Raw genomic sequence first — 42610 nt, 5'->3', positions numbered from 1 at the left:
GCGCCAGCACTTCCCGCGCTTCTCCATTGGCGAAAGCCTGCTCAGCCACTGCCTGGATTTCGTCGAAGAAGCCGGCATGCTCGACGCCGTCAACGCCGCCGGGTTCCAGCGCAAGACCGGCGCGGCGTTTGCCTGGGGCGAGCGCTACAGCGCCTTCGATTTTGGCGACACCTTCACCGCCGGCAAGCCGACCACGTTCCAGGTGCAGCGCGCCGATTTCGACAAGTTGCTGGCCGATCAAGCGGCACTGCAAGGCGCGGAAATCCGCTATGGCGATGCGATCGTCAGCGTCGATTTCGATCAGGTGAAACCACTCCTTGATGTGCGTCGCGAAGACGGCAGCGAGTACCGCGTCGAAGCCGATTTCGTCCTGGACGCCAGCGGCTACGGCCGCGTGCTGTCGCGCTTGCTCGACCTCGAAGCACCTTCGAATTTCCCGGTGCGTCAGGCCGTGTTCACCCATGTCGAAGATCACATCGACAATCCGGCGTTCGACCGTGAAAAGATCCTCGTCACCACCCATCCCGAGCATCGCGATGTGTGGTTCTGGACCATCCCGTTCAGCAACGGCCGCTGCTCGGTGGGCGTGGTGGCTGCTGAGGACCATTTTCAGGGCCGCGACAGCGACCTGGATGCCTGCCTGCGCAGTTTTATCGCCGAGACGCCAAGCCTCGCCGGGGTTCTGAACAACGCGGTCTGGGACACCCCGGCGCGCACCCTCGGCGGCTACGCAGCCAATGTGAAAACCCTGCATGGCCCGGGCTTCGCGCTGCTGGGCAACGCCGCAGAATTCCTCGATCCGGTGTTCTCCTCCGGCGTGACCATCGCCATGCGTTCGGCGAGCATGGCCGCTGGTGTGCTGCACCGTCAGTTGCAGGGTGAAACGGTGGACTGGCAAAGCGAATTTGCCGAGCCGTTGAAACGCGGCGTCGATACCTTCCGCTGCTACGTCGAAGGCTGGTACGCCGGCACCTTCCAGGACGTGATTTTCTACGAGGACAGCCAGGCGGAAATTCGCCGGATGATCTGCTCGATCCTCGCCGGTTACGCCTGGGACGAGCGCAACCCGTTTGTCAGCGAAGCGCGGCGCCGGCTGAAGATGATTTCCCAACTCTGCGCGCAGGACACCCCATGAATTACCTGAGCGACAGCTACGTCGAGGAAACCCGCTTCGGTCTCTGGTTCCTGCGCAGCCACACCTGGCAGCACCATGTGCTGCGCGTGGCGATCAACGATCTGCGTGGCTTGTTCAGTGAGCCGCTGCCGGAACACCCGGTGCTGCTGGACGCCGGTTGCGGTCAGGGCAAGTCCTTCGGCCACCTGCGTCAGACCTTCGCCCCGCAGCGCCTGATCGGTGTCGACGCCGACCCGCACAGCCTGCAACTCAGCGCCGAAGAGGCCACCCGCCTGGGCATGCCAGTCGAGTTGATCGGCAGCGATTGCGCCACGCTCAACGCCGCCGATGCCAGCGTCGACCTGCTGTTCTGCCACCAGACCTTCCATCATCTGGTCGAGCAGGAAAAGGCTTTGGCCGAGTTCTATCGCGTGCTCAAGCCGGGCGGCTATCTGCTGTTCGCCGAATCCACCGAGGCTTACATTGATACCTGGGTGATTCGCTGGCTGTTCCGCCATCCGATGCACGTACAGAAGAGCGCGGCCGGCTATCTGCAGATGATCCGCGAGCAGGGTTTCGAGTTTGCCGAGCGCAATGTTTCCTACCCGTATCTGTGGTGGAGCCGGTCGAAGGATTTTGGTTTGCTGGAGCGGTTGGGGTTGAGCAAACCCAAGCCATTCGGTGAGCGTGAAGAGACGCTGGTGAATGTCGTCGCGCGAAAGCCATTGCAGGAATCTGTCTGATGTACGGCTATCGATCTGAACACCTGAAACCCTGTGGGAGCGAGCCTGCTCGCGAAAGCGGTGTATCAGTCAGCAAAGGTGGCGAATGTCAGATTGCATTCGCGAGCAGGCTCGCTCCCACAGGGTTTGCTGCATGGATGGTGATCGTTTTGTCAGCCCTGCTGCTCAGCGCCTGCACCAGCCAGCCACCGCTACCAGCGGCCAACCCGACGCTGCCCCTGCCGCTGCAACTGCACATCGAGCGCGAGCAGGCCGGGCAGCGTCAGGACTGGCTGCTGGTGATCCAGCGCGAAGGCGCCGGCACGCGCTGGTCGATGATGGATCCGCTGGGCATTCCCCAGGCCCGCCAGCAACTGATCGACGGGCACTGGCAGGCCGACGGTCTGTTGCCGCCGAACCCGGAAGCTCGGGAGCTGTTCGCCGCATTGCTGTTCGCTTTGACGCCTTCCGCCGAACTGCTGGGCAATTATCCCGACGCCCGCCAACAGGCCGATCAGCGTTCACTGCCGGCGCGCTGGAACATCCGCTATTCACAACCGTTGAGCTTCCAATTGAATCTGCCCCAAGGCCCGTACTATCGCGTTTCCCAGTTAGGTGAATCGACGCCATGACCGCTTACCTGAATGCCCTCGGCGTGATCTGCGCCCTGGGCCGCGACAAGTCTGAAGTCGCGCGCAATCTGTTTGCCGGCGACTGTTCGGGCATGCGCCGCGAGTCCGGTTGGGTCGCCGAACGTGAGCTGCCTGTCGCCGGCGTGCACGGTGAGTTGGCGCCGATCCCGGCCGAACTGATCGAGCACAGCAGTCGCAACAATCAGCTGCTGCTGGAAGCCGCGCTGCAGATTCGAGCCGACATCGATCGTGCGATCCAGACCTTCGGCCGCGAGCGCATAGGCGTGGTGCTAGGCACCAGCACCTCGGGTATCGACGAGGCCAGCCGGGGTCTGGCGCATTACATCCGCGAACAGCAATTTCCTCGCGAGTACGACTATCGCCAGCAGGAACTCGGCGCCCCGGCGAATTTTCTCGCCGAATGGCTGCAACTGAGCGGCCCGGCCTACGTGATTTCCACTGCCTGTACCTCCAGCGCCCGCGCGCTGATGAGCGCCCAGCGTCTGCTCGATCTGGGTCTGTGCGATGCGGTGCTGTGCGGCGGCGTCGACAGTCTGTGCAAGCTCACGCTGAACGGTTTCTCTTCGCTGGAAGCCGTTTCAGACGAACGCTGCAATCCGTTTTCCGCCAACCGCAACGGCATCAATATCGGCGAAGCAGCGGTGCTGTTCGTGATGAGCAAACAGCGCGGCGAAGGCCCGGGAATCGCCCTGCTGGGGACGGGCGCGAGCTCGGATGCGCACCATATTTCCGCACCGGAGCCGAGCGGTCGCGGCGCCCTGCAAGCGATGCAGAAAGCCCTTGGCCGCGCGCATCTGCAAGCCGGGCAAATCAACTACCTGAACCTGCACGGCACCGCGACCCAGCACAACGACGCGATGGAAAGTCTGGCGGTCGCGGCGCTGTTTCCCGAAGGCGTCGCCTGCTCGTCGACCAAACCGCTGACCGGTCACACCCTCGGCGCCGCCGGCGCGCTGGAAGCGGCGTTCTGCTGGCTGAGCCTGAGTGCCGAAAACCCTGAACAGGCGTTGCCGCCGCACATCTGGGACGGCCAGGCCGATCCCGCGCTGCCGCCACTCAAGTGGGTGACCGCGAGCGAACGCCTGACGTCCATTGCACCGCGCTACCTGATGAGTAACTCTTTCGCTTTCGGCGGCAACAACGTCAGCCTGATTATCGGAGACGCACCATGAGCCACTGGCCGCTCGCCGAACTGCTGCCGCATGCCGGCGACATGATCCTGATCGACGCCATCGAGCGCTTTGACGATGAGCAGATTTTTACCCGCCTGACGGTCAAGCCCGATGGCCTGTTCAACCTGCCCGACGGCAGCCTGCCGGCGTGGGTCGGCGTCGAGCTGATGGCGCAGAGCGTCGCCGCTTTCGCCGGTTGCCACGCCCGGCAAAAAGGCAATCCGCCGGAGCTGGGCTTTCTCCTCGGCACGCGCAAATTCGAGTGCAACGTCGAAGCCTTTGCGCCCGGCAGCGAGCTGACCATCCATGGCCTGCGCTCACTGGAAGACGACAACGGAATGGGCGTATTCGAATGTCACATCCACGGCGACGGCATTCATGCCAGCGCCCGGCTGAACGTGTTCCGTCCGCCACAAGCCAACCAATATCTGCAACAGACAAAGGAGTCGCACGATGACTGAATCCGTACTGGTCACCGGCTCCAGCCGTGGCATCGGCCGCGCCATTGCCTTGCGTCTGGCGCAAGCCGGGCATGACGTCGTCCTGCATTGCCGCAGCGGCATGACCGAAGCCCAAGCGGTGCAGGCCGAAATCGAAGCACTGGGCCGCCGCGCGCGCATCCTGCAATTCGACGTCGCCGACCGTGAAACCTGTAAAAGCATTCTCGAAGCCGATGTCGAAAATCACGGTGCCTATTACGGCGTGGTGCTCAACGCCGGGCTGACCCGCGACGGCGCGTTTCCGGCGCTGAGCGATGACGATTGGGACGTGGTACTGCGCACCAACCTCGACGGTTTCTACAACGTTCTGCACCCGGTGATGATGCCGATGATCCGTCGTCGCGCCGCCGGGCGCATCGTCTGCATCACCTCGGTGTCGGGCCTGATCGGCAACCGTGGCCAGGTCAATTACAGCGCCTCGAAGGCCGGCGTAATCGGTGCGGCAAAGGCGTTGGCGATCGAGCTGGGCAAGCGCAAAATTACGGTTAACTGCGTCGCCCCTGGCCTGATCGACACGGCCATGCTCGACGAAAACGTGCCGGTGGAGGAACTGATGAAAATGATCCCCGCGCAACGCATGGGCACCCCTGAGGAAGTGGCCGCTGCGGTGAATTTCCTGATGTCGGCGGAAGCCTCGTACATCACCCGCCAGGTGCTGGCGGTCAACGGAGGCCTGTGCTGATGAAGCGCGTCGTCGTCACCGGCATGGCCGGCATCACCTCGCTGGGCAGCGACTGGCCGACCATTGCCGGCAATTTCGCGGCCAATCGCAGCGGCATTCGTCGCATGGACGAGTGGGATCGCTTCACTGAGCTGAACACGCGTCTGGCCGGGCCTATCGATGACTTTCTCGTGCCGTCGCACTGGACCCGCAAGCAGTTGCGCAGCATGGGCCGGGTTTCGCGACTGGCGGTCGGCGCGGCGGAAAAAGCCTTGGCTGACGCTGGCCTGCTCGGTGACGAATCGATCAAGGACGGGCGCATGGGCGTTGCTTGTGGTTCGTCCACGGGCAGCACTGACGAGATCAAAGCGTTCGGCAACATGCTGCTCAACTCGGTGGCCGAGGGCCTGAACGCCAACTCCTATGTGCGGATGATGCCGCACACCACCGCCGCCAATATCAGCATTTTCTTTGGCCTCACCGGGCGCCTGATCCCCACCTCCAGCGCCTGCACCAGCGGCAGCCAGGGCATCGGCTACGCCTACGAAGCAATCAAGTTCGGCCGCCTGCCGTTGATGCTCGCCGGCGGCGCCGAAGAACTCTGCCCGACCGAAGCCATGGTGTTCGACGCGCTCTACGCCACCAGCCTGAAAAACGATGCACCCCAGACCAGCCCTCGCCCGTACGACAAGGGCCGCGACGGTCTGGTGATTGGTGAAGGTGGCGGCATGCTGGTGCTTGAGGAGCTGGAACACGCCCTCGCCCGTGGCGCGCACATTCACGCGGAAATCGTCGGTTTCGGCAGCAACGCCGACGGCCAGCACACCACCCGCCCGGAACAGCTCACGATGCGCCGCGCCATGGAGCTGGCCCTGGAAGATGCCGGCCTCACCCCGGACGCCATCGGCTATGTGAACGGCCACGGCACCGCGACTGAACAGGGCGACATCGCCGAAACCCTGGCCACCAGCAGCCTGTTCGGCGAACACATGCCGATCAGTTCGCAGAAGAGTTTCCTCGGCCACACCCTCGGTGCCTGCGGTGCGCTGGAGTCATGGTTCAGCATCGAGATGCTCAACAGCGACCGTTACGTGCACACCTTCAACCTCGACGAGGTCGACCCGCACTGCGGCAAGCTCGATTACCTGCGCGGCGAGTTTCGTCAGATGCATCACGACTACGTGATGAACAACAATTTCGCTTTCGGTGGCGTCAACACTTCGTTGATCTTCCGCCGCTGGGCATAACCGAATCAATCCAGGTCAAGGAGACCTACATGCACTTCAACAAACTCGCCGCCGTCACCCTGCTGCTCTGCGCCCTGCCAGCGATCAGCCAGGCACGCGACACGGCGGTCTACCTGCCATTCGACAAAGCCGTCGCCGAAGCCACCCGCTCCGGCAAGATCGATGGCAGCGTGAAATTCTATCTGGCCGGCAACACCCCGGCGGGCAAAGTCACCGTGGTCAGCCCCGACGCTGTGACCAACAAGAAAACCAACGCCTTCAACAAGTCCGACGAAGTCGCCTGCGAATGGGTCGCCCAATCGGCAATCATCAGCCTGCACCAGGCCGCGAAAAACGCCGGCGCCAATGCCGTGACCAACATCGTCAGCTTCTACAAGCGCAACGAGCGCAAGGACGCGCAAACCTACGAATGCCACGCCGGCGCGATCATGGCGGGCGTTGCGCTGAAGGGTGATCTGGCGAAGGTTCAGTAAACGCCAGAAATGACAAAGGGCGCCATTCGGCGCCCTTTCACAGACAGGTTGGCTTGTCATCGCCGATTACCTGCCTGGCTCTGCGATGGCTGGTTGCCCAGGATCCTCAGAGTCTCACAAGCCCCTTTCGGGAACGCAGGCAGTATTGCTTGAAATGCATCGGCAGACAACGGCTGGCGTTTCGCCTCTCGGCGCCATATTCAGTGCCATCACAGTCCCACCAACAGACTATTGCTGCGGTGTTTACGCAGAACGACAACGGGCCTGACTTTCACCATCTCAGGCACTTCATAGCCTCTGAAATCGCAAATTAGCACGCTGCCCTCCTTGGGCTGGTATCGAAGAGGCATCCGTGGCACTCACTGGAAAAGAGGCGATTTTGCGCAAAAATCGAGCGTTCCCCTAAGGCAGATCCGTAACGGGAAATGTAGCTCTCTGCAATCCCCTCGCTCCCTTGCACCATCTACACTCGCTTAAGCAGGTCCCGGCTCAGTACCTGCCCTCGCAGTTCTCTTTCACCGTCAAAGGAGATGACCATGCAAGTGAAAGCCCTGATGGCCGCTGCGCTTATCGCCCTGCTGCCCAGTGCCAGCCATGCCACCAACCTCATGTACATGCCTTTCGAAACCGTGCTGTCGGACGCGATTCGCGCCGGTCGGCTGGATGGCAGTGTGAAGTTCTACCTGATCGGCAACGGGCCGCAGGGCACTCAGCAGTTGCTGCGCCGAGGGGTGGTCAGTGATTTGAAAACCAACGGCTTCAACAAGAGCGATCAGGCTTCGTGTGAATGGGTGTTGCAGTCGAATCTGATCAAATTGCAGGCTGATGCCAAGCGGGTCGGGGCGAATGCAGTGGTCAATATCGTCAGTTACTACGACCAGCATGTGCGCAAGGATTTGAATACGTACGAGTGCCGGGCGGGGATATTTGTCACGCGGGTGGCGTTGAAGGGGGATTTGGTGCGGTTGCCCTGAAATCTGTGATGTTTGGGCCGACGCCTTCGCGAGCAGGCTCGCTCCCACCTTGGAATGCGTTTCCCTGTGGGAGCGAGCCTGCTCGCGAAAGCGCCAGCGGCCTTCACACCGTCAGAGGCTCAACCTTGCGCGTCAGCAGTTCGACAAACGCCTTGGCCATCGGTGATTTCTGATCTTTGCGCTGCACCAGCCACACCGCCGAAATCGCTTCGGGATCGAGCAACGGGCGGTAGACCACGCCGTCGATGCGCATGCGTTGGTAGGACGCTGGCAGCACTGACACACCGAGGCCCGCTGCGACCAGACCGATGATGGTCATCGCCTCGCCAGCCTCTTGGGCAAAGTGCGGGCTGAAGCCGGCATCACGGGCCAGACTGAGCAGTTGTGCATAGAGCCCGCTGCCATAACTGCGCGGAAAAAACACGAACGGTTCCAGCGCCAGCGCCGAGAGAAACAGGCCTTCGTCGCTGCCTTGGGCCAACGGATGCTTGGAACTGAGCACCGCCACCAATGGCTCGCGCATCAACTCCACAACACTCAGTGAATCCGGCAATCCGAGCGGGCGCATGATGCCCACCTCGATCGACTCGTCCACCAAGGCATCGGCGACCATGGTGCTGCTCATTTCGCGCAGATTCAGATGCACCGCCGGAAAGCGCTGACGAAAGGAAAAAATCGCCTGCGGAATGGTCGAGTTGAACGGTGCAGACGAGGTGAAGCCAATCTTCAACTCACCCAGCTCGCCAAGTTGCGCACGGCGGGCGACATCCGCTGCCTTGTCGACTTGTGCCAGCACCAGCCGCGCCTCCTGCAGAAACAACCTGCCCGCCTCGCTCAATTCGACCCGACGATTGGTCCGTTCGAACAAGCGCGCGCCGAGCTGTTGCTCCAGCGCCTGAATCTGCTGGCTCAGCGGTGGCTGGGAGATGCCCAGCACCTGTGCGGCCCGGCCAAAATGCAGTTCTTCGGCGACGGCGATGAAGTAACGCAGATGACGCAGTTCCATAGGATTACCATTAGGTCGCTGAAGCTATCAAACAGGTCGAACAATATATTGGATAGAAACATTAGCCAGCTATATGATTTTTTCATTGCCTGCCCGGCTGTGCTTTCCGAGGTCTGAAGTGAAAACTGCTGTCGCGCCCCTTGCCCACGAAATCCCGCCCGCAGCCGACGACGATGCCCTCGCCGAGCTGCAGGAGATCTACATCGAAAAAGGCACGCCGGCCTTCATGCGCACGGTGCTGGCACTATTCTGTGGCGGCTTTGCGACGTTCGCGCTGCTCTATTGCGTGCAACCGATGATGCCGCTGCTGTCCCACGAATACGGGATCAACGCGGCGCAGAGCAGCCTGATCCTCTCGGTGGCGACCGGCATGTTGGCCTTCGGTCTGCTGATCACCGGGCCGATTTCCGACCGCATCGGCCGTAAACCGGTGATGGTCGCCGCACTGTTCGCTGCCGCGTTGTGCACCATCGCCAGTTCGATGATGCCGAGCTGGCAAGGCGTGCTGATCATGCGCGCATTGATCGGCCTGTCATTGAGCGGCCTGGCAGCGGTGGCGATGACCTATCTGAGCGAAGAAATCCATCCACAGCACATCGGCCTGGCAATGGGTTTGTACATCGGCGGCAACGCGATCGGCGGGATGAGCGGACGCTTGATCACCGGCGTGCTGATCGACTTCGTCAGCTGGCACACTGCGATGCTGGTGATCGGCGGTCTGGCGCTGATCGCAGCGGCGGTGTTCTGGAAGATCCTCCCGGAGTCGCGCAACTTCCGCGCTCGCTCGCTGCACCCGCGCAGCCTGCTCGACGGCTTCACCATGCACTTTCGCGACGCCGGCCTGCCGCTACTGTTTCTTGAAGCGTTTGTGCTGATGGGCGCGTTTGTCACGCTGTTCAACTACATCGGCTACCGCTTGCTGGCGGCGCCGTACAACCTCGATCAGGTATTTGTCGGATTGCTCTCGGTGGTGTATCTGTCGGGGATCTACAGCTCGGCGAAAATCGGTTCTTTGGCGGACAAGCTGGGGCGACGCAAAGTGCTCTGGGCGACCATTGCACTGATGTTCGCCGGACTGGCACTGACCATGTTCACCTCGTTGTTGCTAGTGATCGTCGGCATGCTGGTGTTCACCTTCGGCTTCTTCGCCGCGCACTCGGTGGCGAGCAGCTGGATCGGCCGGCGCGCGTTGACCGCCAAGGGTCAGGCGTCGTCGCTGTATCTGTTCAGTTATTACGCCGGGTCGAGCATTGCCGGGACGGCGGGCGGGGTGTTCTGGCATCTGGGCGGGTGGAATGGCATCGGCCTGTTCATTGGTGCGTTGTTGCTGATTGCCCTGCTGGTGGCGTTGAAGTTGGCGAAGTTGCCGCCGTTGCAGGGTGTCAAAGCCTGAGATAAATCCCTGTGGGAGCGAGCCTGCTCGCGAATGCACTTGTGAGGCAACATCAGTGTTGAATGACACACCGCTTTCGCGAGCAGGCTCGCTCCCACAGTTGATTTGGGTACGACATTAGACCGTGCAAAAGAAAACGCCCGGCATTTGGCCGGGCGTTTTTTACTGGGCGCTGATCACTCGTGATACTGCGCCGACAGCTCATGCACCGCACGCAGGAACGCGCCGGCATGTTCCGGATCGACTTCCGGCGTAATTCCGTGGCCAAGGTTGAACACGTGGCCGCTGCCCTTGCCGTAGCTGGCGAGGATGCGCCCGACTTCAGTGCGGATCGCTTCCGGTTTGGCGTAGAGCACGGTCGGGTCCATGTTGCCTTGCAGCGCGACCTTGTCGCCGACACGGGCGCGGGCGTTGCCGATGTCGCAGGTCCAGTCAAGGCCGAGGGCGTCGGCGCCGGCTTCGGCGATGCTTTCCAGCCACAGGCCGCCGTTCTTGGTGAACAGAATCACTGGCACTTTGCGTCCGTCGTTCTCGCGGATAAGGCCGCTGACGATTTTCTTCATGTAGGCCAGGGAGAATTCCTGATACGCCGCCGCCGACAGGTTGCCGCCCCAAGTATCGAAGATCTGCACCGCTTGTGCACCGGCCATGATCTGGCCGTTGAGGTACGAAGTCACCGATTGCGCCAATTTGTCGAGCAACAGGTGCATGGCTTGCGGGTTGTCGTAAAGCATCGCCTTGGTCTTGCGGAAGTCTTTCGACGAGCCGCCTTCGACCATGTAAGTCGCGAGGGTCCACGGGCTGCCGGAGAAACCGATCAGCGGCACACGTCCGTTCAGCTCGCGACGGATGGTGCTGACCGCGTCCATCACGTAGCCGAGGTCTTTGTGCGGATCCGGGATCGGCAGGGCTTCGATGTCGGCCAGGGTGCTGACAACTTTTTTGAAGCGCGGGCCTTCACCGGTCTCGAAGTACAGGCCCTGGCCCATGGCATCGGGAATGGTGAGGATGTCGGAAAACAGGATCGCCGCGTCCAGTTGCGGGTAGCGGTCGAGCGGTTGCAGGGTGACTTCGCAGGCGAACTCCGGATTCATGCACAGGCTCATGAAGTCGCCGGCATGGGCGCGGCTGGCGCGGTACTCCGGCAGGTAGCGACCGGCCTGGCGCATCATCCACACAGGGGTGACGTCAACGGGTTGCTTGAGCAGGGCGCGGAGGAAACGGTCGTTCTTCAGGGCAGTCATGTCGGCATCCGGAAAAAAAGTGCGGGCATTTTCTCAGAGCGCGAGGCAAAAGGCACGGATGTGGGTCAGCCTTTTGTCTATCGGGTCAATTTGTCGCGCTGGGACACGATTTTCCGCAACACCCTAAAACAACTGTGGGAGCGAGCCTGCTCGCGAAGAGGCCGGCACATCCAACATTGAAGTTGGCTGACAGACCGCTTTCGCGAGCAGGCTCGCTCCCACAGGAGTATTGCGTTTGGCTCAGGCGCCGGGGTTAGACACCCAGGTAATCGAGGATCCCTTCAGCCGCATTGCGCCCTTCAAAGATCGCCGTCACCACCAGGTCGGAACCGCGCACCATGTCGCCACCGGCGAAGATTTTCGGGTTGCTGGTCTGGTGCTTGTACTGACCTTGCTCGGGCGCAACAACGCGGCCCTGGCTGTCGGTCTGGATCTCGAACTGTTCGAACCACGGCGCCGGGCTCGGACGGAAGCCGAAGGCGATGACCACGGCGTCGGCCGGGATGATCTCTTCGGAACCCGGGATCGGCTCGGGGCTACGACGGCCACGGGCGTCCGGCTCGCCGAGACGGGTCTCGACCACCTTCACGCCTTCGACCTTGTCTTCACCGACGATGGCGATCGGCTGGCGGTTGTAGAGGAATTTCACGCCTTCTTCCTTGGCGTTCTTCACCTCTTTGCGCGAGCCGGGCATGTTCGCTTCGTCACGACGATAAGCGCAGGTCACCGACTTGGCGCCCTGACGGATCGAGGTGCGATTGCAGTCCATCGCCGTGTCGCCGCCGCCGAGCACCACAACCTTCTTGCCTTTCATGTCGACGAAATCTTCCGGCGACTTTTCAAAGCCCAGGTTGCGATTGACGTTGGCGATGAGGAAGTCCAGCGCGTCATAAACGCCTGGCAGGTCCTCACCGGCAAAGCCGCCCTTCATGTAGGTGTAGGTCCCCATGCCCATGAACACCGCATCGTACTCGGCGAGCAGTTGTTCCATGGTCACGTCTTTGCCGACTTCGGTGTTGAGACGGAACTCGATGCCCATGCCGGTGAAGACTTCGCGACGATTGCTCAGCACGGTCTTTTCCAGCTTGAACTCGGGGATGCCGAAGGTCAGCAGGCCACCGATTTCCGGGTTCTTGTCGAATACCACCGGGGTCACGCCGCCACGCACCAGCACGTCGGCACAACCAAGACCCGCCGGGCCTGCGCCGATGATCGCCACGCGTTTGCCGGTCGGCTTGACCTTGGACATGTCCGGGCGCCAGCCCATGGCGAACGCGGTGTCGGTGATGTACTTCTCGACCGAACCGATGGTCACCGCGCCGAAGCCGTCGTTGAGGGTGCAGGCACCCTCGCACAGACGATCCTGTGGGCACACCCGGCCGCAGACTTCCGGCAGGGTGTTGGTCTGGTGCGACAGCTCGGCGGCCTGAAGGATATTGCCCTCGGCGACCAATTTGAGCCAGTTGGGAATGAAGTTGTGCACCGGGCACTTCCATTCGCAATACGGGTTGCCGCAACCCAGGCAGCGGTGGGCCTGATCGGCCGACTGCTGGGGTTTGAACGGTTCGTAGATTTCAACGAACTCTTTCTTGCGTTGACGCAACAGTTTCTTCTTCGGATCCTTGCGCCCGACATCGATGAACTGGAAGTCGTTATTCAGACGTTCAGCCATTGTTAAAACCTCATCAAACTCTTCAGGCGCATATCACTGCGGGTTGGCACGAGTGCTGGAAAGCAGGGTTTTCAAGCTGGCAGCCTTGGGCTTGACCAACCAGAAACGCCGCAAGTAATCGTCGAGGTTCTCGGCGAGTTCACGACCCCACTCGCTGTCGGTTTCGGCGACGTACTCGTTCAGCACGTTCTGCAGGTGGCTGCGATAGGCTTCCATCGCCTCGCCGCTGATCCGCTGGATCTCCACCAGTTCGTGATTGACCCGGTCAACGAAGGTGTTGTCCTGATCGAGCACGTAGGCGAAACCACCGGTCATGCCAGAGCCGAAGTTGTAACCGGTCTTGCCCAGCACGCAGACGAAACCACCGGTCATGTACTCGCAGCAGTGATCGCCAGTGCCTTCCACGACGGTGTGGGCACCGGAGTTACGCACGGCGAAACGCTCGCCTGCGGTGCCGGCGGCGAACAACTTGCCGCCAGTGGCGCCGTACAGGCAGGTGTTGCCGATGATGGCGCTTTCCTGAGTTTTATAAACGCTGCCCTTCGGCGGCACGATGACCAGCTTGCCGCCGGTCATGCCTTTGCCGACGTAGTCGTTGGCGTCGCCTTCCAGGTACATGTTCAGACCGCCGGCGTTCCACACACCGAAGCTCTGCCCGGCCGTGCCTTTGAAACGGAAGGTGATCGGCGCCTTGGCCATGCCCTGGTTGCCGTGCTTGCGCGCGATTTCGCCGGAGATTCGGGCGCCGATCGAACGGTCGCAGTTGCAGATATCCAGCTCAAACTCAGCACCGCTGAGGTCGTTGATCGCCGACGAGGCCAGCTCGACCATCTTCTCCGCGAGCAGACCTTTGTCGAACGGCGGGTTGCGCTCAACGCCGCAGAACTGCGGTTTGTCCGCCGGGATGTGATCGCTGCCCAACAGCGGCGTCAGGTCCAGGTGATGTTGCTTGGCGGTCTGGCCTTCGAGGATTTCCAGCAGATCAGTGCGACCGATCAGCTCTTCGAGGGAGCGCACACCCAGTTTGGCCAGCCACTCACGGGTTTCTTCGGCGACGTAGGTGAAGAAATTCACCACCATGTCGACGGTGCCGATGTAGTGATCCTTGCGCAGTTTCTCGTTCTGCGTCGCGACGCCAGTGGCGCAGTTGTTCAGATGGCAGATGCGCAGGTATTTGCAGCCCAGTGCGATCATCGGCGCGGTACCGAAGCCGAAGCTCTCGGCGCCAAGGATCGCGGCTTTGATCACGTCGAGACCGGTTTTCAGGCCACCGTCGGTCTGCACCCGGACTTTGCCGCGCAGGTCGTTGCCGCGCAGGGTCTGGTGGGTTTCAGCCAGGCCGAGTTCCCACGGTGCGCCTGCGTATTTGATCGAGGTCAGCGGCGAAGCACCGGTGCCACCGTCGTAGCCGGAAATGGTGATCAGGTCGGCATAGGCCTTGGCCACACCGGCGGCGATGGTGCCGACGCCCGCTTCTGCTACCAGCTTCACCGAAACCAGCGCCTGCGGGTTGACCTGCTTCAAGTCAAAGATCAACTGCGACAAATCTTCGATCGAATAGATGTCGTGGTGCGGCGGTGGCGAAATCAGGGTCACGCCCGGCACTGCGTAACGCAGCTTGGCGATCAGCCCGTTGACCTTGCCGCCCGGCAGTTGCCCGCCCTCGCCCGGCTTGGCGCCTTGGGCGACCTTGATCTGCAGCACTTCGGCGTTGACCAGGTATTCCGGAGTTACACCAAAACGGCCGGTGGCAACCTGCTTGATTTTCGAACTCTTGATGGTGCCGTAACGCGCCGGATCTTCACCACCTTCGCCGGAGTTGGAACGCGCGCCGAGGCGGTTCATGGCTTCGGCCAGGGCTTCGTGAGCTTCCGGCGACAGTGCGCCCAGCGAGATACCGGCGGAATCGAAACGCTTGAGCACCGACTCCAGCGGCTCGACTTCACTGATGTCCAGCGGCGTGTCGAGGGTCTTGACCTTGAACAGGTCGCGAATCATCGACACCGGACGGTTGTCCACCAGCGAGGTGTATTCCTTGAACTTGGCGTAGTCGCCCTGCTGCACAGCGGCTTGCAGGGTGTTGACCACGTCCGGGTTGTAGGCGTGATATTCGCCACCGTGGACGAACTTCAGCAGACCGCCCTGCTGGATCGGCTTGCGCGGGCTCCAGGCTTCGACGGCGAGGGCCTTCTGCTCGGCTTCGATGTCGACGAAACGCGCGCCCTTGATGCGGCTTGGCACACCACGGAAGCTCAGCTCGCAGACTTCTTCGGACAGGCCGATGGCCTCGAACAGCTGCGCACCGCGATACGAAGCGATGGTCGAGATACCCATCTTCGACAGGATCTTCAGCAGGCCTTTGGTGATGCCCTTGCGGTAGTTCTTGAACACCTCGTAGAGGTCGCCCAGCACTTCACCGGTACGGATCAGGTCACCCAATACTTCGTAGGCCAGGAACGGATACACCGCCGAGGCGCCGAAACCGATCAGCACGGCGAAGTGATGCGGGTCACGGGCGGTCGCGGTTTCAACGAGGATGTTGGAATCGCAACGCAGGCCTTTTTCGGTCAGACGGTGGTGCACGGCACCGGTCGCCAGGGAGGCGTGGATCGGCAGCTTGCCCGGGGCGATATGGCGGTCGCTCAGGACGATCTGGGTACGCCCGGCACGCACGGCTTCTTCAGCCTGATCGGCAACGTTGCGGATCGCCGCTTCGAGGCCGAGGCTTTCGTCGTAGTTGAGGTCGATGATCGCCCGTTCGAAACCCGGACGGTCCAGATTCATCAGCGAGCGCCACTTGGCCGGCGAGATCACTGGCGAGCTGAGGATCACGCGCGAGGCGTGTTCCGGCGACTCCTGGAAAATGTTGCGCTCGGCACCGAGGCAGATTTCCAGCGACATCACGATCGCTTCACGCAGCGGGTCGATCGGCGGGTTGGTGACCTGCGCGAACTGCTGGCGGAAATAGTCGTACGGCGTGCGTACACGCTGGGACAGCACAGCCATCGGCGTGTCGTCGCCCATCGAACCCACGGCTTCGTAACCTTGCTCGCCGAGCGGACGCAGCACCTGATCACGCTCCTCGAACGTGACCTGATACATCTTCATGTACTGCTTGAGCTGGTCGACGTCGTAGAAAGCCGAACCGTGGTCGTTGTCTTCCATGGTCGCCTGAATGCGCAGGGCATTCTTGCGCAGCCACTGCTTGTACGGATGACGGGATTTCAGACGGTTGTCGATCGCATCGGTATCGAGGATCTGCCCGGTCTCGGTGTCCACAGCGAAGATCTGGCCAGGGCCGACACGGCCCTTGGCGAGCACGTCTTCGGGCTGGTAGTTCCACACGCCGATTTCCGAGGCGAGGGTGATGAAACCGTTCTTGGTGGTGACCCAGCGCGCCGGACGCAGACCATTACGGTCGAGCAGGCACACCGCGTAACGACCGTCGGTCATTACCACGCCGGCCGGGCCGTCCCACGGCTCCATGTGCATCGAGTTGTACTCGTAGAACGCACGCAGATCCGGGTCCATGGTTTCGACGTTCTGCCACGCAGGCGGAATGATCATGCGCACGCCACGGAACAGGTCGATGCCACCGGTGACCATCAGTTCGAGCATGTTGTCCATGCTCGATGAGTCGGACCCGACACGGTTGACCAGCGGGCCGAGTTCTTCCAGATCCATCAGATCGTTGGTGAACTTGGTCCGCCGGGCCTGCGCCCAGTTGCGGTTACCGGTGATGGTGTTGATCTCGCCGTTGTGGGCGAGGAAGCGGAACGGCTGCGCCAGCGGCCATTTCGGCAGGGTGTTGGTAGAGAAGCGCTGGTGGAACACGCAGATTGCGGTTTGCAGGCGCTCGTCACTCAGGTCTGGATAGAACGCGGCCAGGTCGGCCGGCATCATCAGGCCTTTATAGATGATGGTCTTGTGCGAAAAGCTGCAGATGTAGTGGTCGCTGTCAGCGGCGTTGGCCACCGACGAACGGCGACGGGCGCTGAACAGCTTCACCGCCATGTCCTGATCGCTCAGGCCTTCGCCGCCGATGTAGACCTGCTCGATCTGCGGCAGGCGTTCAAGGGCGAGGCGGCCGAGGACGCTGGTGTCGATCGGCACTTTGCGCCAGCCGATCAGTTGCAGGCCTTCGGCGAGGATCTCGCGGTTCATGTTCTCGCGAGCGGCTTCGGCCTTGGCCGGATCCTGATTGAAGAACACCATGCCCACGGCATATTGCTTGGGCATATCGACGCCGAAGCTTTCCCGGGCAATGGCTCGCAGGAAGGCGTCGGGTTTTTGAATCAGCAGACCGCAACCGTCACCGGTCTTGCCGTCGGCATTAATCCCACCGCGGTGGGTCATGCAGGTCAGGGCCTCGATGGCCGTTTGCAAAAGGGTATGACTGGGCTCGCCCTGCATATGAGCTATCAGGCCGAAACCGCAGTTATCCTTGAATTCATCTGGTTGGTACAGACCTGCTTTCATAGACACTTTCTCACCAGGCTGCCTCTACTCGAGGCAAATTTCTTTTCAATTCAACCACTTGCGTTCCGCGCCGAACGTACGCCGGCTTAGCGGGGGCAAAAGGGTGGTCATTGTACACAGCGACACAGAGGCTCACAAATTTGACGACGAACTGTCGCAAATTCATGTCGCATTTGTGAAAGGTTTAAAGCGATCTGCTGTGCTAGTCAAAACTTTTTTAATTTTGACCGCAACGACTCAAAGACTACTGTGACGCAGACACCACAAGGCACGCGGCCGCAGGGACGGTTGGCGCTTGCTGGCGAACCGCGTTGCACGCCAACGTGTGCGAGGCAAGGCGCGGGATGCTGCCAATGGTTGTTCCCTTGGCAAATCCCGCAACGCAGCCTCGCACACGTTGGCGCGCAACCCGAAGGGACGCGCCCCATTTTTCGCTGGGCAGCGTTGCTCGGAACTTATTTGGAAAAACCAAACTACGTTCCTCGCGCCTTGCCCAGCAAAAAATGGGGCGGCGTCGCGGTCGTCAGCAAGCGCCAACCGTCCCTGGAGGCGGCGCGCACTCGTAGAAATTTTGAGGTGCTTGGAGAGGCGGCCTGGGTAAGGCCGCCGAATCTTCAGCGAGTTGTTGCCAGTTCCTGTTGGACGCTGGCGACAGTGCGAGGCCAAGGTTTACCAGCCTGAACCTTCGCTGGCAAGGCCTTGATGGCAGAAACGGCCGCATCACGATTGGCAAAGTTGCCGTAGGTGATCACGTAAAGCGGCTTGCCATTGAGGACTTTCTTGAAATAACGGTACTCGCCGCCCTGCTCCTTGACGAAGTTCTGCGCAGCGGTTTCCGAGCTGGTGCCGAGGATCTGCACGACATAGTTGCTGGTCGGCTGACCGGCGTACCAGCTGCCACCGGCAGCCTTGGCCACGGTGACCGGCTTGTCGGCAGGCTTGGCCGGAGCAGGAGCCGGTTTCGCAGCTGGCGCCGGGGTGGCCGGAGCAGGCTTGGCCGTGGCGATCTGCGTCGGTGCCGGGGTTGGCGCCGGTTTGGCGGCAGGAGTCGGAACCGGTGTCGGCGCAGGACCGGCCGGAACGCCAGCAGGCGGCGCGGAGGTGGTTACGGTCGGCGGCGTATCGCTGGAGCCTTCCAGCGGCACGCCGTCGTCGCCTTCGGTAATGCCACCGGCGGCTTCTGCCAGCGGGCCACGCATGACCGGCTGCGAGTTGCCGACCAATGGCAGCGGCATCGGCTGGGTGTTGCCGGCGAATTCGACGGACGGGTTGGCGCCGTTCGCTGCACCCTGACCCAATGGCAGTTGCGCCTGTTCATTGGCCGGAGCACCGGTGGTCGGTGCCTTGCTGCGACCCGGCATCAGCCAGGCGGCGGCAACCGCGACCACAACGACGGCGGAAATCGCCAATACGTGTTTCTTCGGCATGTTGAACCCCATACTTGGACGCTTGACCGCGGAGCGGCTGGCAATCATGACTTCGATCAGTGCATCGCGAGCGACCTGGTTGATGTTGCCCGGCCAGCCCTCGGAGCTTTCGTGAATATCAGAGATCTGATCTGCGGTGAAAAGTTCGACACCCCGGCCCGCGCCTTCCAGCCGCTGGTCGAGATATTCGCGGGTCTCTTCTTCGGTGTACGGCTGCAATTCGATGACATGGAAACGCTCTTCTTCGAGCTGCAACGCCTCGAGCTGAGCGATCAGCGACGACTCGCCGAACAGGAACACATGCGGACGACCTTCCGGCGTGCCGGCGCCGAGCGCCATCAACGCTTCCAGCGCGGACTCGTCGAGCTGCTCGGCATCGTCCACGAGCAGATAGACTTCCTGCCCGGTCAGACCCAGCTGCACTACCTGCTCGAGAATCGCACCGACTTCGGCCTGAGCGACATCCAGCGCCTGCGCCACCTGGCGCAGCACGCCGGCCGCATCACCGGCGCCACGGGCGGAAACCACCACGCTCTGCACCGATTGTTTGTTGGTACTGGCAACGAGCGCTTGCCGCAGCAGGGTCTTGCCGCTGCCTTGCGGGCCGGTGACCACCAGCAGCAACTGGCTGTAGCGCGCCAGGTGATGCAGTTGACCCAGCACCGGTTTGCGCTGGGCCGGGAAGAATTTGAAGCCCGGCACCCGTGGCGCGAACGGGTCGTGACTTAACTGGAAATGGCCGAGAAACGCCTCGTCGGCATGCAAACTAGTCATCGGAATCGTTTTAACCTTTAAGCTGAGCCAGGGCGCGGTAGTCCGCTCCCAGCGTGGCCTGTAGAACCTCTTTCGGATAATCGTCGGTCACTACCGCTTCGCCCATCCGGCGCAGCAGCACCAGGCGCAGACGACCGTCGATCACTTTTTTATCAATTGCCATGTGTTGGAGAAAATCGGCTTCGGTCATTTCTGTCGGCGGAACGACCGGCAAGCCGGCGCGCTGGAACAGACGAATGCCGCGATCACGCTCCTGCTCGCTGATCCAGCCCAGGCGCGCGGACATTTCCAGCGCCATCACCGTGCCCGCCGCCACCGCCTCGCCATGCAGCCAGACACCATAGCCCATGTGGGTTTCGATGGCGTGGCCGAAGGTGTGACCGAGGTTGAGCGTAGCGCGGACGCCGGTTTCCTTTTCATCGGCGCCGACCACGGCAGCCTTGGCCGCGCAGGAACGCTCGATCGCATAGGTCAGCGCGCTTTGATCCAGCGCACGCAGGGCGTCGACGTTTTTTTCCAGCCAGGTCAGGAACGGTTCGTCGCAGATCAGACCGTACTTGATGACTTCCGCCAGGCCCGCCGACAACTCGCGCTCCGGCAGGGTTTTAAGCGATGCGGTATCGATCAGCACCACGTTCGGCTGATAGAACGCGCCGACCATGTTCTTGCCCAGCGGATGGTTGATGCCAGTCTTGCCGCCGACCGAGGAATCGACCTGCGACAACAGCGTGGTAGGAATCTGGATAAAATCGACACCGCGCTGATAGCAGGCGGCCGCGAACCCGGCCATGTCGCCGATCACCCCGCCGCCCAAGGCGATCACGGTGGTGCGGCGGTCATGACGGGCGGTCAGCAGACCATCGAAAATCAGTTGCAGGGTTTCCCAGTTCTTGAAGGCTTCGCCATCAGGCAACACCACCGAGATCACCGAGAACTGCGCAAGGCTGCGGGTCAGACGTTCGAGATAGAGCGGCGCGACGGTTTCGTTGGAGATGATTGCCACCTGCCGCCCGTGGATATGCGGCGCCAGCAGTTCCGGCTGATCCAACAGACCTTCGCCAATATGAATCGGGTAGCTGCGCTCGCCTAGATCGACCTTGAGTGTCTGCATGTGTCCCCACAGTGAAGATGGAAGCAGGCGTCCTGCCCTGAAATTATTGGTGTTCTGCGGCCTGTAGCGGTATGACGCCGCTCGCCCGGCATCCGCCACACCCTCGGCGGACGCTGACAGGACGCCGAGGATAGCGCATTTCGGACGATGCTTTAACGGGGCGGCAACTGCGCGAGGCGGTCGAGAATGTCGAGCACCACCATGCGTGGCGGCCGCTCGTCGGTTTCCACCACCAGATCGGCAATTTCCCGATAGAGCGGGTCACGGATCTCGAGCAGGTCGCGCAGGGTTTTCGCCGGATCGGCGGTACGCAGCAGCGGCCGATTGCGATCGCGGGAGGTGCGGCCGACCTGCTGCTCGACGGAGGCGTGCAGATACACCACGCGCCCGCCTTCATGCAGGGCCTTGCGATTGGCATCACGCATCACTGCGCCGCCGCCGGTCGCCAGCACCACGCCATCGAACGCGCACAGCTCGGCGATCATCGCCTGCTCACGGTCACGAAAGCCGGGCTCGCCTTCCTTGTCGAAGATCCATGGGATATTGGCACCCGTGCGCAGCTCAATTTCCTTGTCGGAATCCTTGAACGGCAGGCGCAGCTCTTTGGCCAGCAATCGGCCGATGGTGCTTTTGCCAGCACCCATCGGTCCTACAAGTATCAAATTTCGCACAGAATCAACGACTCACAGCAATCGCCTGGTTATTCATGATACGCGGAGTGAGAAATACCAGCAGCTCGGATTTTTTCTCCGAAACCACATCACGCCGGAAAAGGCGGCCAAGATACGGCACATCGCCAAGAAATGGCACCTTATCTACGACCTTGCTTTGAGTATTTGAAAAAACACCGCCGATTACGATGGTCTCGCCGTCATTTACCAGCACTTTGGCATTGACCTCGTTTTTCTTGATCGGCGGCACATCCTGCACTTTGTTCAGGTAGTCCGGCTCATCCTTGGTGACCTTGACCTCCATGATGATGCGGTTGTCCGGAGTGATCTGCGGAGTGACTTCCAGCGACAGCGAGGCCTCCTTGAACGACACCGAGGTCGCGCCACTGGAGCTGGCCTCCTGATAGGGAATCTCGGTGCCTTTGAGGATCTTCGCGGTTTCCTTGTCCGAGGTGACCACCTTCGGCTGCGAGACGATTTCGCCGTTGCCGGTCTTTTCCATCGCCGTCAGTTCGAGATCCAGCAGCACGTTGTCGGTGATGAATGCGATGCCGATCCCCGAAGTGTTATTGACCGTGCCCATGTCGACGAACGGCGAGTTGGTGCCGGTGCTGCCCGGCGTACCGATGGTGCTCGACGAACCGTTGACCCCGGAGGCGTTCCAGTTGCCCTTGTTCTGCACCGAACCGCCCCAGCGCACGCCCAGGCTCTTGTCGTAATCGACGTTGGCCTCAACGATGCGCGCCTCGATCATCACCTGGCGTACCGGAATATCCAGCTGCGCGACGATCCGCCGGAGTTCGTCGAGGCGATCCTGGGTCTGGTAGGCAATGATGTTGTTGGTTCGCTCATCGACGGTAATCGAACCGCGCTCGTCGACCTTGGCCTCGGCACTGGTCACCGACTGGAACAGCTTGGCGATGTCCGCCGCCTTGGCGTAATTGACTTGCAGCAGCTCGCGACGCAGGGGCGCCAGCTCGGCGATCTGCTTCTGCGATTCCAGTTCCTGACGCTCGCGAGCGGCAATTTCATCGGCCGGCGCGACCAGCAGCACGTTGCCGATCTTGCGCTTGTCCAGCCCCTTGGTTTTCAGCACCAGATCCAGTGCCTGATCCCACGGCACGTTTTGCAGGCGCAAGGTGATACCGCCCTGCACCGTATCGCTCGCCACCAGATTGAGATTGGTGAAGTCCGCGATCAGTTGCAGCACCGAGCGCACGTCGATGTCCTGAAAATTCAGTGACAGCTTGTCGCCGACATAGGCCTGACGGTCGGCGTTGCGCTTTTGCAGGTCGTCGATGCTCATCGGCCGAACGCTGACGGTGAGCTTGTTGTCGGTCTGAAACGTGGAATAGTCGAAGGTGCCGCTGGGCTCGACACTGATCACGGTGCGATCGCCGGTGAGCGCTGCGTTGACGAACTGCACCGGCGTGGCGAAGTCCTTGACGTCCAGACGCACGCGCAGCTTTTCCGGCAATTGCGTGCGGGCGAAGCTGAGGATGATCTTGCCATCGTGCTCCTGGATATCCGGGGCGATGGTCGGATCAGAGAGGTCGATGACTACGTTGCCCTCGCCCTCGGTGCCGCGCTGGAAATCGACGCCGCGAATCGCCCTGCTGCGTTGCGCGGCTGGTCTGGCAGGTGCCGCAGCGGCCGTGGCGGCACGCGGTGCCACGGCAGCCGGGCGCGGCGCAGTCGCGGAAGCGCCCTGACCGACCACCACAAACAGATTATTGCCCTCGACCCGCGTGCTGTAAGGCGCCAATTGCGTCAGGCTGACAATCAGCCGCGTGCGATCCTTGGCTTCGGCCACCGTGGCCGTGCGCGCGTTGCCGCTGCCCAGATCAAGATTCCTGTTGGCCAACTGGCTGGTCACGCCCGGCAGATCCAGTGCAATGCGCGCCGGCGACTCGGTTGTGTAGCCCTTGGGCTGTGGTGGCGGGCCGTCGAACGACAGCTTCAGTTCGACGCGGTCACCCGGCAGCGCGGCAACATCCAGCGCTTTCAGACTGGCCGCCATTACCATCGGTGACACCAGCGCTATCCATAGCGAAAAACCGAGGGTGGAGAAAATCCTGTTCATTGTTCGACTTCCACTATGAGTGCTCTTTCAAAGGAATGGTGCGCGGCCGCTCCAGCCAGGCGCCGGCGCCGTCGGGCACGATCTCGACGACATCGACCTGGGTGGCGCTGATGGCGACGATGCGGCCGTCGTTGCGGCCCAGGTAGTCGCCGACCTTCAGGCGATGCACCCCGCCTGCGCCGCGCAGCAGCGCGAACGAGCCCGAGGCATTGGCGATCGTGCCGACCATTTCGAACTGCTCGATATTGAATCCTTCAAGATATTGCTTGACCCGGTTGGGGTCGGGTTTGACGTTGCGCGAGCCGTGCTTCTGCCCGGCCAGATCGACCCGCGCCTGCCGCGAAAACGGGCTGCGCAGGTTGGCGGCGCTGTAAGTGAATGTGGGGTAAGACCGGAATGTCGGCGTTGGTTCAATCTTGCCCGCCGGGCGCAGGCGCACTTCGTTGAGGTACGCGTCGAGGTCGCTGAAGTCATCGCCGCCACCGCAGCCGCTCAACGCCAGCACCATGGGCAGGACGAAGTAACGAATCGGGGTCATTTCTCCAGCCCCTTGTCGTTATAGCGGTACGTCTTGGCAAGAATACTCATGCGCAGCTTCGTCCCGCCCTCGGGATTGGCCGGCGCCAGTTCGAAATCGTGCAGAGTCACAATCCGTGGCAGGCCGGCGACGCCGCTGACGAAGGTGGCGAGGTCGTGATAGGCGCCGGTCACGGTGATCTGGATCGGCAGTTCGATGTAGAACGGCTGAGTCACTTCCGGCAGCAGTTTGATCTCTTCGAATTCCAGGCCACTGCCCAGACCGGTGCGGGTGATGTCTTCGAGCAGGCCCGGCACTTCGGTGTCGCTGGGCAATTGCCGCAGCAATACGCCAAAGGTGTTTTCCATTTCCTTCATTTGCTGGGTATAGAGCTCAAGGTTCGCCGACAGCCGCGCCTTGCTGGCGAATTGTTCCTTGAGGGTGATTTCTTCTTCGCGCTTGAGGTCGAGCTGATTTTCCATGTCGCTGATGAAGAAGTAATAGCCAAGCGCGAGGATAAACACCATCACCAGCGCACCGCACAGGGTTTTTACCGCCGGGGGCCAGGAGCCGATATTGCTGGTGTCGAGGTCGTTGAAATCGACGTTGCGCAGGCTTTGCAGCCACTCGGAGGCGTTCATTGCTCGTCCTCCACAACCTTGGGCTGGGTCTGACGAACGGTCAGTTGGAAGACATTGGCCTGTTCGACTTGATCAGCGCTGGTGGCCTTGACCTCATTCAGGCTTGGCGCGTCGAACCAGTCGGATGCGTCGAGATTGCGCATCAGCTCGGAGACCCGGTTGTTCGACTCCGCCGCGCCACTGATGGACAAGGTCTTGCCGGCCATTTTCACATCGGTGAAATACACGCCGTCCGGCAGGGTACGCGCCAGTTGGTCGAAGACCCGCCCGCTGATCTGCCGGTTGCCCTGCAGGTCCTGGATGATGCGCATGCGCTCGACCAATTGCTGGCGGCGCGCCTTGAGCTCGCTGATTTGCTTGATGCGTTCGTCGACCACGGCAATCTGTTTACCGATGTAATCGTTGCGCGCCATTTGCCGCTCGATGGCCGCGGTGATGATCTGGTCAGCAATCAGCACCGCGCCGATCGAGCCGGCCAGCACGCCGATCAGGACCAGCAGAAAGCGCTTGCGCCGTTCTTCGCGGCGCTCCTCGCGCCAGGGGAGAAGGTTGATCCGCGCCATCAGTCGAAACTCCTGAGCGCGAGCCCGCAGGCAATCATCAAGGCTGGCGCATCACTGGCCAGCGCCCCAGCATTGACCTTGCTGCCTAGAGCCATGTCGGCGAACGGGTTGGCGACCTGCGTCGGCGTGTCCAGACGCTGTTCGATCAGACGGTCCAGGCCGGGCACCGAAGCGGTGCCGCCCGCCAGCAGGATATGGTCGACCGCGTTGTACTGGCCGGAGGCGAAGAAGAACTGCAGCGAGCGCGAGACTTGCTGCACCAGCGCCTCGCGAAATGGCTGCAGGACCTCGCTGACGTAATCGTCAGGCAGCCCGCCCTGCTTTTTCGCCAGGCCCGCCTGTTCGACCGTGAGGCCGTAGCGGCGCTGGATCTCTTCGGTGAGCTGGCGCCCGCCAAACAATTGCTCGCGGGTATAGATGATCTTGCCGTTGTGCAGGACGCTGAGAGTGGTCATGGTCGCGCCAATGTCGACCACCGCCACGGTCAGGCGCTCCTGTGAGGCCGCCAGATGCGTCGCCAGCAGGCCGAACGAGCGCTCCAGCGCGTAGGCCTCGACATCCACCACCCGCGCGGTCAGGCCGGCGAGCGCCAGCGCCGCTTCACGCACCTCGACGTTTTCCTTGCGACAGGCGGCAAGCAGCACGTTGACCCGTTCCGGGTTGCGCGGCGAGACGCCCTGGACTTCAAAGTCGATGGCGACTTCGTCCAGCGGATAGGGAATGTATTGGTCGGCCTCGATCTTGAGCTGGTTTTCCAGTTCGTCGTCGGACAGCCCGGCGTCCATCTCGATGACCTTGGTGATCACCGCCGAACCCGCCACTGCCACCGCCACGCTCTTGACCCCGGTACGCGCCTTGACCAGCAGGCGGCTCAGTGCCTGGCCAACGCCCTCGAGTTCGGCGATGTTCTTTTCGACCACAGCGTTCGCCGGCAACGGCTCCACCGCGTAGGCCTCGACCCGGTAGCGCTCGCCCTGACGGCTCAGTTCCAGCAGCTTCACCGACGTGGAGCTGATGTCGATCCCCAGTAACGCATTGGTCTTTTTATTGAAGAGTCCCAGCACTACCAATTCCCTATGACTTTCCGTGAGTTACGGACTCTGTAATACGCATTGCGTTCCTTCACCCCCGTCTTGACAGAAGCGCCAATGACGCCTCCGACGGAAAAGTGCTTATAATGCCCAGCGATTTTTTCCGCTTTTTACTGCCCGCGCGGATGGCTCTGTGTGTAACCGCAGCCCCGTGCCAAATTTATTCTTTGCCCTGGATGTCCAAAAGCCTTGATTCGTCTGCTGAAATTTTTCGGTTGGTCCATCGTCGCCGTTTTCTGCGGACTGCTCTTAGGTCTCAGCGGCGCCTTTCTTTACCTTAGTCCGGGTTTGCCGTCTGTGGAGGCGCTGAGAAGCATTCAGTTGCAGATTCCTCTGCGCGTCTACAGCAGCGATAACAAGTTGATCGCAGAATTTGGCGAAATGCGCCGTACGCCGATCCGTTTCGCCGACATTCCGCCCAATTTCATCAATGCGTTACTAAGTGCTGAAGACGACAATTTTGCCAATCACTATGGCGTCGACCCGAGCAGCCTGATGCGTGCGGCAACGCAACTGGTCAAGAGCGGGCACATTCAGTCCGGCGGCAGCACCATCACCATGCAGGTGGCGAAGAATTTCTTCCTCACCAGCGAGCGCAGCTTTTCGCGCAAAACCACAGAAATTCTCCTGGCCCTGCAGATCGAACGACAGCTGACCAAGGACGAGATCCTTGAGCTGTACGTCAACAAGATCTACCTGGGTAACCGCGCCTACGGCATCGAGGCGGCGGCGCAGGTGTATTACGGCAAATCGATCCGTGACATCAGCCTCGCGCAGATGGCGATGATCGCCGGTCTGCCAAAGGCTCCGTCGCGCTTCAACCCGCTGGCCAACCCGGCACGCAGCAAAGAACGCCGCGACTGGATCCTCGGGCGCATGTACAAGCTGGGCAAGATCAGCGAAGCCGACTACACCGCGGCGATCAACGAGCCGCTGAACGCCAGCTACCACGTGCCGACCCCGGAAGTGAACGCACCGTACATCGCCGAAATGGCCCGCGCCGAAATGGTCGGCCGTTATGGCAGCGAGGCCTACACCGAAGGCTTCCGTGTCACCACCACGGTGCCAAGCAATCTGCAGGAAATGGCCAACACCGCACTGCACGAAGGTTTGATGACCTACGATCAGCGCCACGGCTACCGTGGCCCCGAGTCGCGCCTGCCGGGCAAGACCCGCGAAGCCTGGGCCAGCGAACTGACCAAGCAACGCACCATCAGCAGTCTCGAACCTGCCATCGTCACCCAAGTCGACAAAACCGGCCTGCAAGTGCTGACCCGCACCGGTGAAGAGCACGTTGCCTGGGACACGATGAAATGGGCGCGACCGTTCCTCAACACCAACAGCATGGGCGCCAACCCGCGCCAGCCGTCGGATGTCGCGCAGGTCGGTGATCTGATCCGCGTGCAGCGCCAGACCGACAATTCGCTGAAATTCAGCCAGATTCCCCAGGCTCAGGGCGCACTGGTGTCGCTGGATCCGCAGAACGGTGCGATCCGTTCGCTGGTGGGTGGCTTCGCTTTCGAGCAGAGCAACTACAACCGCGCCATGCAGGCCAAGCGTCAGCCGGGCTCGAGCTTCAAGCCATTCGTTTACAGCGCTGCGCTGGATAACGGCTACACCGCTGCCAGTCTGGTCAACGATGCGCCGATCGTGTTCGTCGACGAGTACCTGGACAAGGTCTGGCGACCGAAGAACGACACCAACACTTTCCTCGGCCCGATCCGCCTGCGTGAAGCGCTGTACAAGTCGCGCAACCTGGTGTCGATCCGCCTGTTGCAGGCCATGGGCGTGGGCAAGACCATCGACTACATCACCCGCTTCGGCTTCAACAAGCAGGACCTGCCGCTGAACCTGTCGCTGGCACTCGGCACCGCAACGCTGACGCCGATGGAAATCGCCACTGGCTGGAGCACCTTTGCCAACGGCGGCTACAAGATCACCCCGTACATCATCGACAAGATCGAAAGCCGTAACGGCGACACGCTGTTCGTCGCCAACCCGCCGACCGTGCCACAGGGTGGTGCGGCGACCGACGGTATCGCTGCGCCGGCTACCGAGTCGTTCACGGTCAACGCCACACCAGTTGCCGGTGAAGCGCCCGGCAATCCGGCAATGCCGCAAGCGCCGGCCGTGGCCGAGCGGATTGTCGATGGACGTACCACCTACATCCTCAACAGCATGCTGCAGGACGTAATCAAACTCGGCACCGGCCGGCGTGCACTGGCCATGGGCCGCAGCGACATCGCCGGCAAGACCGGTACCACCAACGAATCGAAAGATGCCTGGTTCTCCGGTTACAACGCTGATTACGTAACCACCGTGTGGACCGGTTTCGACCAGCCGGAAAGCCTCGGACGCCGTGAGTTCGGCGGCACCGTGGCGCTGCCGATCTGGATGAATTACATGTCGGCCGCGCTGAAAGACAAGCCGCCGCATGTGCAGCCTGAGCCAGAAGGTCTGCTCAGCCTGCGGGTGGATCCGGTCAGCGGCCGTGCAGCAACACCGAGCACACCGGGGGCGTACTTCGAACTGTTCAAGGCCGAAGACACGCCGCCGTCGGTGAACGAGCTGGGCAACGGCGCCGTACCAGGCAGCCCGCTGCCGGCGGATGAACAGGCGCCGATCGATTTGTTCTGATCCGGCAGCCATTGAAAAGCCCCGCCTTCGTGAGAAGTGCGGGGCTTTTTATTGCCCGAAGATCAAGAGCCCCTCACCCTAACCCTCTCCCGGAGGGAGAGGGGACTGATCGGGGGATGCTTGGGGAGCTACATCGACCTGAAAGTGTTGTGCCGAATCCATAATCGACACCACTCTCTCAGGTCGATGAAGGGCGTCGAACACCTCGGTCAATCCCCTCTCCCTCTGGGAGAGGGCTAGGGTGAGGGTCCTTGTCGATATGAAATGCGATCCTGAGAACTCCCGAAAACAAAAAAAACCCCGACTCTCGCGAGCCGGGGCTTTTGTTTGAAGCGCTACAACGGCTTAGCCGTTGAACACGTCATCCACGCTTTTCAGCGGGTAGTTCTTCGGATACGGCAGAGTTGCCACACCGGTCTCGATCGCCGCTTTGGCCACGGCGTCGGAGATCAGGGTGATCAGGCGCTTGTCCATTGGTTTCGGAATGATGTACTCACGGCCGAATTCCAGCGGAGCACCGCCGTAGGCATCGCACACGTCCTGTGGAACAGGCAGTTTGGCCAGTTCGCGCAGGGCGTTGGCGGCGGCGACTTTCATTTCTTCGTTGATGCGCTTGGCGCGAACGTCCAAGGCACCACGGAAGATGAAAGGGAAGCCCAGCACGTTGTTGACCTGGTTCGGGTAGTCCGAACGGCCGGTGGCCATGATCACGTCGCTACGGGTGGCGTGCGCCAGTTCCGGGGAGATTTCCGGATCCGGGTTGGAGCAGGCGAAGACGATCGGGTTGGCCGCCATCGACAGCAGGCCTTCGGCGCTCAGCAGGTTCGGACCGGACAGACCGACGAATACGTCAGCGCCTGCCAGTGCGTCTGCCAGGGTGCGCTTCTCGGTAGCGTGGGCGAACACGGCTTTGTACTGGTTCAGGTCGTCACGGCCGGAGTGGATCACGCCGGTACGGTCAACCATGAAGATGTTTTCGATGCGAGCGCCCATGCTCACCAGCAGTTTCATGCAGGAGATGGCGGCAGCACCGGCGCCGAGGCAGACAATCTTCGCTTCCGGCAGGGTTTTGCCAGCGATTTCCAGGGCGTTGATCATACCGGCAGCGGTCACGATCGCGGTGCCGTGCTGGTCATCGTGGAACACCGGAATATCGCACTGCTCGATCAGAGCGCGTTCGATCTCAAAGCACTCAGGCGCCTTGATGTCTTCCAGGTTGATGCCACCGAAGGTGATGGAGATGCGCTTGACGGTGTCGATGAAGGCTTGCGGGCTTTCCGAGTCGACTTCGATGTCGAATACGTCGATGCCGGCGAAACGCTTGAACAGTACGCCCTTGCCTTCCATTACAGGCTTGGAAGCCAGTGGGCCGAGGTTGCCCAGGCCGAGAATCGCGGTGCCGTCGGAAATGACTGCCACCAGGTTGCCCTTGCCGGTGTATTTGTAGGCCAGTTCAGGATCGCGAGCGATCTCGCGTACTGGTTCAGCTACGCCGGGGCTGTAGGCCAGCGACAGGTCGCGGGCGGTAGCAGTGGCCTTGGTGAGCTCGACACTCAGCTTCCCCGGACGAGGATTGGCGTGGTATTCGAGAGCGGCAGTTTTCAGATCAGACATTTTGGCATTCCGCTTTTTTACTGTTGGACAGACTGGTCAGCGAGGATACGCGCCTCGCAAAGTCCCCACAAGACTGGGCAGTCACCGCTGTCAAGCGCCCTGCCCTACGACTTTGGGCCAAGAGCCACGGCGTACAAGGGCTGGACTGTTCACAATCAATCAGAAAAATGTCTACAATTTTTCTTCAGCGCGGTACGTGCAGCATCGAAGGATCGGTCAACGGCAGCAACCAGCGCGCCTGACCTTTTTGCAGACCACCGCGCCGGGATCGGTCAACCACCCAGCCACGCGCCTCGATCTGCCTGCCTTTCAATGCTTGCAAACCAGCACTGTCAAATTGTCCGAGCAGATTGGGTGCAACCCGCAATACAAGCGTGTCTTGCAACTCGATCCAGATTCCGCCGCGATTGCGCAGCACCTTGCTCACCCGACCGCTGACTACGGCAAAGCCCGAACGCTGGATCTGCTGCGCTTTCTGCACCGGCGATTGCCGCCAGAGACCAAGTCCAGCCTGTCGCGCGCTGCGTTCGGCGGCCTGTTGGCAGGCGATCAGATCGACGTTCGGCGCCACCGCAACGTGAAAACCAAGACCATCAGCAAGCATCTGCGCTTCGAGATTGACTCCGCTGACGCTGTAAACATGCGCCAGCGTACGGCCGTAATGGTCTTTCGCCTGCTTGCCGGGTCGCAGACCGACCCGGCCGCCGCTGTCATCGACCAGCGCTTGCAGGCGTTTGCGCGCTGCCACGGCGAAGGGTTCGTCGCTGCGGCCCTGCTTGCCCAGCTCCGGCGTATTGAGGCCGATCATGCGCACATTGCGCCCGTCGCTCAGGCGCAGGGTGTCGCCATCGACCACCCGCTGCACGGAAACGCTGGCCAGACCTGCGGGTGCCGGACAAAAGGCCTGGGCGGCGGACAGCCAAATCGCAGACACAAAAAAGGCGCCCGCAAGGGACGCCTTTTTCATCAGTCTGGAGAAGTCGAAACGACCTTCCAAAATGATCAGCCTCAGGCTTTTTTGCCGACGCCGAAAGTAGCGAAACGGTCTGCGAACTTCTGCACACGGCCGCCGGTGTCCAGAGTCTTCTGCTTACCGGTGTAGAACGGGTGGCATTCGTTGCAAACGTCGATCGCCAGGGCTTTGCCGTAGGTCGAACGAGTTTCGAACTTGTTACCGCAGCTGCAGGTAACAGCGATTTCCGGGTAGTTCGGATGGATTTCGGCTTTCATGGTGTCTTCCTCAGGCTAGCGTGCCGCCACCCAACACTATTGTTGAATACCGCACGTAATTAGGCCGCGGATTCTACCAGACCTTTTCAATCGCGCAAGCTGTCACCGAGACCGACCGTCTGCTAGGCTCCCGGCCTTGAACGCACTTCCCTGTGGGAGCGAGCCTGCTCGCGAAGACGCCAGGTCAGTCGACACATGTGTTGCCTGACCCACCGCCTTCGCGAGCAGGTTCGCTGCCACAGGTCATGCATATCCGATCATTTTGCGTATCGAGATCCCCCCGCGTGCCCGACGCCATTCTGCGCCTTGCTCTGCCTTCGCCTCTGCGCCGCCTGTTCGATTACCGGGCGCCGGCCGGGGTGCGGCGCGAGCAATTGCAGCCGGGCATGCGCCTGCGGGTGCCGTTCGGTCGGCGCGAGATGATCGGGATTCTGGTCGAGGTCACCGACACCAGCGAAGTGCCGGCAGAAAAACTCAAGCCGGCGCTGGCCCTCCTCGATACGACTTCGCCACTGCCGCCAGCGCTGTTCAAGCTGTGCCTGTGGACCGCGCAGTATTACCAGCACAGCCTCGGCGACACCTTGAACTGGGCCTTGCCGGTGCTGCTGCGTCAGGGCGAGCTGGCCGAGGCCCGGCAGGAACGCTTCTGGTCGATTGCTCCGGGCGCCAGCGTTGACGACCCGCGAGTGGCCCGCGCGCCACGCCAGCGCGAGGCGCTGACCACGCTGGCCCAGCACCCCCACGGCGTCGCCCATCAGTTGTTGAGCAAACTGATGCTGAGCAAGGACAGCCTCGATCTGCTGCTGGCCAAGGGGCTGGTGCAGGTCGAAATCCGCCGCCACGCCCCCGGCGTTCGCCATGAACACTGGCTGGCGCAACCGGAGCTGCCGCTCAATAGCGAACAGCGCGCGGCGTATGAAGCGATTCGCGCCGGCTTCGACAGTTACCACGCTTTTCTCCTGGCTGGTGTCACTGGCAGCGGCAAGACCGAAGTCTATCTGCAACTGATTCGCGAGACCCTCGAAGCCGGCAAACAGGCCCTGGTACTGATTCCGGAGATCAACCTCGGCCCGCAGACCCTGGCGCGTTTCGAACAGCGCTTCAACGCGCGGATCGCCCTGCTGCACTCGGCGGTAAATGATCGCGAACGCCTGGAAGCCTGGCTCGCCGCCCGTGATGGCGAGGCCGACATTATTATCGGCACCCGTTCGGCCCTGTTCACGCCGATGAAAAATCCCGGGCTGATCATCATCGATGAAGAACACGACGGCTCCTATAAACAGCAGGAAGGTCTGCGCTACCACGCTCGCGATCTGGCGCTGGTGCGCGCGCGGCAGGAAAACATCCCGATCGTGCTCGGCTCCGCCACGCCCTCGCTGGAAAGTCTGCACAACGCCTACACCGGACGCTACGGCCTGCTGCGCCTGAACGAGCGCGCCGGCGGCGCCAAGCAACCGCGCTTCCTGCGTCTGGACGTCAAAAGCCGTCCGCTCGACAGTGGTATTTCCGGGCCGATGCAGCAAGCCATCGGCCAGACCCTCGCCAACGGCCAGCAGGTGCTGGTGTTCCTCAACCGGCGCGGCTTTGCCCCTACCTTGCTCTGCCACGATTGCGGCTGGATGTCCGAATGCTCGCGCTGCGATGCGCGCATGACCGTGCACCAGCGTTACGGCGAGTTGCGCTGCCATCATTGCGGCAACGTTGAGCGCACGCCACGCCAGTGCCCGAAGTGCAGCAAGGTCGATCTGCGCCCGGTCGGCGCCGGCACCGAACGCGCCGAAGAGCGTCTGGCGATTCTGTTCCCGGATTACCCGGTACTGCGCGTCGATCGCGACAGTACATCGCGCAAGGACGCGATGAATCAGCTGTTTGCGACGATTCAAAAGGGTCAGCCGTGCATTCTGGTCGGCACGCAGATGTTGGCCAAAGGGCACCATTTCCCAAGGGTGACGCTGGTATCAATCCTGGATGCCGACGGTGGTCTGTTTTCCGGCGACTTCCGCGCCAGCGAGCGCATGGCGCAGTTGATCGTCCAGGTCGCCGGGCGTGCCGGGCGGGCTGAAGAGCCGGGCAAGGTGATCATCCAGACGCATTTGGCCGACCATCCTTTATTGGTGCAACTGACCGAGCAGGGTTATTTCGCCTTCGCCGAACAAGCCCTGAGCGAACGCCGCGCGGCCGGATTACCGCCGTTCGCCCATCTGGCACTGTTGCGTGCCGAAGCGCACAAGCCGGGGCAGGCGGAAGGTTTTCTCGATGAAGCGTGCAGCGAGGCCGAACGCCTGCTGGCCGAATTGAATCTGAGCGGCATCGAGCTGCTCGGGCCGGTGCCGGCACCGATGGAGCGCCGTGCCGGGCGTTATCGCGCGCAGCTGTTGTTGCAGGCGACCGCGCGGGCACCGTTGCATCGCTTATTGGCCAGCTGGATGCTGATGCTGGAGCAGATGCCGAGCGGGCGGGCGGTGCGCTGGTCGCTGGATGTTGATCCGGTGGATCTGTATTGAGCTGAAGATCGCTTTCGCGAGCAGGCTCGCTCCCACAGTGGATCAGCGCCGTACATACCTTGTGGGTCCTGCGCAAAACCTTGTGGGAGCGAGCCTGCTCGCGAAAGCGGACTTTTTGTCACCACATATCCACATCCTGCCTGCTAAGGTTGGCAAGCCCGTCTTCGCAACGGATAATGCCCAGTTTTTCCACCCGCGCATCGATGCGCCCGCCGCGCTTGCGGTCGAAAGAGAAGACCATGAAAGACACCATTCGCCAGCTGATCCAGCAAGCCCTCACCCAACTCGTCAACGAAGGTGTGTTGCCTGAAGGCCTGACGCCGGCGATCCAGGTGGAGAACGCCCGCGACAAGACCCACGGCGACTTCGCCAGCAATATCGCCATGATGCTGGCCAAGCCTGCCGGCATGAAGCCGCGCGATCTGGCGGAGAAAATCATCGCCGCCCTGCCCGCTGACGAGAACGTCACCAAGGCCGAAATCGCCGGCCCGGGCTTCATCAATTTCTTCCAGAACACCCAGGCCCTGGCCTCGCGCCTCGACGCCGCGCTGGCCGACGCCCATGTCGGCGTGCGCAAGGCCGGCCCGGCGCAGCGCACCGTGGTCGATCTGTCCGCGCCGAACCTGGCCAAAGAGATGCACGTCGGCCACTTGCGCTCGACCATCATCGGCGACGGCGTGGCCCGGGTGCTTGAGTTCCTCGGCGACGAGGTGATCCGCCAGAATCACGTCGGCGACTGGGGCACTCAGTTCGGCATGCTGATGGCTTATCTGCAGGAAAACCCGATCACCAGCGACGAGCTGTCCGACCTGGAAAACTTCTACCGTGCGGCCAAGCAGCGTTTCGACGAGTCCGAAGAATTCGCCGACCGCGCCCGTGGCCTGGTGGTCAAGTTGCAGGCTGGCGATGCCGAATGCCTGGCGCTGTGGACCAAGTTCAAGGACATCTCGCTGTCGCACTGCCAGAAGATCTACGAACTGCTCAACGTCAAACTGACCATGGCCGACGTCATGGGCGAAAGCGCCTATAACGATGACCTGATCAATGTGGTCAACGACCTCAAGGCTGCCGGCATGCTGGTCGAGAGCAACGGCGCCCAGTGCGTGTTCCTCGACGAGTTCAAGAACGCCGATGGCGATCCGCTGCCGGTGATCATCGTCAAGGCCGATGGCGGTTACCTGTACGCCACCACTGACCTGGCGGCCGTGCGCTACCGCAGCGGCAAGCTCAAGGCTGATCGCGCGTTGTATTTCGTCGACCAGCGCCAGGCCCTGCACTTTCAGCAGGTCTTCGCGGTGGCGCGCAAGGCCGGTTTCGTCACCCATCCGATGGAAATGGAGCACATGGGGTTCGGCACCATGAACGGCGCCGATGGCCGCCCGTTCAAGACCCGTGATGGCGGCACCGTGAAGCTGATCGACCTGCTGACCGAAGCCCAGGAACGCGCCTACAGTCTGGTGAAAGAGAAGAACCCGACCCTGGCCGAAGACGAGTTGCGCAACATCGCCAAGGTCGTCGGCATCGGCGCGGTGAAATACGCCGACCTGTCCAAGCATCGCACCAGCGACTACAGCTTCAACTTCGACCTGATGCTCAACTTCGAAGGCAACACCGCGCCATACCTGCTTTACGCCTACACCCGCGTGGCCGGTGTGTTCCGCAAACTGGGCAAGGACTTCAGCGAAGTCGACGGCCAGATCGTCCTCGAAGCGGCGCACGAGCAGGAGCTGGCGGCGAAGCTGGCGCAGTTCGGCGAAGTGTTGAACAACGTCGCTGAAAAAGGCACGCCGCACATTCTCTGCACCTACCTGTACGACGTCGCCGGCCTGTTCTCCAGCTTCTACGAGAACTGCCCGATCCTCGCCGCCGACACCCCGGCGCAGATGCAGAGCCGTCTGCGTCTGGCCGCACTGACCGGTCGCACCCTCAAGCAAGGCCTGGAGCTGTTGGGTCTGGAAACTCTGGAGCGTATGTAAGTTGGCTGCCAAGAAAAAACCTGCACCCAAACGCGGCGCCAGCCGCTATCAGGCCCCGGCGAAACAACCGATTCCGGGCTGGCTGTGGATGGCCATCGGCCTGACCGTCGGCGCGTTCATCGTGTTTCTGATGAAACTGGAACCGGGCAAGGGCAGCGACACGGTCAAGCGCGAGAAAGTCGAACAGCAGCAGAAAGCGTCGAAGATCGCCGAGGCCAACAAGACCCCGCCGAGCCCGACGCAACCGGTGAAGCCGAAGTACGACTTCTACACCTTGCTGCCGGAGTCGGAAGTGATCGTGCCGCCGGACGCGGTACCGGAGAAGACCCTGCCGACGCCGCAAGTGCCGGCCATCCCGACCACGCCGGTAACCCCGGCCGAAGCGGCGAAGATCGACACCGCACGGGCTCAAGCGGCTCTGGCCGGGATCACGCCGCCGCCGGCGCCACCCGTGAGCAAGGCCGCGCCAGTGACCAAGTTCTTCCTCCAGGCCGGTTCGTTCCGCAAGGAAACCGATGCTGACAAGGTGCGTGCGCAGATCATTCTGCTCGGCCAAGCCGTCGCGGTGGAGTCCGGCACGGTCAAGGATGAAACCTGGTACCGCGTCTTGGTCGGCCCGTTCAGCAACCGTGAACAACTGACCACGGCGCAGAAACAACTGGCTGGCGCCGGCTTCAGCAACCTGCTGTTACAACAACGCCAGAGCCGCTAAGGCTCTCAGAGGTCAGCTGCAACTTGCAGGTGACCTTCAAACTTTGTGGCGAGGGGATTTATCCCCGTTTGGCTGCGGAGCAGCCCTGAAACCAGCCATTGCGGTGCAGCAGGCATACCGCAAATGATGGTTTCGCGACTGCTTCGCAGCCGAACGGGGATAAATCCCCTCGCCACAGTCATCACACACACCATTCGTCTCCCATCGCCCCTACCGGTTGAAATCCCCTCCAGCACCCCCATATGAATGGGCATAAGGCATTTTCGCCCCGCTGCGTGGAGACTCTTCCCTTGACCACCATCGTTTCAGTCCGCCGCCACGGCAAAGTCGTCATGGGCGGCGACGGCCAGGTTTCTCTCGGCAACACCGTGATGAAAGGCAACGCCAAAAAGGTCCGTCGCCTGTACCACGGCCAGGTCATCGCCGGTTTCGCCGGTGCCACCGCCGACGCCTTCACCCTGTTCGAACGTTTCGAAGGCCAGCTCGAAAAACATCAGGGTCACCTGATCCGCGCCGCCGTCGAACTCGCCAAGGAATGGCGCACCGACCGCTCCCTGAGCCGCCTCGAAGCGATGCTCGCGGTCGCCAACAAGGACGCCTCGCTGATCATCACCGGCAACGGTGACGTGGTCGAACCCGAAGATGGCCTGATCGCCATGGGTTCCGGCGGCGCCTACGCGCAAGCCGCCGCCAGCGCCCTGCTGAAAAAGACCGACCTGTCGGCGCGCGAGATCGTCGAAACCGCTCTCGGCATCGCTGGCGACATCTGCGTATTCACCAACCACACCCAGACCATTGAGGAGCAGGATCTCGCTGAATAAGCCTGTTGCGGCCCATGTGCCACGGCTTGTTTCTGCTTGAGGACCGTCAATTACTATGTCCATGACTCCCCGCGAAATCGTCCACGAACTCAACCGCCATATCATCGGCCAGGACGATGCCAAGCGCGCCGTCGCGATTGCCCTGCGCAACCGCTGGCGCCGCATGCAGCTGCCTGAAGAGCTGCGCGTTGAGGTGACCCCGAAGAACATCCTGATGATCGGCCCGACCGGTGTCGGTAAAACCGAGATCGCCCGTCGCCTGGCGAAACTGGCCAATGCGCCGTTCATCAAGGTCGAAGCGACCAAATTCACCGAAGTCGGTTATGTCGGCCGTGACGTCGAGTCGATCATCCGTGATCTGGCCGATGCCGCTATCAAGATGCTCCGCGAACAGGAAATGACCCGCGTACGCCACCGCGCCGAAGACGCCGCCGAAGATCGCATCCTCGACGCGTTGCTGCCGCCGGCACGCATGGGTTTCAGCAACGAAGAAGCGCCGAGCTCCGATTCCAATACGCGTCAGCTGTTCCGCAAGCGCCTGCGCGAAGGTCAGTTGGACGACAAGGAAATCGAGATCGAAGTCGCCGAAGTCTCCGGCATCGAAATCGCCACGCCGCCAGGCATGGAAGAGATGACCAACCAGCTGCAATCGCTGTTTGCCAACATGGGCAAGGGCAAGAAGAAGTCGCGCAAGCTGAAGGTCAAGGAAGCGCTGAAGCTGGTACGCGATGAAGAAGCCGGGCGTCTGGTCAACGAAGAAGAACTGAAGGCCAAGGCGCTGGAAGCGGTCGAACAGCACGGTATCGTCTTCATCGACGAGATCGACAAGGTCGCCAAGCGCGGCAATGTCGGCGGCGCCGATGTTTCCCGCGAAGGCGTACAGCGCGACCTGCTGCCGCTGATCGAGGGCTGCACCGTCAACACCAAGCTGGGCATGGTCAAGACTGACCACATCCTGTTCATCGCTTCCGGTGCGTTCCACCTGAGCAAGCCAAGCGATCTGGTGCCGGAGCTGCAAGGCCGTCTGCCGATCCGCGTCGAGCTCAAGGCGCTGAGCCCGGAAGACTTCGAGCGCATCCTCAGCGAACCGCACGCCTCGCTCACCGAGCAATACTGCGCGCTGCTGAAAACCGAAGGCCTGAACATCCAGTTCCAGCCCGAGGGCATCAAGCGTCTGGCGGAGATCGCCTGGCAGGTCAACGAGAAGACCGAGAACATCGGTGCCCGTCGCCTGCACACCCTGCTTGAGCGCCTGCTCGAAGAGGTGTCGTTCAGCGCCGGCGACCTGGCCAGCGCCCACGATGACAAGGCGATTCTGATCGACGCCGACTACGTCAACAGCCACCTCGGCGAATTGGCGCAGAACGAAGATCTGTCCCGCTACATTCTGTAGAGCGGCAAGCTACAAGCTACAAGCGGCAAGCTGAGTTAAGCTTGCAACTTGTAGCTTGCAGCTGAAGGCTGTTTTTCATGATTCCCACCGACATCAAACTGCACAAAGCCTCGAAAACCCTGACGCTCACTTACGCGTCCGGCGAGGAATACACTCTGCCCGCCGAGTTTCTGCGCGTGCACTCTCCCTCCGCCGAGGTCCAGGGCCACGGCAAACCGATCCTGCAATTCGGCAAGCTCAACGTGGGTCTGAGCAAGCTGGAACCGGCTGGCAACTATGCACTGAAACTGACCTTCGACGACGGTCACGACAGCGGCCTGTTCACTTGGGAATACCTCTACGAACTCGGCAAGCGCCAGAACGAACTCTGGGACGATTATCTTGCCGAGCTGCGCGCTGCCGGAAAATCCCGCGATCCGAACGAGTCGTTCGTCAAGCTGATGCTCTAGGCCGTGGCTCTTGCTCTTTAGAGGGCATTTTCTAACTTCATCTGTTTGAATGCTCCGCGCATACGGCCCCGGATCGGCCGCTTGCGAAAAAAATTAAACTCGGGTAACCAATGGAGCTGGCAAGTTCCCTGCAGTGCTCTACGACTGTAAAGCAGCTATGCAGAATCAACGGTCACCCGAGCAGTAGTACCCGGCATTGGCTGTGGAAGCGACAGCGTGAAACCGGGTACTCGTCTCAGGACAATGGAGCGTCGTAGATGAGTGACAAGAATAACGATGACCTGAAGTACCAAGCCTCGGAAAACACTCTGGGGCTTAACCCCGTCGTCGGGCTGCGCGGAAAGGATCTGCTGGCCTCTGCTCGAATGGTGCTGAAACAGGCCATCAGACAACCGATTCACAGCGTCAGGCACGTGACCCATTTCGGGCTCGAACTGAAAAACGTGCTGCTGGGTAAATCCGCGCTGCAACCGGCCGGTGATGACCGCCGCTTTGCCGACCCGGCGTGGAGCCAGAACCCGCTATACAAACGTTATCTGCAAACCTACCTGGCCTGGCGCAAGGAACTGCATGCCTGGATTGATGACAGCAGCCTGTCCCCCAAAGACATCGCTCGCGGCCATTTCGTCATCAACCTGATGACCGAAGCCATGGCGCCGACCAACACGGCGGCCAACCCGGCGGCGGTCAAACGCTTCTTCGAAACCGGCGGCAAGAGCCTGCTCGATGGCCTCTCGCATCTGGCCAAGGATCTGGTGCACAACGGCGGCATGCCGAGCCAGGTCAACATGGGCGCGTTTGAAGTCGGCAAGAGCCTCGGCGTCACCGAAGGTGCTGTGGTGTTCCGCAATGATGTGCTGGAGCTGATCCAGTACCGGCCGATCACCGAACAGGTCCACGAGCGCCCGCTGCTGGTAGTGCCGCCGCAGATCAACAAGTTCTACGTTTTCGACTTGAGCCCGGACAAGAGCCTGGCGCGCTTCTGCCTGCGCAACAATGTGCCGACCTTCATCATCAGCTGGCGCAACCCGACCAAGGCCCAGCGCGAGTGGGGCCTGTCGACCTACATCGAAGCGCTGAAAGAAGCCGTCGACGTAGTCACCGCGATCACCGGCAGCAAAGATGTGAACATGCTCGGCGCCTGCTCCGGCGGCATTACCTGCACCGCCCTGCTCGGCCACTACGCCGCGCTCGGCGAGAACAAGGTCAACGCCCTCACCCTGCTGGTCAGCGTGCTCGACACCACCCTGGACAGCGACGTCGCCCTGTTCGTCGACGAGCAGACCCTGGAGACCGCCAAGCGCCACTCCTACCAGGCCGGCGTGCTCGAAGGCAAAGACATGGCCAAGGTCTTCGCCTGGATGCGCCCCAACGATCTGATCTGGAACTACTGGGTCAACAACTACCTGCTCGGCAACGAGCCGCCGGTGTTCGACATCCTGTTCTGGAACAACGACACCACTCGCCTGCCCGCTGCGTTCCACGGCGACCTGATCGAGATGTTCAAAAACAATCCACTGATCCGCCCCAATGCACTGGAAGTGTGCGGCACGCCGATCGACCTCAAACAGGTGACTGCCGACATCTTCTCGCTGGCCGGCACCAACGATCACATCACGCCGTGGAAGTCCTGCTACAAGTCGGCGCAGCTGTTCGGCGGCAAAGTTGAATTCGTGCTGTCGAGCAGCGGCCATATCCAGAGCATCCTCAACCCGCCGGGAAATCCGAAGTCGCGCTACATGACCGGCGAAGAGATGGCGCCGACCGCCGATGACTGGCAGGAAAACTCGACCAAGCACACCGATTCCTGGTGGCTGTACTGGCAGGCATGGCTGGCCGAACGCTCGGGCAACCTGAAAAAGGCCCCGACGAAACTGGGCAACAAAGCGTACCCGGCAGGCGAGGCTTCGCCGGGCACTTATGTTCACGAACGGTAACTGACACCACCCATTGTGGGAGAGGGCCTTGTGGCGAGGGGATTTATCCCCGTTCGGCTGCGAAGCAGTCGTGAATCGACTAGCCGCGATCAGTCTGACAAATCGTGGTTTCAGGATTCGGGGTCGCTTCGCAACCCAACGGGGATAAATCCCCTCACCACAAGGCCCACTCCTACAGGAATACGGGTGGACTTGAAATCTACAGGGCCTCACGCATGCCGCAACCGTTCATATTCCGCACCGTCGATCTGGATGGCCAGACCCTCCGCACGGCGGTGCGTCCCGGCAAGCCTCATTTGACGCCTCTGCTGATTTTCAACGGCATCGGCGCCAACCTGGAGCTGGTGTTCCCGTTTGTCGCGGCGCTCGACCCGGACCTGGAAGTGATCGCCTTCGACGTGCCCGGGGTCGGCGGCTCGTCGACGCCGAACCGACCGTATCGCTTCCCCGGCCTGGCCAAACTGACGGCGCGGATGCTCGACTATCTCGACTACGGTCAGGTCAATGTGATCGGCGTGTCGTGGGGCGGCGCCCTGGCGCAGCAGTTTGCCTACGACTACCCCGAGCGCTGCAAGAAACTGGTGCTGGCGGCGACCGCGGCCGGTGCGGTGATGGTCCCCGGCAAACCGAAAGTGCTGTGGATGATGGCCAGTCCGCGCCGCTACATTCAGCCATCCCATGTGATCCGCATCGCGCCGATGATCTACGGCGGCTCGTTCCGCCGCGACTCGACGCTGGCTGCCAGCCATGCGGCGAAAGTGCGCTCGGCGGGCAAGCTCGGTTACTACTGGCAACTGTTCGCCGGCCTCGGCTGGACCAGCATCCACTGGCTGCACAAGATCCATCAGCCGACGCTGGTGCTGGCCGGCGATGACGATCCGCTGATTCCGCTGATCAACATGCGCATGCTCGCCTGGCGCATTCCCAATGCGCAGTTGCACATCATCGATGACGGCCATCTGTTCCTGATTACCCGCGCCGAAGCGGTGGCGCCGATCATCATGAAGTTTCTCGAAGAGGAGCGTCTGCGCGCAGTCATGCACCCGCATCCGACGCCGCTCGGCGGCTGATCGCGGCGGCCTGCTTTATGCAGCACTTTTCAAATCAAGCGCGCGGCAGGACGCCGCGCAGGCAGCAACCGGCAACAGC

The 42610-nt window shown here is 61.5% G+C and carries 35 protein-coding genes; 19 read left to right on the top strand and 16 right to left on the bottom strand.

All coding sequences use genetic code 11. From position 1 onward, the window contains the following. From V8J63_RS23420 to V8J63_RS23380, 9 genes are all read left to right on the top strand, one after another. Positions 1 to 1135 (top strand): NAD(P)/FAD-dependent oxidoreductase (locus V8J63_RS23420; RefSeq protein ID WP_336464686.1); only part of this gene is annotated, 1135 nt, incomplete at its 5' end. Continuing rightward, on the top strand, positions 1132 to 1857 hold the full coding sequence (locus V8J63_RS23415; protein ID WP_336464685.1) for a class I SAM-dependent methyltransferase: 726 nt from the start codon (positions 1132 to 1134) through the stop codon (positions 1855 to 1857). The genes V8J63_RS23420 and V8J63_RS23415, both read left to right, overlap by 4 nt. A gap of 137 nt (positions 1858 to 1994) precedes the next feature. After that, on the top strand, positions 1995 to 2468 hold the full coding sequence (locus V8J63_RS23410; RefSeq protein ID WP_336464684.1) for a hypothetical protein: 474 nt from the start codon (positions 1995 to 1997) through the stop codon (positions 2466 to 2468). After that, entirely contained in the window at positions 2465 to 3661 is a 1197-nt protein-coding gene (locus tag V8J63_RS23405; protein ID WP_125925751.1) for a beta-ketoacyl-[acyl-carrier-protein] synthase family protein, read from the top strand. The genes V8J63_RS23410 and V8J63_RS23405 overlap by 4 nt, the downstream gene beginning before the upstream one ends. Next, on the top strand, positions 3658 to 4122 hold the full coding sequence (locus V8J63_RS23400) for a hotdog family protein (protein WP_073471610.1): 465 nt from the start codon (positions 3658 to 3660) through the stop codon (positions 4120 to 4122). Before V8J63_RS23405 ends, V8J63_RS23400 begins: the two co-directional genes overlap by 4 nt. Beyond that, positions 4115 to 4843, top strand: coding sequence for a 3-oxoacyl-ACP reductase FabG (fabG, locus tag V8J63_RS23395; protein WP_125917450.1), 729 nt, complete (start codon positions 4115 to 4117; stop codon positions 4841 to 4843). Before V8J63_RS23400 ends, fabG begins: the two co-directional genes overlap by 8 nt. Continuing rightward, entirely contained in the window at positions 4843 to 6069 is a 1227-nt protein-coding gene (locus tag V8J63_RS23390; protein WP_073471608.1) for a beta-ketoacyl-ACP synthase, read from the top strand. The genes fabG and V8J63_RS23390 overlap by 1 nt, the downstream gene beginning before the upstream one ends. A gap of 29 nt (positions 6070 to 6098) precedes the next feature. Continuing rightward, positions 6099 to 6542, top strand: a complete 444-nt coding sequence (locus V8J63_RS23385) for a hypothetical protein (protein WP_016772042.1) — start codon at positions 6099 to 6101, stop codon at positions 6540 to 6542. A 536-nt stretch (positions 6543 to 7078) separates the two neighbouring features. After that, positions 7079 to 7516 (top strand): excinuclease, encoded by a 438-nt coding sequence (locus V8J63_RS23380; protein ID WP_336464683.1) that lies wholly within the window; start codon positions 7079 to 7081, stop codon positions 7514 to 7516. Positions 7517 to 7619: 103 nt separating this feature from the next. On the opposite strand, the gene V8J63_RS23375 is transcribed toward V8J63_RS23380, so the two are convergent. Beyond that, a complete protein-coding gene (locus V8J63_RS23375) occupies positions 7620 to 8522 on the bottom strand; it encodes a LysR family transcriptional regulator (RefSeq protein ID WP_024011277.1) in 903 nt (300 codons plus the stop codon). 118 nt (positions 8523 to 8640) lie between these two features. Between V8J63_RS23375 and V8J63_RS23370 the strand changes: the two genes are divergently transcribed. Continuing rightward, the gene (locus tag V8J63_RS23370; protein WP_336464682.1) at positions 8641 to 9915 is read left to right on the top strand and encodes an MFS transporter; all 1275 of its coding nucleotides are present in this window, start codon (positions 8641 to 8643) and stop codon (positions 9913 to 9915) included. Positions 9916 to 10091: 176 nt separating this feature from the next. On the opposite strand, the gene hemE is transcribed toward V8J63_RS23370, so the two are convergent. The 11 genes from hemE to V8J63_RS23315 form a co-directional block, all read right to left on the bottom strand. After that, positions 10092 to 11159, bottom strand: coding sequence for a uroporphyrinogen decarboxylase (hemE, locus tag V8J63_RS23365; RefSeq protein WP_016772044.1), 1068 nt, complete (start codon positions 11157 to 11159; stop codon positions 10092 to 10094). A gap of 253 nt (positions 11160 to 11412) precedes the next feature. Then, a complete protein-coding gene (locus tag V8J63_RS23360; protein ID WP_007909438.1) occupies positions 11413 to 12831 on the bottom strand; it encodes an FAD-dependent oxidoreductase in 1419 nt (472 codons plus the stop codon). A gap of 33 nt (positions 12832 to 12864) precedes the next feature. Continuing rightward, positions 12865 to 17310 carry a glutamate synthase large subunit gene (gene gltB, locus V8J63_RS23355; RefSeq protein WP_323163908.1) on the bottom strand — a complete coding sequence of 1482 codons (4446 nt, stop codon included), beginning with the start codon at positions 17308 to 17310 and terminating at the stop codon, positions 12865 to 12867. A gap of 614 nt (positions 17311 to 17924) precedes the next feature. Continuing rightward, on the bottom strand, positions 17925 to 19511 hold the full coding sequence (locus V8J63_RS23350; RefSeq protein WP_039756683.1) for an AAA family ATPase: 1587 nt from the start codon (positions 19509 to 19511) through the stop codon (positions 17925 to 17927). A 10-nt stretch (positions 19512 to 19521) separates the two neighbouring features. After that, complete coding sequence (gene aroB / locus V8J63_RS23345) at positions 19522 to 20622, bottom strand: 3-dehydroquinate synthase (protein ID WP_336464681.1); 1101 nt, start codon at positions 20620 to 20622, stop codon at positions 19522 to 19524. A 152-nt stretch (positions 20623 to 20774) separates the two neighbouring features. Continuing rightward, entirely contained in the window at positions 20775 to 21293 is a 519-nt protein-coding gene (gene aroK, locus V8J63_RS23340) for a shikimate kinase AroK (RefSeq protein ID WP_024011270.1), read from the bottom strand. 4 nt (positions 21294 to 21297) lie between these two features. Next, positions 21298 to 23376 carry a type IV pilus secretin PilQ gene (gene pilQ / locus V8J63_RS23335; RefSeq protein WP_122611068.1) on the bottom strand — a complete coding sequence of 693 codons (2079 nt, stop codon included), beginning with the start codon at positions 23374 to 23376 and terminating at the stop codon, positions 21298 to 21300. Positions 23377 to 23389: 13 nt separating this feature from the next. After that, positions 23390 to 23914, bottom strand: coding sequence for a pilus assembly protein PilP (locus V8J63_RS23330; RefSeq protein WP_016772049.1), 525 nt, complete (start codon positions 23912 to 23914; stop codon positions 23390 to 23392). Further along, positions 23911 to 24534: a type 4a pilus biogenesis protein PilO gene (pilO, locus tag V8J63_RS23325; RefSeq protein ID WP_130902919.1), complete on the bottom strand. Its 624-nt coding sequence runs from the start codon at positions 24532 to 24534 to the stop codon at positions 23911 to 23913. Before pilO ends, V8J63_RS23330 begins: the two co-directional genes overlap by 4 nt. After that, on the bottom strand, positions 24531 to 25097 hold the full coding sequence (locus V8J63_RS23320; protein WP_056787334.1) for a PilN domain-containing protein: 567 nt from the start codon (positions 25095 to 25097) through the stop codon (positions 24531 to 24533). The genes pilO and V8J63_RS23320 overlap by 4 nt, the downstream gene beginning before the upstream one ends. Next, positions 25097 to 26161, bottom strand: coding sequence for a pilus assembly protein PilM (locus tag V8J63_RS23315; protein ID WP_024011266.1), 1065 nt, complete (start codon positions 26159 to 26161; stop codon positions 25097 to 25099). Before V8J63_RS23315 ends, V8J63_RS23320 begins: the two co-directional genes overlap by 1 nt. A 219-nt stretch (positions 26162 to 26380) precedes the next feature. On the opposite strand from V8J63_RS23315, the gene V8J63_RS23310 reads away from it, so the two are divergent. Continuing rightward, positions 26381 to 28825 (top strand): penicillin-binding protein 1A, encoded by a 2445-nt coding sequence (locus V8J63_RS23310; protein ID WP_442963537.1) that lies wholly within the window; start codon positions 26381 to 26383, stop codon positions 28823 to 28825. Positions 28826 to 29170: 345 nt separating this feature from the next. On the opposite strand, the gene V8J63_RS23305 is transcribed toward V8J63_RS23310, so the two are convergent. From V8J63_RS23305 to rpmE, 3 genes are all read right to left on the bottom strand, one after another. Then, a complete protein-coding gene (locus V8J63_RS23305; RefSeq protein WP_016772053.1) occupies positions 29171 to 30439 on the bottom strand; it encodes a malic enzyme-like NAD(P)-binding protein in 1269 nt (422 codons plus the stop codon). 184 nt (positions 30440 to 30623) lie between these two features. Beyond that, a complete protein-coding gene (locus V8J63_RS23300; RefSeq protein ID WP_130902986.1) occupies positions 30624 to 31406 on the bottom strand; it encodes a thermonuclease family protein in 783 nt (260 codons plus the stop codon). Positions 31407 to 31447: 41 nt separating this feature from the next. Next, entirely contained in the window at positions 31448 to 31669 is a 222-nt protein-coding gene (rpmE, locus tag V8J63_RS23295; protein WP_016772055.1) for a 50S ribosomal protein L31, read from the bottom strand. A 284-nt stretch (positions 31670 to 31953) separates the two neighbouring features. Between rpmE and V8J63_RS23290 the strand changes: the two genes are divergently transcribed. Then, on the top strand, positions 31954 to 34173 hold the full coding sequence (locus tag V8J63_RS23290) for a primosomal protein N' (RefSeq protein ID WP_130887648.1): 2220 nt from the start codon (positions 31954 to 31956) through the stop codon (positions 34171 to 34173). Between the two features lie 118 nt (positions 34174 to 34291). Here the strand turns inward: V8J63_RS23290 and V8J63_RS23285 are convergent, their stop codons facing one another. Next, positions 34292 to 34414, bottom strand: coding sequence for a hypothetical protein (locus V8J63_RS23285; RefSeq protein ID WP_016772057.1), 123 nt, complete (start codon positions 34412 to 34414; stop codon positions 34292 to 34294). Between V8J63_RS23285 and argS the strand changes: the two genes are divergently transcribed. From argS to phaZ, 7 genes are all read left to right on the top strand, one after another. Further along, positions 34413 to 36149, top strand: coding sequence for an arginine--tRNA ligase (argS, locus tag V8J63_RS23280; protein ID WP_125925764.1), 1737 nt, complete (start codon positions 34413 to 34415; stop codon positions 36147 to 36149). The two genes, V8J63_RS23285 and argS, sit on opposite strands and share 2 nt — an antisense overlap. A gap of 1 nt (position 36150) precedes the next feature. Continuing rightward, a complete protein-coding gene (locus V8J63_RS23275; protein WP_016772059.1) occupies positions 36151 to 36861 on the top strand; it encodes an SPOR domain-containing protein in 711 nt (236 codons plus the stop codon). A gap of 290 nt (positions 36862 to 37151) precedes the next feature. After that, on the top strand, positions 37152 to 37682 hold the full coding sequence (gene hslV, locus V8J63_RS23270) for an ATP-dependent protease subunit HslV (RefSeq protein ID WP_007968352.1): 531 nt from the start codon (positions 37152 to 37154) through the stop codon (positions 37680 to 37682). A 55-nt stretch (positions 37683 to 37737) separates the two neighbouring features. Next, a complete protein-coding gene (hslU, locus tag V8J63_RS23265; protein WP_016772060.1) occupies positions 37738 to 39075 on the top strand; it encodes an ATP-dependent protease ATPase subunit HslU in 1338 nt (445 codons plus the stop codon). A 77-nt stretch (positions 39076 to 39152) separates the two neighbouring features. Next, entirely contained in the window at positions 39153 to 39524 is a 372-nt protein-coding gene (locus tag V8J63_RS23260) for a gamma-butyrobetaine hydroxylase-like domain-containing protein (protein WP_016772061.1), read from the top strand. A 257-nt stretch (positions 39525 to 39781) separates the two neighbouring features. Then, positions 39782 to 41461: a class II poly(R)-hydroxyalkanoic acid synthase gene (phaC, locus tag V8J63_RS23255; protein ID WP_071174139.1), complete on the top strand. Its 1680-nt coding sequence runs from the start codon at positions 39782 to 39784 to the stop codon at positions 41459 to 41461. Positions 41462 to 41676: 215 nt separating this feature from the next. Then, positions 41677 to 42531, top strand: a complete 855-nt coding sequence (gene phaZ / locus V8J63_RS23250) for a poly(3-hydroxyalkanoate) depolymerase (RefSeq protein WP_336464679.1) — start codon at positions 41677 to 41679, stop codon at positions 42529 to 42531. The last annotated feature ends 79 nt before the right edge of the window (positions 42532 to 42610 follow it).

Source organism: Pseudomonas sp. CCNWLW23, assembly GCF_037095675.1.
Lineage (GTDB): Bacteria > Pseudomonadota > Gammaproteobacteria > Pseudomonadales > Pseudomonadaceae > Aquipseudomonas > Aquipseudomonas atacamensis.
Note: the sequence above shows the minus strand (reverse complement) of the source record. Positions and strands in the feature narration are given on the sequence as shown.

Coding starts and splice junctions, on each gene's coding strand:
- hemE (WP_016772044.1), bottom strand. CDS start 11,159: ATGACTGCCCTGAAGAACGACCGTTTCCTCCGCGCCCTGCTCAAGCAA.
- argS (WP_125925764.1), top strand. CDS start 34,413: ATGAAAGACACCATTCGCCAGCTGATCCAGCAAGCCCTCACCCAACTC.
- V8J63_RS23410 (WP_336464684.1), top strand. CDS start 1,995: ATGGTGATCGTTTTGTCAGCCCTGCTGCTCAGCGCCTGCACCAGCCAG.
- V8J63_RS23415 (WP_336464685.1), top strand. CDS start 1,132: ATGAATTACCTGAGCGACAGCTACGTCGAGGAAACCCGCTTCGGTCTC.
- V8J63_RS23285 (WP_016772057.1), bottom strand. CDS start 34,414: ATGGTCTTCTCTTTCGACCGCAAGCGCGGCGGGCGCATCGATGCGCGG.
- V8J63_RS23390 (WP_073471608.1), top strand. CDS start 4,843: ATGAAGCGCGTCGTCGTCACCGGCATGGCCGGCATCACCTCGCTGGGC.
- gltB (WP_323163908.1), bottom strand. CDS start 17,310: ATGAAAGCAGGTCTGTACCAACCAGATGAATTCAAGGATAACTGCGGT.
- phaC (WP_071174139.1), top strand. CDS start 39,782: ATGAGTGACAAGAATAACGATGACCTGAAGTACCAAGCCTCGGAAAAC.
- V8J63_RS23305 (WP_016772053.1), bottom strand. CDS start 30,439: ATGTCTGATCTGAAAACTGCCGCTCTCGAATACCACGCCAATCCTCGT.
- aroB (WP_336464681.1), bottom strand. CDS start 20,622: ATGCAGACACTCAAGGTCGATCTAGGCGAGCGCAGCTACCCGATTCAT.
- rpmE (WP_016772055.1), bottom strand. CDS start 31,669: ATGAAAGCCGAAATCCATCCGAACTACCCGGAAATCGCTGTTACCTGC.
- pilQ (WP_122611068.1), bottom strand. CDS start 23,376: ATGAACAGGATTTTCTCCACCCTCGGTTTTTCGCTATGGATAGCGCTG.
- V8J63_RS23405 (WP_125925751.1), top strand. CDS start 2,465: ATGACCGCTTACCTGAATGCCCTCGGCGTGATCTGCGCCCTGGGCCGC.
- V8J63_RS23375 (WP_024011277.1), bottom strand. CDS start 8,522: ATGGAACTGCGTCATCTGCGTTACTTCATCGCCGTCGCCGAAGAACTG.
- V8J63_RS23360 (WP_007909438.1), bottom strand. CDS start 12,831: ATGGCTGAACGTCTGAATAACGACTTCCAGTTCATCGATGTCGGGCGC.
- V8J63_RS23320 (WP_056787334.1), bottom strand. CDS start 25,097: ATGGCGCGGATCAACCTTCTCCCCTGGCGCGAGGAGCGCCGCGAAGAA.
- V8J63_RS23400 (WP_073471610.1), top strand. CDS start 3,658: ATGAGCCACTGGCCGCTCGCCGAACTGCTGCCGCATGCCGGCGACATG.
- V8J63_RS23300 (WP_130902986.1), bottom strand. CDS start 31,406: ATGAAAAAGGCGTCCCTTGCGGGCGCCTTTTTTGTGTCTGCGATTTGG.
- hslU (WP_016772060.1), top strand. CDS start 37,738: ATGTCCATGACTCCCCGCGAAATCGTCCACGAACTCAACCGCCATATC.
- V8J63_RS23260 (WP_016772061.1), top strand. CDS start 39,153: ATGATTCCCACCGACATCAAACTGCACAAAGCCTCGAAAACCCTGACG.
- pilO (WP_130902919.1), bottom strand. CDS start 24,534: ATGAACGCCTCCGAGTGGCTGCAAAGCCTGCGCAACGTCGATTTCAAC.
- fabG (WP_125917450.1), top strand. CDS start 4,115: ATGACTGAATCCGTACTGGTCACCGGCTCCAGCCGTGGCATCGGCCGC.
- V8J63_RS23380 (WP_336464683.1), top strand. CDS start 7,079: ATGCAAGTGAAAGCCCTGATGGCCGCTGCGCTTATCGCCCTGCTGCCC.
- phaZ (WP_336464679.1), top strand. CDS start 41,677: ATGCCGCAACCGTTCATATTCCGCACCGTCGATCTGGATGGCCAGACC.
- V8J63_RS23385 (WP_016772042.1), top strand. CDS start 6,099: ATGCACTTCAACAAACTCGCCGCCGTCACCCTGCTGCTCTGCGCCCTG.
- V8J63_RS23350 (WP_039756683.1), bottom strand. CDS start 19,511: ATGACTAGTTTGCATGCCGACGAGGCGTTTCTCGGCCATTTCCAGTTA.
- V8J63_RS23330 (WP_016772049.1), bottom strand. CDS start 23,914: ATGACCCCGATTCGTTACTTCGTCCTGCCCATGGTGCTGGCGTTGAGC.